Genomic DNA, 57121 nt, shown 5'->3' on the forward strand with positions numbered 1-57121 from the left:
GCACAGCGCATCTCGACGATCACCGCCGCCGACCAGATCGTGGTCCTCGACCGCGGAACGATCGTCGGTCTGGGCACCCACACCGAGTTGCTGCAGTCGTGTCCCACCTACGCTGAGATCGCGGAGTCTCAGCTGTCGATCGGAGCAGGCGCATGACCCGCGGCGGACCTCCCGGAGCCGCTCCCACGCTGGAGAAGGCCAAGTCGTTCAAACCGTCGCTGAAGCGCCTCGTTCGTCGTCTCGGTGATCATCGAGGAAAGATGCTCGTGGTCCTGGGCTCCATCGTGGGATCCGTCGCATTGACCGCGTACGCCCCGCGGGTGCTCGGCGACGCCACCGACGAACTCTTCGCCGGTGTGGTGGGGGCGCGGCTGCCGTCGGGCATCTCGAAGGAGCAGGCTGTCGAAGGCCTGCGCGCCAAGGGCCAGAACACCTTCGCCGACATGGTCTCGTCGATGGACGTGATCCCCGGCCACGGAGTCGATTTCACCGCCGTCGGCCGGATTCTGGCGACCGTGCTGGCCCTGTACGCGGCCTCGGCGGTGCTCGGCTGGCTCGGTGCCTATCTGCTGAACAAGGTCGTCGTCGGAACCGTGACGAAGCTGCGAGCCGAGGTGGAGAGCAAGATCCACCGACTTCCGCTGTCGTTCTACGATGCCTCGGCGCGCGGCGATCTGCTCAGCCGCGTCACCAACGACCTCGACAACCTGTCGCAGTCGTTGCAGCAGACCATCAGCCAGCTGCTCAACTCCCTGCTGATGGTGGTCGCGATTCTGATCATGATGCTGACGATCTCGCCGCTGCTGTCGCTGATCGCGATCGCGACCGTTCCGGTCGCGGCGATCGCCACCGCACTGATCGCCAAGCGGTCCAAGCCGCACTTCGTGGGTCAGTGGACCAGTACCGGCGCCCTCAACGCGCAGATCGAAGAGGCCTTCACCGGCCACGAACTGGTCACCGCCTTCGGCAGGCGAGCCGAGGTCGAACGCGTCTTCGACGACCGGAACGAGAAGCTCTTCGCCTCGTCGTGGCGCGCTCAGTTCATCTCCGGCATCGTCATGCCGACGATCATGTTCCTCGGGAACCTGAACTACGTGGCGGTGGCGGTGGTCGGCGGTCTGCGCGTCGCTTCCGGACAGCTCAGCCTGGGCGAGGTGCAGGCGTTCATCCAGTACTCGCGCCAGTTCACCCAGCCGCTCACCCAGATCGGCTCGATGTTCAACCTCATGCAGAGCGGCGTCGCCTCCGCCGAACGCATCTTCGACGTTCTCGACGAGGACGAGGAGCAGCCGGATCCGACAGCGCCCAAGACTCCCGCGGTGGACGAGGGACACATCGTCTTCGACGACGTCTCGTTCCGCTACCGCGCGGACCAGCCGCTGATCGAGAACCTCTCACTCGAGGCCAAGCCGGGCGACATGATCGCGATCGTCGGACCGACCGGTGCCGGCAAGACGACCCTGGTGAACCTCATCATGCGGTTCTACGAGATAGACGGCGGAACCATCTTCGTCGACGGTGTGGACTCGTCCGAGATGACCCGCGATGACCTGCGGGAGCGCACCGGCATGGTGCTACAGGACTCGTGGCTGTTCGGCGGCACGATCTACGACAACATCGCCTACGGCGATCCCGCCGCCAGCCGTGAGGACGTCATGGAGGCGGCCTGGATCAGCCACGTCGATCACTTCGTCCGCACCCTGCCGGACGGGTACGACACCGTGATCGACGACGAGGGCGGCGGAGTGAGCGCGGGTGAGCGTCAGCTGATCACCATCGCGCGCGCCTTCCTCGCCAAGCCGACGATCCTCATCCTCGACGAGGCCACCAGTTCGGTCGACACCCGCACCGAACTGCTCATCGGCAAGGCGATGGCGAATCTCCGCAAGGACCGCACGAGCTTCGTGATCGCGCATCGGCTCTCGACGATCCGCAACGCGGACCTGATCGTGGTGATGGAGAACGGGCAGATCGTCGAACAGGGCGACCACGAGTCGCTGCTGGAGCGTCGTGGCGCGTACTTCCGGCTGTACAACGCCCAGTTCTCGGCGCCGATCGAGGATGTGGACGCTCCCGTGTGAGCGCTCTCGTCGTTCTTCGTTCCCTCGTGTGGTGCGGTGAGGTGCGGGGTCCTGTCCTAGCCGTCCCGCAGCCTTCGGGCCGCACTCGTGGCCAGGGTGTCGGCGATCTCGTTGTACTTGTCGCCGGCGTGGCCCTTCACCCAGCGCCACTCGACGGTGTGCACGTCCTCGGCGGCGATGAGCTCCTGCCACAGGTCGGCGTTCTTGACCGGTTGTTTGCTCGCCGTCTTCCAGCCATTGCGCTGCCAGCCCGCGACCCACTTCGTGATCCCGTTCCGGACGTAGCTGGAGTCGGTGTAAAGGATCACGGTCGACGGTCGCTTCAGCGCACGGAGCGCCTCGATCGCCGCGGTCAGCTCCATCCGGTTGTTGGTGGTGTCGGCCTCGCCGCCGGAGATCTCCTTCTCGATGTCGCCGTAGCGCAGGATCGCTCCCCAGCCCCCGGGGCCCGGGTTTCCGAGGCACGCACCATCAGTCGAGATCTCCACTATCTTCGAAGTGGTTCCGGCGTCGCTCATGACGTCCAACGCTACCGGATGAGGAGATCCGAATGGCCGCTGGCCGCATCGTTCTGATCCGCGCTGTGAACGTCGGCGGCGCCAAGCTGCCGATGGCGCGCCTGCGCGAGATCGCCACCGCACTCGGTGCCGACGACGTCAGCACGTACATCGCCTCCGGCAATCTCCTGTGCACACCGCCGGGAGATCCCGAGGGGTTCGACCGCGCCCTGGAGCAGGCGATCTCCGACGAATTCGGGTACTTCCGGGAAGCCATCGGCCGCACCCCCGACGAGATGTCCCGAGCACTGGCCGACTATCCGTTCGGCGACCCGCCGCACGGACTCATCTACTTCCTCACCGGAGTACCCGATCCGGACGCCGCCGCCGAGTTCTGCGCCCGCGACTTCGGGAACGGCGAACGCATGCGAGTGATCGGCAGGGATCTTCACATCGACTATCCCGCGCCCGCCGGCGTGGGCAATTCCAAGCTGACGCCCGCGCGCATCGCCAAAGGGCTCGGTGTCACCGGCACCGGACGTAATCTTCGGACGACGGCGAAGCTGATCGAACTCGCACAGCAGACGTCAAGACAGTGACATCACGACCACGACGTCACGGAATGATGAACCGGCACCGCTATGACTGAGCAGGATCGAACCCCCTCGCCGCCGCCCCCGGGCGCCACCGACGCACGCTTCACCCTCGCCGCGGAACGGACCATGCTCGCATGGCTCCGTACCGCGCTCGGACTCATCGCGGCCGGCGTCGCGGTCCTGCACATCGTGGACGACTTCGGGGTCACCGGTTCCAAGACCGCCCTGGGCGTCTCGCTCGTCGTCCTCGGCGCACTGGCAGCCCTGACCGGTGCGTGGCGGTGGCAGCGGGTCAACCACGTCCTCGACAACGGCGGACAGATGCCCGGTCCCGCCGCGGTGTGGGCGCTCACCGTGGCGATGGTCGTGATCGCTGCGGGCTTCGTGGTCTTCGTCTGAACCTGCGCGGTTCGGGGCTGGCTCGGACCGATTTCCCCGCTCAGCGCTACCACCTCCCCCACAGGGCGTGGTGCCGCTGAGCGGGGAACCTGATCCGTCCGGCACGATGCTGTGGGGAATCCCCGATCGGTCCACAATCTGCATTTGAACCGCCGAAAGCCATGTGCTGCATCCGTATTCGGACGATCGTGGCGGCATGGAACGCATTCCGGACGGGGTGTATCCGCACCGCGAACTCCTCGCGACGCTCGGCCGCGGCGACCTCGACATCCTCATCCGCGAGAAGACCGCGCGGCGACTCCGGCACGGCTGGTACGCGGTGGGTGAGCCCTCTGCCGCCGACGTCGCCGCCGTCCGACGAGGCGGCGTCATCAGCTGCGTCACCGCACTGAATCGGCACGGCGTCTGGACGCCCGAGGACCATCGGTTCCATGTCCGGGGGAACAGCTCGGCGATTCGGAGCCGGAAGGGACCGTTCTGCCGGCAGTTCGGTCGGCCCGAACCGGAGTACGGGCTGGTCGACGACGTTCCCACTGCCCTCCGGCATGCCGCGCGATGCCTCGACGACGAGGGCTTCGTCGTGGTCTGCGATTCGATTCTCAACAAACGCCTCATGACCGCCGAACAGATCGAGTACCAGTTCCGCTCGGCGCCCCGGCACATCACGAAGCTCCTCGACCGTTGCGACGGCCGGGCCGAGTCGGGGCCCGAGACGATGACCAGGTTTCGGCTGCGCAGCCAGAACGTCAAGGTCCGGATACAGGTGGTGATCGACGGTCTGGGGCGCGTGGACCTGGTGGTAGGCCGCTGGCTGAGCATCGAGATCGACGGATGGGAATTCCACGGCGACCGCACACATTTCCAGAACGATCGAACCCGCGATGCCATCGCTCTCGAACTGGGCTATTACCCGCTGCGGTTCACCTACGACGACGTGGTCTTCCGCTGGCCGGACACCAATGCCCGGATCATGACGGCGATCCGCCGCGGCGCACACCTTCGCAGCCACTTCACGGATCAGATTCCCCGATGAGGACCGGCGACCTCGACACGAGCTACGCCGCGTCTCACCGGGGAATCTGGCCCGGCTCACACTTCGATGGGCGGATACAACTGCGTCATGGTGTACTGCCGGTTGCGTCTGGCCGCCCAGGAACTGATCGCGAGCGACACCACCGTCACCCCGGCCAGGACCGCCACGGACACCCACAGCCGGTGATCCATGCCGCCGCTGACGACCTGGCGGAGACCGGTGACGGCGTAGCCCATGGGGTCGTAGGGGTGGAACCATTGAGCCGGTGTCGCTGTGGTCTCAACCGGATAGATGCCGCCCGACGCGACGATCTGCACCATCAGGAACGCCAGCGACACCACCCGGCCGACGGCCGCTCCCAGGACCGCGTTGAACATCTGGATCATCGCCAGGAAGGTGACCGACACCAAAAGCATGAAACCGACCATGCCCAGCGGATGGAAGGCGTCGAGTCCGACCGCGAAGTGCGCGACCACGAACATGACCACGACCTGCGCGACGGCGATCAGCACTGCCGGCCAGTACGACGCGAGGACCGATCGCAGACCGCCGAGGCCGCCGATCACCGGCCGCGACTGCAGCGGCTTCAGCATCATCCAGATGATGATGGCGCCGATGAACATCGCCAACGACAGGAAGAAGGGCGCGAAGCCGGTGCCGAAGGTGGGCGCGCGATTCTCGGTGAACGTGCTCAGCGCGACCGGCTGCGACAGATTCGACGCGGTCTTGAGCCGCTGCTCGGTGCCGCCGAAGTTCGGGATCTGCTTCACCCCGTCGGCGAGCCCGCTCGACAGTTCGTCGGCACCCGAGGACAGTTCGGTGGTGCCGTCGGCCAGTCGACCGGCCCCGGTCGCCAGGCGTTCACTGCCGTCGGTGAGCTGGATGAGTCCGCTGTGCAGTTGCGCCGCACCGGTTTTCAGCTGTCCGGCACCGTCACGCAGTTCGCCCACCTTGCTCGCCAGACCGCCGTTCTCGAGCATCGCCAAGGTGCTGCGCAACGGTGAGTTCGCGTCCCCGAGCTGGGCCGACAGGGCGTCGGACTGTTTCGCCAACCGATTCACGGTCGCGGTGGTCGACGGCGTCACACCCTGGGTTCGGAGGAAGTCCTGAACCGGCGCGAGCCCGTTCGCGAGGGCGCGCATGTTGGGGTCGGAACTGTTGCGGAGAGCGGTGGCGACCTGTGAGACGGCTTTCTCCGCCTGCGATTGTCCGGCACCGGCAGCGCTGATCAGGTCGAGCACGCCGGAGAGGTCCGACGACAGTTTCGCGGCGTCGTTCGCGTACGCAGAGGGCTTCACCCCCGACGACTGCACGCTGTTGAGCAATCCGAGCAGTGGTGTGGTGGCCGCGTCGATCCCGTTCGCGAGTTGTGCCGTCCCCGCGGCGAGTTCGGCGGAGCCGTCCCGGGCGGTGACCATGTTGGTCGCGAGTTCGCGTGATCCCGAGGCCAGTTCGTGTGCGCCGGAGTTCGCCGTGTGCAGTCCGTCGGCGAGTTGCGCCGATCCGTCCGCCGCCTTCTCGATGCCCTTGCCCGCCGTGGTGAGTCCGACCAGCACCTGGTCCACCGCCTGCTGGCCGACCTTGTCGTTGATCGCCTGGGTCACCTGCGCCGCGGCGTTCTGCCCGATGATGCCCGCTAGGTAGTTGTTGGCGTCGTTGAAGGTGAACTCGATCTTCGCCTTGTGCGGATTCGGTGTGGTCGCCGACGTGATCGCCGACGTGAAATCGTGCGGGATGGTGATGGTGAAGTAGTAGTCTCCGTGGGCCAGGCCCGTGGCCGCCTCATCGGCGTTCACTTCGTGCAGGTCGAGCTGTCCGGAGGTCAGCAGCTGGTCTGCGACCTGATCGCCCGCGTTGATCTCGAACGCGCCCGATTTCACGCCCTGGTCCTCGTTCACCAGTGCCACCGGGACCTTCGAGACCTCGTCGAACGGATTCCAGAACACCCACAGGTACATCGCACCGTAGAGCAGCGGCATGAGGATGATCGTGACGATGGCGATGCGCGGCATCGCCCCCTTCGAGTAGCGCTTCAGCTCGGTGCCCAGCGACATTCCCGCCAGCATCAGATCTCCCCCTCGGAGTCGGCGCCTGCGGGCGCGTGGAAAGTCTCTCTCGGCAGCATCGACGGAACGTCGATCAACGCCCGGTACCCGAGTGCGGGATCGATGCGGTTCACCGTGGTCGTGACGACCGTCTGTCCGGTTCCCAGCTCGGCCAGACGGGAGATCAGGATGCGCTGATCGTCGTCGCTGGACACCTGGTCGATGTTGCCGACCACCAGCAACGGGAGCCGCCGGGTGTTGGCCAGGGCGACGCGCAGCAGCAGGCCGTCGAGTTCGGAGAGCTCCTCGACGTATGCGGTGAGATCCGGCAACGGCAGGTCGCCGAACACCGGACGGCAGATCCGCTCCAGATCCTGTTCGGTCGATCTCCGGATCAGCCGGTACCACGGCGCGTCCCACCGCATCTTCTCGGTCAGCAGGTCGACCACTCGGACCGAGGTGTACACGTCGTCGAGGGCGGCGACCCCCGCGAGCGAGGCGACCTTGAAGATCGCTCGCGCGGACGTGCGGCCGAGCACGTCGAGCCGCCCGGTCTTGGCTTTCATCCGGCCGGCGATCGTCATCTGCAGCGCCGTGCGTCCGGGACCCGGCTCGGCGCGCAATACGGTGAGCCCGCCCATCGGGATGTCGAGGTCGAGGGGACCGTACACCTGTCCCCACGGGCCCTTCTGGGCGATTCCGCGCGCGACGACGGCCATGGCGGCCGTCTCGGGGTAGTCAGTCATGAACCAGGAGCGTAGTCGGATGGCAGCACTTCGCAGGTCTCCACACTCACGCGAGTGTGCAAACACACGTTATCAGATGGTGCTGTGGCGAGGGCCACGCGATGCAGTGGTCCGTGCATACGCAGGTCAGGCCGTTTTGTCGTAGGGCCGGGATAGTGTTCACCCATACCGACGATCACACAGTCGTCGAGCACCACGGGGAGGCGGTGAGCAGGATGGATGCACAGTCGTCGCTGGTGTTGCCGGAGGACCCGGCCGCGCTAGCCGCGGTCATCGAAGCCGCTACGACCCGGCTCGCCGCCGCTCGCTTCGCCGCCGTGACCGAACGCGAGTTGCTGGAGACCGCCGAAGCCCTCGAGCACGTGCATCGCCGGCTGGACGGGGTAGACGCGGCCCTGCTGGTGGAAGTCTCCGACCGCGGCGCCTACCGCAAAGACGGCTTCCTGTCACTGCATCAATACCTGTCGTCGGGGCTTCACCTCGGCGACGGTGAAGCCCGTCGTCGGCGGACCTCTGTCGCGGCGATCGGCCGATTCACCGGCATGCAAGGCCAAACTCTCACGCCGGCGTGTCCGGCCACGGCCGAGGCGGTCAATGCCGGAGCCATCGGTACCGCGCATGTGCTGGAGATCGACGCGATCATGGACAAGATCCCCGCCGCCGTCGACACTCAGACCCGCAAACTCGCCGAAGTCCAGTTGGCTTCGGTGGCCCGGGAGCTGACCCCGGAAGGAGTCCGCACCGCCGGACACCGACTCCTGGCCCATCTCGACCCGGACGGGTCACTCACTGACGAGCGGGACCGCAAACGCCGGCGGAAGTTCGCGCTCATGCCGCAGGACCGGCAGCTGATGAGCAAAGTCACCGCCTCCCTGACCCCGGCTCTGCGGGCCAAGTTGGAGGTAACGCTCGAGTCTTGGGCCGCGCCCGGCATGAACAACCCCGCCGACCCCGACTCCCCATGCGGCGCACGCGAGGCAGCCGACCCAGCAGCGCTCGCCGCGGCCGCCGAGCGCGATGATCGCACCGCCGGGCAACGCGGCCACGACGCGCTCGTCGCCCTGCTGGATGCTGAGCGGGCGTTCACCGCCGCAGGCACCACCGGCGGTGGGCGGCTGTCGTCGCAGCTGGTCATCACCGTCACCGACAAAGAACTCCGCGAACACGCCGGAATCGCACTCACCGCGACCGGAACAAGGTTGCCGGTGGCCGAGCTGGTCGAGGCGGCATCCGGCGCGACGCCGCATCTGGCGGTGTTCTCCCACGCCAGGGTCAGCCGCTCTACCTGGGTCGGGGACGGCGCCTCGCCTCGAAGGCTCAACGTCTGATGCTGTTCGCCCGCGACCGCGGCTGCACCGCACCCGGCTGCACGGCGCCGTTCGCGCGAACAGAAGCCCATCATTTCCCGGATTCCGCCGACGGCGGCCCGACGAACATCGATCACCTCGGCGCCGCGTGCGGACGGCATAATCGGTCGGTCGGCAAGATGCTCGGCGACTGGGAGACCATGATCCTGAACGACGGCCCGCACGCCGGACGCGTCGCCTGGCGTCCGATCACGACTGGCCACGGGCGGAAAGCGTGGCGGGTCAACCACATTCACCACGCGGAGCTGCTCCCCGATCAGGGTCCACACGCCCCGCCCGGACCGGAGGACTCCCGCATCGATGGCTACCTGGCCCGCCTCACCGCCGCCTGACGCTACTGCCCCGCCGACGTCGTGACGGGGACAGCTCACTCGAACAGATCGAGCAGCGAGGTCTCGCTCTCGGACCCCACCACACCGAGCGGCTTCGCCGAGCTGTCGTCGAGGATCTCCTCGAGATGATCCTTCACGTCCTCCGGAGTGATCTCCGTGTTCGTGTAGCCGTCGTTCATCGCGAGCGAGAAGCGCTGGATCAGTCCGCCCTGCGCAAGGATCGTCTCTCCGCTGATGCTGCACTCCTCGTGCGCGAGGTAGGCGACTACCGGCGACACCATCGCTGTCGTGTAGTTGGCTTTGAGGTTCTCTTTCAGCGCATCCGGCAGATCCGCCTCGGACGCCATCCGGGTGTACGCGGTCGGGGCGATCGCGTTGACGCGGACTCCGGACTTGAGCGCCGCGATCGACACCGTCCGGGTGAAGACGTACACGGCCCCCTTCGACGCCACGTAGGCGCTCTCGCCCTCCCAGCCCGACAGCGTCGGCGAGCAGGTGTTGACCACCCGACCGCTGTTCGCCACCAGGTGCGGCCATGCCGCCGCGGTGACGGCGACGGTTCCGAGGAAGTTGATCTCCATGTGCCGCCTGATCGAGTCGACCGCCGTGGGGCCGAACGGGGACGGGCTGTCCACGCCCGCGTTGTTCACCACGATGTCGAGCCGCCCGAAGGCGTCGACCGCCGCGTTCACGACCGCCTCCGCGTCCTTGGTGATGTCGCCCGTCGCCACTGCCGCGCGTCCGCCCGCCGCGGTGATCGCGGAGACGGCCTCCTGCGCCGCAGCCGAATCGAGGTCGTTGATCACCACAGCGGCTCCCCGCTCGGCGAGCAGTTCTGCGTGCGACCGTCCGAGGCCGCGACCGGCACCCGTGATCAGTGCGACTTTGCCGTCGAATCTCAGCATTGGTAATCCTCCCAATCGGATGAGATCTTCGCCGGAACGCCGCTGGTCGTGCGTCCGCGCATACGGCACCATTCTTCAAGAGACCGACCGCACCGGATTGTCCAAGAAATTGGACACTTCTCGGACACTCGAAGCCCGGCCGGTCGGCTCACCTCGAGTTCGACAGACCTCGGAAGACCTTCATCGTGTCGCCGGCCGGCGCCTGCGCGGTCACCGCGTAGAACACCAGGACGATCTGTCTCTACGCGCCAGCTGATTCCTGACCCGACGTTCGCTGCGACGGCACCGCCCCAGCCAATCGGCCGTCAGTAGAGTCGAAGCGAGACGACGTCAAGCTGCTGAGTCGTCCGAGCACCGCCGCAGCCCCCGGCGGAGGTGGAGAATAGAGGAGAGGATGTCGAGATGTCGTCAGCCGATGCCCCCGTCGTAGTCGCCGTCGACGGTTCCGTCGAGGCCCTGAACGCCGCACGTTGGGCCGCACTGGCCGCCGCTCGCCTGCACCGCGACCTGCACATCGTCAGTGCCGTCCACCCGTTCAGCCCACAGTTCAGCTTCGCCGGCCTCTCCGCGGAAGACGCCGCCATCCGTGCCGCCCGGGCATTCGCCGAGACCGCGACGCAGACCGCGACCGACCTCGCGGCGGAGGTCGCGCCTGACGTCACCGCTCATCGGCACATCGTCGAGGGCAGGGCCGCGCTGGTCCTGCGCGATGCTTCGACGCGGGCGCACCTGCTGGTCGTCGGACGCCGCGGCCTCGGCGGAGTCCAAGGGCTGCTGATGGGCTCGGTGAGCACCGACATCACCGCGCACGCGAACTGCCCGGTGGTCGTCGTGCCCGGCAGGGACGACGCGGTGGACGACCGCCCCGGCACCGGGCCCGTCGTGGTCGGCGTCGACGACTCCCCACTGTCGGAGTCGGTCATCGCGCACGGTTTCGATCAAGCCGCGTCGCTGGGCACCTCGCTGACCGCAGTGCATGCCTACGGCGGACTGACCGGCGAGGAGTTCTACGACGACCCCAGCGTCTTGGAGCGCGCCCGTACGGAAGCCGACGAGACGCTGGCAGAGCATCTGGCCGCCTACGCCGACGATTTCCCCGGCGTCGAGACCACCACCGTGATCACCGCCGGCACCCCCGCCGATGAGATCAACCGGATTGCAGCGGATGCTCAGCTGGTGGTGATCGGCAGCCGCGGTCACGGAGGCTTCCGCGGTCTCCTCCTCGGCTCGACGAGTCAGGCGGTCCTGCAGGTGGCGGGATGCCCGGTGATGGTCGTTCACGAAGACCGCTGATCGCACACTGATCTCGGGCCAGGGCTACGCGATGACGCCGTCCTCCCTCAGACGGGCGAGTGCGGGCGCGTCGAGACCGAGGACCTCGGAGAGGACCGCGTCGGTGTCGTGTCCGAGGTCGGTCGCCGGCGCGGTGCCCGAGTACTCGGAGTCCCAGCGGGCCGGGGCGTTCGCCGAGATGACCTCACCGATCCCCGGCTGGTCGATCGCCGTGAGGACCGGCTCGGCCGAGGGGTCCTCGGCGAATTCGGCGGCGACGTCGGCGGTGGTCTTGTACGGGCCCCACAGGACGCCGGCGGCCGAGAGGCCGGCGTGCACCTGCTCGGTGGTGTGCGCCGCGAACCACGGCCGCAGGACGGCTTCGATCAGCTCACGATGGGCGTAGCGGCCCTCGTCGGTGTTGAAGTCGGCGCCGAGCGACTTCTCCAGGGCGGCCAGCACTTCGGTGGTGCCGGTCGCCGCCCCGATGGCGCTCCACTGGCGCGGGGTGAGCGCGACGATCATCACCCGGTCGCCTTCGGACGAGGCGAAGTCGGTGCCGAAACTGCCGTACAGGTGATTGCCGTGGCGGGCGCGCGGGCCGCGCTCGGCCGCTTCGGAGAACCAGCCGAGGTTGGCGACCGCCGCCATCGCGACATCCGAGAGTGCGATCTGCACGTGCGCGCCCTGACCGGTGCGGTCACGACGGCGCAGCGAGGCGAGTACCGCGGTCACCACTTCCTGCCCGCACAGCAGATCCCACGCGGGAAGGATGTGGTTGACCGGCCGATCGGTGTCGGCCGGACCGGTCAGTGAGGCCACGCCCGAACCGCCGTTGACCGTGTAATCGACCGCGGCCGAGCCGTCGGCCCGGCCCTCCACCCGCACCGCGATCACGTCGGCGCGACGCGCGGCGAGCGCCTCGTACGAGAACCAGCTGCGTCCGACGGCGTTGTCGACGACGATGCCCGCGTCCGGACCGGGGGCCGTGGCGAGCGCCAGGAGCAGGTCCCGGCCCGCATCGGCGCGCAGGTTCAGTGAGACCGATTTCTTGCCGCGGTTGAGCGAGTTCCAGTACAGGCTCTCGTCCGACCGCACCGACAGCGGCCAGCGCTTGAAGTCCGCGTTTCCGCCGATCGGATCGACGCGGATCACCTCGGCGCCGAGCTGCGCCAGTGCCATGCCGGCGCTGGGGCCGGCGACGAAGCTCGCGAATTCGACGACTCGAATACCGTCGAGCGGACGTGCGAGAGCGGTGCTCATGCTTCCTCCCCAGAAGTGGTCGCGGACGCGGCGGCCTGGCTGAACTCGCCGCGGACGGCGTCGGTGTGCTCGCCGAGCGCGGGCACCGACCCGGACAGTCGCGGCCAGGAGCGGGCGGCGGCCGGCGGCAGCAGCGCCGGAACCTCGCCGCCCGGCGTCCCGATGGTGCGCCAGCGTCCGCGTTCGGACAATTGGGGATGCTTCGCCAGATCGCCGACGGTGTTGAACCGCGCGTTGCCGATGCCTGCGGCATCGCCCGCGGCGGCGATCTCGTCCAGCGTGTGCTCCCGCGTCCACGCGGCCACGGCCTCGTCGAGCTCGGCCCGGTGCACCACGCGGTCGTCGTTGTGCGCGTAGGTCTCGTTCGCCGCCAGATCCGGCCGATCGATCATCTCGCACAGCCGCTGCCATTCGCGATCACTCGTGGTGCCGAGCACCGCGGTCTGACCGTCGGAGGTGGGGTACGCGCCGTAGGGCGCGATCATCGGCGATCCCATGCCGACCGGGATCGGTTCGACGCCGGTGTGGATCACCTGATTGAGCGCGAATCCCATGAACTCCGAGACCACGTCCAGCATCGAGACCTCGATGACCGCCCCGGCGCCGGTGCGGTCGCGATCGTAGAGCGCCGCCAGGACCGTCGAGTAGACGTACACCGCGGTGCCGATGTCGGCGATCGGGATGCCGGGCTTGGCCGGGGCGCCTTCGGTGCCGGTGATGGCGCACGATCCGGTCTCCGCCTGGATCAGCAGATCGTAGGCGCGTTTGTGATCGGCGGGACCGCCCTTGCCGTAACCGGAGACGTCGGCGATGATGAGCCGCGGAAACCGCTCCGCGAGACTGTCGATGCCCAGGCCGAGCCGGTCGAGGGCCCCCGGCGCCATGTTGCTGACGAGCACGTCCGCCCGGCCCAGCATGGCGACGAGGATCTCCACGTCGGCGGGATCCTTGAGGTTGAGCGCCGCCGACTCCTTGCCGTAGTTCAGCCAGGTGAAGTGCGCCGAGGTGCCCTTGACGACGCTGTCGTAGTGCCGGGTGCTGTCGCCGTAGCCGGGGTTCTCGACCTTGATGACGCGCGCGCCCAGGTCGGCCAGGTGACGGGTGGCGAGCGGCGCGGAGATGGCCTGCTCCATCGTCACCACGGTGATCCCGGCGAGCGGCGCCTCCGAGCGAGTCGCGGTCATCGACGCTCCACCTTGCCGGTGAACAGCGGACCGGGGACGTTGAAGTCGGGATCGCGCTTGGCGCGGTGCGATGCCACGCCCTCCTGCACGTCGGGTCCGCCGAATCCGTAGAACTCGTAGCCGAGCGAAGCGTCGAAGATCGCCCAGTTCTGTCGATACCAGTTGTTCAGCGCGTGCTTGCTGAACTGGATCGACGATGCCGAGCCGCCGGCCAGCCGCTCGGCGATCTCCATCGCCTTGTCCTGCACCTGGTCGTCGTCGACGCACAGCGAGACCATGCCGAGTCGCTCGGCCTCCTCGCCCGTCATCACCTCGTTGAGGAGCAGGTGGTACTTGGCCTTCGGCATGCCCGCGAATAGCGGCCAGGTGATCGCCGCGTGGTCGCCCGCAGCGACCCCGAGGCGGACGTGACCGTCGATGATCTTGGCTCGACGGCCCGCCACCGAGATGTCCGACAGCATGGCGGTCACGAGGCCGGCGCCGACCGCGGGACCGTTGATCGCCGAGACCAACGGTTGCGGCAGGTCGATGAGATTGCGGACGAGGTCGCGGGCTTCGCGGAGCACGCGGGTGCGGTCGTGCCAGTCGCCGACCATGTCCTCGACGAGGTCGAAGCTGCCGCCGGCGGAGAAGACCCGGTCGCCCTCGCCGCGGATCAGCACGGCCTTGACCGACTCGTCGCGGGCGATACGCGTCCAGATGTCGGCGAGGTCGCTGTGCCGCTGCGGGCCGACCGCGTGCATGTCCGGCCCGTCGAGCACGATGCGGAGCACGCCCTCCGACGGGCGGTCGATGGTCAGGGATTCGAAATCGTCATACGTCTGCATGGGCCGACGACCTTCCAGCTATAGGTGAGGGGGCCGGGAACTGCGCTCGGAGCCATGATTATGGATTATGCATTATGCGTTGACGCGGGACCATCGAGCGGCGACTGCGCCGCGTCGGCCCTACCACTCAGATCATCAATAATATATTATGCGTAGGTGGCAGTCGCCACGAACGAGCGCGAGGAGATTTCATGTCACAGGTCAGTCCCGAGGACTTCGCCCAGATCAAGGACGCTGTTCACGAGTTCATCCGGACCAGGGTGGTACCGCGGGAACGGGAGATCGCCGACAACGACGCGATTCCCGCTGATCTGGTCGCGACCGCCAAGGAGATCGGACTGTTCGGCTACGCGATTCCTCAGGAGTGGGGCGGCCTCGGCCTCGACCTGACGCAGGACGTCGAACTGGCGCAGGAGTTCGGGTACACCGCACTCTCGCTCCGGTCGATGTTCGGCACCAACAACGGCATCGCCGGACAGGTACTGGTGAACTTCGGCACCGACGAGCAGAAGGCCGCGTGGCTCGAGCGCATCGCCTCGGGCGAGGTGGTCGCCTCGTTCGCACTCACCGAGCCCGGCGCCGGGTCGAACCCCGCGGGTCTGCGCGCCAAGGCCGTCGAGCAGGAGAACGGCGACTGGGTCATCGACGGCGCCAAGTGCTTCATCACCAACGCACCGCTGGCGAATCTGTTCGTCACCTTCGCGCGGGTCCGTCCCGCCGACGAGAACGGTCCCGGCATCGCCGTGTTCCTGGTGCCCGCCGAGACGGCAGGCGTCTCGGTCGCCGAGCACGACCGCAAGATGGGCCAGGAGGGCGCCTGGACCGCCGACGTCCACTTCGACGGTGTCCGCGTCCCTGCGTCGGCACTCGTCGGCGGCAACGTCGACGTCGGCTACAAGGCCGCGATGACCTCCCTCGCCCGCGGGCGCGTGCACATCGCCGCCCTCGCCGTCGGCTCGGCGCAGCGCGCGCTGGACGAGTCCCTGCGCCATGTCGCCGTGACCACCCAGGGCGGCACCCCGATCGGCGACTTCCAGCTGGTGCAGGCCCACATCGCCGATATGCAGGTCGGCATCTCCGCCGGTCGTGCGCTGGTGCGCGACGCCGCCGCGAAGTACGTCAGCGGCGAGGACCGCCGCATCTCGCCGTCGGTCGCCAAGGTGTTCTGCACCGAGATGGTCGGCCAGGTGGCCGACAAGGCCGTCCAGGTCCACGGCGGCAGCGGCTATATGCGGGAGATGCCGGTGGAGCGGATCTACCGTGACGTCCGACTGCTGCGCCTGTACGAGGGCACCAGCGAGATCCAGCGCCTCATCATCGGCGGCGGGCTGGTCCGCCAGGCCAAGAAGGATGCGACGAAGCAGTGACGACAGCTGCGCACCACGCCGCCGGCGACCTCGCCCGCGGCGCTCACACCCTCCTGTTCGTCCCCGGCGACCGCCCGGAGCGGTTCGAGAAGGCCGCCGCCGCGGGTGCCGATCTCGTGGTCGTCGACCTCGAAGACGCCGTGCCCGCGGCCAATAAGGCGAAGGCTCGTGCCGAGGCCGCGGCGTGGATCGCCGCCGGTCACACGTGCGCGGTGCGGATCAATGCCGCCGACACCGAGCACTTCGACGCGGACGTGTCCGCCCTCGCGGGCAGCGGTGCCGCGATCATGCTGCCCAAGGCCGAGGATCCCGCGGCGGCCGCGCGGCTCACCGAGACCACCGGCAGCGCGGTGATCGCCCTGATCGAGACAGCGCGCGGCGTCTTGGCGGCCGCGTCGATCGCATCGGCTCCCGGCGTGGTCCGTCTCGCGATCGGTACCTTCGACCTCGCCGCGCAACTCGGCGTCGACCCGACCGACACCGAAGCCCTCGCGGCCTCCCGTGGCGCGCTGGTCCTGGCCTCGGCGGCCGCCGGTCTCACCGGTCCCGTCGACGGCGTCACCGGATCGGTGGACGATCCCGACCGGGTCCGCGCCGACGTCGCGTACGCGCGACGTCTCGGCTTCGCGGGCAAGCTCGTCATTCATCCGAAGCAGCTCGACCCCACTTCGTCGGCGTTCGCCCCCAGCGCAGACGACATCGCGTGGGCGCGGCGGATCATCGAAGCGCTGGGAACCGACGGCGTAGCCGTGGTCGACGGCCAGATGGTCGACAAACCCGTCGTCGATCGCGCGCGCAGCATCCTCGACCGCGCGTAGCGCCCGACCTCGAACTCGAAACTCGACAAACCTCAACCCACAGGAGCACCGCAAAATGTCCGGACCACTTCTCGAAGGCAAGACCGCCGTCATCACCGGTGCCGCGCAGGGCATCGGCTACTCGATCGCTCAGCGCTTCATCGCCGAAGGCGCCCGCGTGGTGCTCGGTGACATCAACCCCGAGCAGGTCGCCAAGGCCGCCGAGGCGCTCGGCGGTCCCGAGGTCGCCGTGGGCGTCGCGGGCGACGTCACCTCCTCCGACGACGTCCAGACGCTCGTGCGCACGGCCGTCGACACCTTCGGCTCCCTCGACGTCATGGTCAACAACGCGGGCATCACCCGCGATGCGACCATGCGCAAGATGACCGAGGAGATGTTCGACCAGGTCATCAACGTGCATCTCAAGGGCACCTGGAACGGCACCCGCCTGGCCGCCACCATCATGCGCGAGCAGGGCAGCGGAGCGATCGTGAACATGTCCTCGCTGTCGGGCAAGATCGGTCTGGCCGGCCAGACCAACTACTCGGCCGCCAAGGCCGGCATCGTCGGTCTGTCGAAGGCCGCCGCCAAGGAACTCGCCCACGTGGGGATCCGCGTCAACGCGATTCAGCCGGGCCTCATCCGCACGGCGATGACCGAGGCCATGCCGCAGAAGGTCTGGGATCAGAAGATGGTCGAGATCCCTATGGGCCGCGCCGGCGAGGTCGACGAGATCGCCAAGGTGGCGCTGTTCCTCGCCTCCGACCTGTCCTCGTACATGACCGGAACGGTCATGGAGGTCACCGGCGGGCGGTTCATGTGACCATGACCGGCACCGCCGACACTCCCGTCTTCGAGGGCTGGACCGCTCACACCGTCACCACCGAGGAAGTGGTCGACGCCGGCCGGGTCCGCGCCCTGGCGCATCTGTTCGACGACGGTCTGCCCGTACCGCAGATCGGCGATCCGCTGCCCCCGCTGTGGCATTGGGTCGCGCTCCCGGAGTGGTCCGTCTCGAGCAGCCTCGGTCTCGACGGACACCCGCGGCTCGGTTCGTTCCTGCCGCCGGTCGGTCTGCCCCGGCGCATGTTCGCCGGCGGCACGGTCTCGTTCCCCGGAACCATCCGGGTCGGCGACACCATCACCCGCGAGTCGACCGTCGAGTCGGTGACCGACAAGACCGGTCGCAGCGGCCGGCTGGTGATCGTGGTGGTCGCCACCACGCTGTACGCGCCGGACGGCACCGCCGCGGTGCGCGAGAAGCAGAACCTCATCTACCGGGAAGCGGCACCCGTCTCCGCGCAGCCGGCGGCCGACCCCGCTCCGGCCTCGGCCTTCGTCCCGGTCGGCAGCCCGATCGTGCCGTCGGAGACCCGCCGGTGGGATTTCCTGACCGACCCGACGCTCCTGATGCGGTTCTCCGCCGCCACCGCGAACGCCCATCGCATCCACTACGACTGGCCGTACGCCACCCGTGTGGAGGGCTATCCGGGACTGGTGGTGCACGGACCGTTGATGACGCTGTCGCTGGCGGAGACTCATCGCCTGCTGGCCGACGGCACCGTGGTCGACACCGTCTCGCATCGCAACTCCAAGCCGCTGTTCTGCGGAGACGACGCCGCGCTGGTGTACTCGGGCACGGGCATCGACGCCCGCGTGGAACTCGTCGGCGCCGGTGGCGACGTCCACACCGCGATCGACCTCGCCTTCGCCACCGGAACCACCACCGACCAGGGAGCCTGGTCATGACCCGCGTGTTCTCGTCGCTCGATCAGCTCCGCGACGCCCTCGGCGAGGAGATCGGCCCGAGCGCGCCGCTCGTCGTGGAACAGGAGCGCATCGACGCCTTCGCCGATGCGACCGGCGATCACCAGTGGATCCACGTCGACACCGAGCGCGCCGCCGACGGCCCGTACGGCACGACCATCGCTCACGGATTCCTGACGCTCTCGCTGATCCCGCTCTTCGGGCGGGATCTGTATTCGATCGAGTTCGGCTCGGCCCGACTCAACTACGGCCTGAACAAGGTCCGGTTTCCGGCGCCGGTCCCGGTCGGCAGCTCGCTGACCGCCACGGTGACGTTCACCGACATCGCCGAGGGACCGGCCGGTGCGACGGTGACCGCGAAGTACGTGATCACCGCGGAGGGCGCCGCCAAACCCTCGTGCATCGCCGAGTTCCTGGTGGTCGTCACCGGCTGATCGGCGAATCCGCTCAGCGGCAGCCGACGTGCCGCCTCCGATCCCGCCGCCGCCGTGAAGCCGACCATCTTGAGTCCGTGGGCGGCTCGGACGTCGAAGAGGCTGGAGTCTTGTATCCGCCGATCTCCAGGATCCGGATGCCTTCGAGGGGCGGGTGTTGCATGGCGATCCCCAATGACAGCTTGCTAATACTATATACAATAAGGAACGGAACCCGGGACCGAAATCCCGGGAACCGCTCTGTCAGACCGCTTCGAACGTGGCCGCCATGCCCTGGCCGCCGCCGATGCACATGGTCGCGAGGCCCTTGCCTCCGCCGCGGCGATGCAACTCGTGCAGCATCGTCGTGACCATCCGGACGCCCGTCGCACCGATCGGGTGCCCCAGCGAGATGCCCGAGCCGTTGACGTTGACGCGCTCCTCGTCCCGCCAGTCCCAGCCCTCCAGGACCGCCAGGACCTGGACCGCGAACGCCTCGTTGAGCTCCACCACATCGAGCGCGTCGAGCAGTTCGTGCACGGACACGCCCGTCCGGGCGGCGAGCCGCTGGACCGCGGGTACCGGACCGATGCCCATGCGCGCCGGATCGCAGCCCGCGGCGGCCCAGCCGGTGAGGAAGCCGAGCGGTTCCAGACCCAGCTCGTCGAGCTTGTCCTCGGCCACGATGATGCAGGCCGCCGCCGCGTCGTTCTGCTGGCTGGCGTTGCCCGCGGTGACGGTGCCGCCCGGGCTCACGGTGCGCAGCTTGCTCAGCGTCTCGACGGTGGAACCGGGACGGATGCCCTCGTCGCGGGCGAAGACGATCGGATCGCCCTTGCGCTGCGGGACGGTCACCGGGACCACCTCGTCGTCGAACTTCCCGGCCTCCCACGCCGCGTGCGCACGCTGATGACTGCGGGCCGCGTAGGCGTCGGCGGCCTCGCGGGAGACGCCGTAGTCCTTCGCGAGGTTCTCGGCCGTCTCGATCATTCCGGAGATCTTGCCGAAGCGATGCTCGGGCTGGCTGCGCTCGCGGCCGCGGTCGAGGCGGTCGTAGAGCACCGAGTTGCCCGCGCGCGAACCCCAGCGATTGCTGGTGGAGTAGTACTCGATCCGGCTCATCGACTCGATGCCGCCGGTGAGCACGGCATCGGCGGCACCGGTCTGCACCATCATCGCCGCGGTGACGATGGCCTGCAGTCCGCCGCCGCATCGACGGTCCAGCTGCATTCCGGGCAGGGCGATCGGCAGGCCGGCGTTCAGCGCCAGCCATCGGCCGACGCACGGCACCTCGGAGTTGGCGTACGACTGCGCGAACACCACGTCGTCGAGGCGCTCCGGGTCGATGCCCGAACGCTCGACGACCGCGTTGATGATGCCGGCGCCGAGATCCTCGACCGGCACATCCTTGAGGGAACCGCCGAACGTGCCGACGGGGGGTGCGCAGCGGACTCACGATGGCCGCGCGGCGAAGGGTCTGCTGAGTCATGGTGAAGTCCAGTTCCTTCTCGATCAGATCTTGTTGCGCGCGATGTGCTGCGCGGCGATGACGTTGCGCTGGATCTCGTTGGTGCCCTCACCGACGATCATCAGCGGTGCGTCGCGGAAGTAGCGCTCCACGTCGTACTCCTTGGAGTAGCCGTAGCCGCCGTGGACGCGGATCGAGTCGAGAGCCAGCTGCATCGCCGTCTCCGACGCGAACAGCTTGGCCATTCCGGCCTCGAGGTCCGCGCGCTCGCCGCGGTCGAGCTTCTCAGCGGCGTCGACGGTGAGCAGGCGGGCGGCCTGCTGCTTGGTCGCCATGTCGGCGATCATGTTGCCGACGCTCTGGTGCTTCCAGATCGGCTTGCCGAACGACTCGCGCTCCTGCGCATACTTGGTGGCCGCCTCGAGCGACGCCTGACCGACGCCGAGCGCACGGGAGGCCACCTGGATGCGCCCGACCTCGAGGCCGCGCATCATGTGGCCCCAGCCCTTGTTCGGCTCTCCGCCGAGGACGGCGTCGGCGGGCACCTTCATGCCGTCGAAGACCAGCTCGCAGGCCTCGACGCCGCGGTAGCCGAGCTTCGGGAGCTTCTTGGAGACGGTGAAGCCGTCGCCCGGCTCCACGAGGATGACGCTCATGCCCTTGTGGGCCGGGCTGGCGTCACGGTCGGTGATGCACAGCAGGCCGAACAGTCCGGAGTGCGCCGCATTGGAGATCCAGGTCTTGGATCCATTGATGGTGAAGCCGTCCTCGCCGGGCGCCGCGTAGGTGCGCATGGCCTGCAGATCGCTGCCGCCGCCGGGCTCGGTGAGAGCCATCGTCGCGCGGATCTTGCCCTCGGCCATCTCCGCCAGGTACTTGTCCTTCTGCTCCTGGGTGCCGAAGGTCTTGATCAGATACGTGATCACCGAGTGTCCGCCGATCGCGCCGGCGAGGCTCATCCACCCGCGCGCCAGTTCCTCGCAGACCCGGGCGAAACACGCCATGCTGACGTCGACGCCGCCGTACTCGGCGGGCGCGAGCAGACCGAAGAAGCCGAGTTCCTTCATCTCTTCGATGAATTCCTCGGGATAGATGTCGTCGGCTTCGAACTCCCGAACACGCGAGGCCACCCGCTGGTCGATGAAGTCGCGGACCAACGACACCATCTCTTGTTCGTCCTTGGTCAGTGCCATGAGCTGAAAGCCTTTCTAGCCGGGATCGTCGTCTGGATCACGTCCATCATCGGTAGCATAATATATTATGCTCAGATAACCCAGTGGCCCGGGACACAGCAGCAGCCCCGGTGCGCCGGCCGGATCGCATCGACCCGGATCGCGTTGAAGAGGAGCCGAGACAGCATGAGCACCCGACCGTTCTCCGCCGACTACTGGAGCGCCGTCGAGGTGATCGGCCCCGACCAGGCGCGGGCGATGCAGGAGTCGCGGCTGGCCGAGCAGCTCGCGTACCTCGCCGCCAACAGCGAGTTCTACCGGGCGAAATTCGCCGAGCACTCGGTGAACATCGACCGAGTGACGACGCTCGACCACCTGGCCGATCTCCCCTTCACCGAGAAGCAGGAGCTCCGGGACAGTCTGGCGGAGCATCCTCCGCTCGGCTCGCACGTGGCGGCGCCGATGTCGGAGATCGTCCAGATCCAGGCGTCGTCGGGCACCACCGGCAGCCCGTCGTACGTCGGCCTCACCGAATCGGACATCACGATCTGGAGCGAACTCGGCGCCCGGGCCCTGTACGCCAACGGCTTCCGGCCGGGCGACCGCATGTTGCACGGATTCGGCATGAGCAAAGGCTTCGTGGGCGGGCTCCCGGTGGTCCAGATCGCCAGGCACATGGGCATCGTCGACATCCCTATCGGCGCGGAGGCCGGTGCCGAGCGTCTGCTGCGCGTACAGGCCGACCAGCGTCCGGAGGCGCTCATCGGCACGCCCAACTTCCTCGCCTACCTCGCCGAACAGGCGCCGGACATCGTCGGTGTGCCCGCCGCCGAATTGGGCGTCCGCAGCATCAGCGTCGGCGGCGAGCCGGGCGGCGGACTGCCCGCGATCCGCGACAAGCTGCAGTCGCTGTGGGGCGCCACCTCGCGCGAGATGCTCGGCGGCACCGACCTCGGCTGCATCTACTGGGGCGAATGCGAAGCCGGGGAGGGCATGCACTTCCACTCGCCGGATCTGATCATCGCCGAGATCATCGATCCCGCCGACGGGCAGGTGCTCGCCCCCGCGGCCGGCGTCGAGGGGGAAGTGGTGTACACCGCCCTCGGGCGTCGGGCGTCGCCGCTGCTGCGCTTCCGCACCCGCGATCACGTCGTCGTCACCGCCACCGACTGCGCCTGCGGTCGGACCGGATACAAGGTTCGGTGTGTCGGGCGCACCGACGACATGCTCATCGTCCGCGGCATCAACGTGTTCCCGTCAGCGGTGAAGCAACTCGTGGAGGAGATGGCGCCGCTCACCACCGGGCACATCCGTATCCGCCCCGACTTCGAGGGTCATTCCACCCAGCGTCCACTGCCTGTGGTGGCCGAAGTCGCCGACGCCGTCGACCCCGCACGCCACCCCGAGGTGAAGGCCGCCATCGAGGACCGGATCCGCTCGGCCCTCAACATCAAGGCCGATGTGGAGCTGATCGGCGAGGGCACGCTGAAGCGGCCGGATCACGTCAAGGTCGCACCGGTCGAGCGCGACGCAGGCGCGGCCGCGCAGTGAGCGGGCCGCGTCCGGGCCTCTCTCAGGCGTCGACCCAGCGCACCACGTCCGACAGCTCCGCACGCGAGGTGCGGTAGGTGTTGGTCGGGGTCGGCGTAGCCGAACGAGATGCCGAGCAGGACCTTGCGATCGTCGGCGATCGCGAAATGCGACCGGATCAGCGGAGACGCCATCGCGAGGGCCGCCTGCGGAATGGCGCCGAGACCGAGTGCCCGCGCCGCCAGCAGGAAGTTGCTCACGTAGAGCCCGGAATCGACGGCACCGTACACATCGTGCACCGCGTCGGTCGTCACGATCGCGACGTGCGGCGCACCGAAGAGCCGGAAGTTCTCCATCGCCTGCTTCGCCGATCCCACTCGGTCAGAGCCGCGCGGGATCGCTCCGTTCCCTCGCCCTCGGGTGACGATGACCTGCCACGGCTGCGTGTTGCACCACGACGGCGACCGCTGAGCGATCGACAGCAGCCGCTCGATGTCCGCACGCGGAACCTGCCGGCCCTCCTGATAGCCGCGGCAGCTCCAGCGGCTGTCGAGCAGCGCCTCGAGGACGCGACCGTCCTCGTCCGGCGACTCGAGCGTCGCGGTGCCGGGTTTCGTAATGATCGATCTGTGCAGGCAGAAGCACACCTGCATCAGCGTAGAAACGCAACGCACTCGCCGTCAGACCGCTCCGCCGCGCGAACGATCCGATCGACATCAACCTGGAATCTGCCACCCGGACATCATCCGGCTTCGACCTACTTGAATGTCAACCGGCGCGGACGCCTCGACGGACGTCGTGACCGGCACGCCTACTCCGCGTCCTTCCACAGTCCGCGCTCCTCGAGCATCTGGACCACGTAGTCGGCGCTGTTGACGATGTGCTTCTCGGTGATCTCGCGTGCGCGCTGGGCGTCGTGCGCGGTCAGCGCGTCGAGCATCTGATGGTGTTCGGGCGTCACCGTGCGCACATGCGACTCGATCGACGCGTAGAACGAGTTGGGCAGGTGCTTGACGATGGACGCCAGCAGTCGAGCGAGCCGGTCGGAGTCGGCCGCGAGATTGATCAGCCGGTGGAACTGGTGTCCGAGGTCCCCGATGGCCTCGGTATTGCCCGAACTCACCGCGGCATCGCACTGCGCCATCACTTCTTCGAGCTGCTGGAGCTGGACATCGGTGATCCGCTCGGCCGCACGCGCGGCGAGTTCTCCCGACAACTGTGCCTGCGCCCAGAACAGATCGCGCACGTCCTGTCGCGTGAACTCCGCGACCACGAAACCACGGCGGGGCACGGCCGTGACGAATCCTTCGTTCGACAGGCGCAGCAGGCCCTCGCGCACCGGAGTGATCGAGACGCCGACCGTCTCCGCGATCGGCTCCATCCGCAAGAATTCGCCCGGCTTGAGGTTGCCCGACATGATCTGTTCACGGACGTAGCTCGTGACCGCGTCCGGCAACTGCTTATGCCGTCCACGGCCTGTCGACACGGGTGCACTCACGATGATCTGCCGCCTCACTGGTGTCGGTTCTGTCACCTGGATAATATCTTTCACACAATGCGCACGACGCGCCGGGCACTCGAGTGTCCGGCGCGTCGTGCGTTGCAATTTGATTGACCCGTGCGCGGTTCAGCTGATGGCACCCGATGCGTGCAGTGCGGCGAGGCGCTCGGCGTCGAAGCCCCAGTCGGTCAGTACCTCGTCGGTGTGCTCACCCGGTTCGGCCGGAGGCCGCGAGATGGAGCCCGGCGTCCGACTGAACCGCGGCGCGGGCGCCGGCTGCGGTACGCCCTCCACTTCTACGAAGGTCTCACGTGCCACGAGATGCGGGTGCACCGGCGCTTCTGCCAGTGACATCACGGCAGGTCGAAGAGCTTCCTGGGCGGCGTACGTCACCAGATCCGCCTCACCCCGGAGGCAGAACCGCATATTATGCACGATGGTTGGGGCAGCGAACAGAGACGAGGACCCATGGGCAAGTTGTGTGCGACCGAGAACCTCAGCACCGAACAGCGAGACATCCTCGCGACGGTCCGGGATTTCGTCGACCAGCAGATTCTGCCCATGGCCACCCATCTGGAACACGCGGACGAGTACCCGACGGAGATCGTCGCGCAGATGAAGCAGATGGGGCTCTTCGGCCTCACCATCGACGAGGAGTACGGCGGACTCGGCGAGTCGCTGCTCACCTATGCGCTGGTCGTGGAAGAGATCGCCCGTGGCTGGATGAGCGTCTCCGGCATCATCAACACGCATTTCATCGTCGCCTACCTGCTGCAGCAGCACGGCACACCGGAACAGAGGGCGAAGTACCTTCCCCGCCTCGCAGCCGGCGACCTCACCTGCGCCTTCTCCATGTCCGAGCCCGGTCTGGGGTCCGACGTCGCCGCCGTCACGACGTCCGCCACCCCCGACGGCCGAGGACGGTACACCGTCAACGGCCAGAAGATGTGGGTCACCAACGGCGCGAGCTCGTCACTCGTGGCCGTCCTGGTCCGCACTCCCGAGGGGCGCGACCGTCCGCATCAGAATCTGACGACCTTCCTCATCGAGAAGACGCCCGGATTCGGCGAGGCGGCCCCTGGCCTCACGATCCCCGGAAAGATCGAGAAGATGGGGTACAAGGGCGTCGACACCACCGAACTGCTCTTCGACGACTATTCGATCGACGCCGCCGAGATCCTCGGCGGCGAGCCGGGTCGGGGCTTCTATCAGATGATGGACGGCGTCGAAGTCGGCCGCGTCAACGTCGCCGCACGCGCCGTCGGCGTCGCCCACCGCGCCTTCGAGCTCGGCACCTCGTACGCCCAGCAGCGCGAGACCTTCGGCAAGCCGATCGCCGAGCACCAGGCCGTCCTCTTCCGCATCGCGGAGATGGGGACGAAGGTCGAAGCCGCGCATCAGATGGTGGTCCGCGCCGCCCGCGTCAAGGACGCGGGCGAACGGAACGACCTCGAAGCCGGAATGGCGAAGTACCTGGCCTCCGAGTACTGCCGCGACGTGGTCGAGGACGCCTTCCGGATCCACGGCGGATACGGTTTCGCCAAGGAGTACGAGATCGAACGCCTCTACCGCGAGGCCCCCATGCTCCTGATCGGCGAGGGAACCGCCGACATCCAGCGGATGATCATCGGCCGGCGGCTGCTGGAGAACTACGCCGAACGGTGACGGGCTCCGGAACACGCGGGAGGCGGACCCGGCACACCGCCGTGATCCGCCCCGCCGTCGTGTCTGTCCGTCAGGCCAGCCCGAGCTGTCCCAGGAGTGCGAGGTTGTCGTAGTAGACGCGGTGCGCGCTCACCTTTCCGTCGGTGACGAGGAAGGTGTCGATGAGTCCGAACTCCACCTTCTTTCCGGTCGGCGGCACCTCCCCGTTCGGCGTGGCCAGCGGGCCGGTGTGCGTCCCCGTGAAGACCTGCTCCACCACGACGCCGTTGTCGTCGGCCCAGATCTGGCGCGGCGTGAGCCGGATGTCGGGAAAGGCGGTGTAGAACGCGACGGCTGTCTGCACGATCCCGTCGCGGCCCTCGAAACTCGTCCCGCCCGGCAGTTCCACGGCGACGTCATCGGCGAAGATGCTGCCGAACAATTCCATATCCTTCTCTGCAAGTCCTCGGTTGTGGGCATCGACGATATGGTCGGATAACGCGGTCATAGGAGTCCTCCTCGATTGGCTGATTGAGAGTGAACCCACTATGCGCGCGTAGTCCGCACGCGGAATGTCCAAGATTCTGGACGTCGACGAAACGAGCGTCAGCCGAGTTCCACCAGCAGCACGCCGGCGATGATGAGGGCCGTGCCCAGCAGCATCCGGCCGGTCAACGGATCCTTCCAGATCACGCGGGCGAGCGTCGCTATCGCCACGATGCCGACGGCGGTCCAGATTCCGTACGCGACACTGACCGGCACGCCGGCGTCGAGGGCGAAGCCGAGGAAGACGAAGGCACAGGTGTATCCGACCCCCACCAGGATCAGCCAGCGACGGCGACCGGCACCGGCCGCACGCAAGCCCAAGGTGCCGGTGACCTCCGAGGCGATCGACAGCAGCAGCCACACCCAGCTCACAGCACCTGCTCCTCGCTCGCGGTGCCGACGGTCTTCGCCCCCGTCTCCACCACGACCACACCGAGGATGATCAGCGCGATTCCGATGATCGCCCGGACCCCGAGCGTCTCACCGAAGATCACCACGCCGAGCACTGCGACGAGGGCGACGCCGGAGGCACCCCAGATCCCGTAGGCGACGCCGATGTGCATACCGGCGCGCAGGGTCTGCGCGAGCAGAGCGAAAGCCGCGCAGTAGGCGACGATCACCACGGGTATCCAGCCGGGATGGTCGACGGTGGCGCGCAGGGTGAGCGTCCCGGTCACCTCGGCGGCGATGGCGCCGCCCAGCAGCAGCCACTTCACCGCTCCGCCCCCTCGGCGGCGTCGATCAGCGCGAGCGCGTGTCGTCGGACGGCGGGAAGATCGTCGGCGGGGAACACGCCGGTGGCCTCCGACATCCACGCCCCGTCGGCGCAGAAACGCGCGGCCGTCAGCCGTGCCCGCGCCGGTGCGGGCACGTCCTCGAGTGCGAACCACGGTCCGAGGACACGAGCCCAGGGTTCGGTCAGTGCGGGGTGGTAGAGCGCATCGGCGAAGATCCAGTAGTCGACCCGGGACACGTCGGCGGTGGTGGCGACGGTGACGTACGCGCGGTAGCGGTCGAAGACGGCCAGGTCGGCGGGACCGGCTCCGGCGTGCGCGCGCAACAGCGAGTCCCAGTGTCGCGCAGCGTATTCCACCAGACCGAGCATGAGTTCCCGTTTGGTCGGAAAGTGGTACATCAGGCCGGGTTTGGTGATCCCGGCACGAGCGGCGACCGACTCCAGGGAGATCGTCACCCCCTGCACCGATTCGCTCTCTTGGGCCAGTTCCTTGGCCGCCTGCAGGATGCGCACCCGCGTCTCGGACTCCATCCGGACACTTTACCTTCCAGAAGGTAAAGTGCGGACACAAAGAAGCGCCGGCCCGCCGGGGAGTTCCCGACGGGCCGGCGTGCGATCACTTGTCGCCGGTGAGCTTGTCCTTCACCTTGGCGGCCGCGTCCTTGACCTCTTCGACGCCCTTCTTCACCGCGGCCGCGGCCTGATCGGCCTTGCCCTCGTTCTTGAGGTCGTCATCGCCGGTCAGCGAGCCGCCGGCCTCCTTGGCCTTGCCCTTGAGCTCGTCGGCCTTGTTGCTCATCTTGTCTTCCATCGCCATTGCGGCAACTCCTCTTCTCGGATTTCACTTCGGTTACTGCAGCGCGTCCAGGTGAACGAAGACCTGGACGTGCACATCCGAATCCCCCAGCGCGATTCGGAGGTCTTCGATCGTCGGCGTCACAATGCCGACGATCTCGTCGTACGATCGCTCGGGTGCGACGTCGACCGTGATGCGGATGATCGCCTCGCCGCGGTCGTCGATCGCCTGCACGCGCACCTGGCGCAGGACGGTCTGTGTGGCGAGTTGTTCTTCGACGGCCGAGGCCACCTGCTTGAGCGAGACCGTCATCGTCCCCTCGGGCCCGCTGCCGTTCAGCACCAGGAGTTCGGGTCGGCGCGGCGCGATCGTGGTCCGGATCAGCCTCCAGCCCCAATACAACGCGAGCAGTGCGACGGCGACCAGGACGGCGGCGAACCAACCGGCGGCGGTCGCGTCACGGATGCCTCCGGTGTCGATTCGGTCCACCCACCCCTCGACCGGGTGCACCGACAGCTGGTGCAGGATCACCCCTGCGGCCAGTAGCAGACACAGAAGCCCGATCACACCGATCGACAGTCGGTGCAGGGCTGCGGCTCCGCGGTTCATTCGACGAACTCTTTCCTCGGCCCCCGGACCTTCACCACCACGTGCTTGCCGGAACTCACCGCCCCGACCGCGTCGTCGGCCACTTGCGCGATGCGATCGCGGTCGACGGGCCCGGACGTGCGGACGGTCACCCTGATGCGGCGGCGTCCCACCGTCGTCAGCGCATGCCGGACGTTGGGCACCTCGGAGACCGCCGCGCTCGCGCGGCGCGCGACGTCGACCGGGCGGGTCCACACCACGCGGACGCCGTCGACGTTGAGGTGCGTTCGCCGGCGGGGCTTCACCGCGAGCCAGAGCAGGACGAGGCCGACCACGGCGCAGACGGCGGGGATCGCCCACATCCAACCGCTCCAGGTGGACGACCCGAGATTGTCGGCGGCACGGTGAGTCCAGGTCTCCCCGGAGACGGCGCCGGTGGTCACCAGTAGGTCCCGGATCATCGCCCCGCACAGCACGAGCAGCGCCACCCCGAGCAGCCCGCCGGCGATGGCGGCTCCGGGGAACCCCGCCGGATCGCGAATCGGTTCATCGCTGATGTCCCGCAACTCGTCGTCACGGTCTTCGGCGGCCGACGGTGTCATGGTCTTCCCCCTTCGTCAACGGCTTCGCCTGCAGCGGGCCCGTCGTCGGGATCGGGCAGTTGCACGAAGCCGTTCTTCCTGAATCTCGCGGCGGCTCCGGGCACCACCGCCTCCACCGCGACGTTCACGCGCACCGGGCGGTTCCCGGTGAGCCGGTCGAGTTCGTCGCCGACCTTCTGCCGCACCCGTGAGCAGGTGGCGGAGATCGGTGAGGGCCACGCGAGCGCCAACGTGAGGTCCACGACGTGGGCGGCGCCGCCCGCGCTCTCCACCCGCACCCGGGGATAGTCGGAGCCCGCGGTCGCCTCACCGCCCACGAACGCGCCCAGCCGACCCGCCATCGATCCGTCGTGACGGACCACGCCGTCGACGCTCAACGCGGCGGCCAACGCGATCTTCTCGAAGACGCTGTCCGCCATCGTCAGCCGACCGGGCGCGGTGGTGTCCGGCACGTTGGCCGACGGGGCCGAGACGTCAGCCACGGCTGCGTCCGCGCGCGATCGCGCGCACATCGATGGTGCCGTCGACCTGCAGGCCCACGATCAGCCCGACGGCTCCGAGGATCAGCGCCAGGATCAGACCGCCGAATCCGCCGGTGGTGGCCGCCAACGCCAGCAGCAGGCCCGCGAACAGGCCGATCGTCGCAGCTTTAGTCATCGAGTTCTCCTTCAGATTCGGTCGTCGCGGTCCCGGCGGCGGCGGGTTCTCCGGTGGTGACGTCCTCGATGGTCACCGAGAACCGGCGGCCGCTGATCTCACTGGCCGTGTCCGCCACCTGCGCCGCCACCTCGCGCAGGTCGTGGCGCAGATCGACCACGATGTGCACCGAGCCCTCCTCGTCGGAGAGCCGGATGCCGCTGACCCGTTCGCCCGGGAGATACGTGGCAACCTCGCCGAACATTCCGCCGTCGAGTTCCACCACTCCGGGTACCGCGAGCACGGCGGCGGCGATGTCCTTCACCAGCGCGTCGTCGGCCGGAGGCGGGGCCATCACTGGACCCGCGGTTCGCCGAAGTCCTGGTCCTCGTCGTCGAAGTGGATGTCGTGCACGGTCACGTTCACTTCGGTCACTTCCAGGCCCGTCATCTGCTCGATCGCGTTGATCACGTTGCGTCGGATGGCCCCGGCGAGTTGGTGGATGGCCACGCCGAATTCGGCGACGATCGAGATGTCGATGGCGGCCTGCCGCTCCCCGACCTCGACGTCGATTCCCTGAGTCACGCTGGTGCTGGTACCCGGCAGCACGTCGCGGACCTTGCCGACAGCGCGTTCCGTGGTACCGCCGAGGTCGTACACACCGTCGATCTCGCGGGTGGCGATACCCGCGATCTTGGCGACGACGACGTCCGCGATCGACGTGGTGCCGAGGCTGCCGTTGAGCGCGGTCGTCGAGTTCCGGGCCAGTTGGACGTCGCGCCCGGTGGTGCGCGGACCGTCGGTGTCGGTGCCTGCGTCGGTCGACTTCGCGGTGGTCTGTTCGCTCATGCTGGTCCTTTCCAAGGGACCCCGTCGGTTCCGGGGTTGTATATAGTCAGTCGCAGCCGAACAGAAAGTTGCACGCGAATCGGTGAATGATCTGAATCACACCAACGGTCACCGGGCGAGCCCAGGTCTGGACGACTTCTCCGACGAGGAGTTGGCCGCCGCCGCAGGTGCCGGTGATCCGGAGGCCTTCGACGTCCTGATCGGCCGAACGGCGCCGATCCTGCTGCGATTCGTCCGGCGCATGATCGACGATCCGCAGGTCGCCGAGGACGTCGCGCAGGAGACGATGATCGCGGTGTGGCGCGCACTGCCGGACTTCGAGTTCCGCAGCGCGGTCCGCACCTGGGTGCTCGGCATCGCTCATCGCAAGGTGATCGACCACTATCGCCGCCGCCGGGAACTGCCCACTGAGAACGAGCAATTCGCCGACCTCGAGTCGGCCCAGCCGCTGCCGAGCGAGGCCGCCGAGCGGGCCGAGTTGGTCGAAGCACTCCGCGCCGAACTGACGCACCTGCCGCCTGTACCGCGGGCGGTGTGGTGGCTTCGGGAGGTCGAGGGCCTCTCTCTCGGCGAGATCGAGTCGGTACTGAAGATCAGCAACGGTTCGGTGCGTGGGCACCTCCAGCGCAGCCGGACCTTCCTCACCACTCGCCTCGCGCCGTGGAAGCCTGGGAGTAGCGGGATGCCGAGCCCGGAGGAACGCATCGGCGAACCCGAAGCACAGCGACAGAGTCGAGAGAGGAGGACGCGGACATGAATTCAGAAGCTGTAGGCGGAGATCCGACCGACGCCTGGCTGGTGGACGCGAGCCGCCGCCTCGATGAGCCGACCGGCGACGTCGCGCGCCTGGTCTCGGCGATCGCGTCCGGACTGCCCCGGCTCCGTCGGCCCGGCCGCGACCTCGCCACCGACGACCCGAGGGTCCGCGTCAACGACCGCGTCCTCAAGCAACTCTTGGCCACGCGGGTGCGGAACGCCGTCGGCCGCCTGGTGGTCCACGTCCGGCTGGACGGCGACGACGATGAACTCACCGGCCTCACGATCGGGCTCGTGGCCCGGTATCGCGACGACCTCCACGCCGAGGCCGACCGAGTCCGCGACGCCGTCGAACAGGTTCTGGGCGAGACCCTCGGCGCGGACAGCGCACGGCGGGCCGGCGCCCAGGTGCATGTGCGATGGCAGGACGTGTACAGCCGGGAGTGGCTGAACTGAGAAGGGGGATGGGGGGCGAGAGGTGTAGATTTCCTGCGGTTTGTCAGTAGCCAGGCCGTCCATCTGCGGTTCTCCAAGCCATGTCAGCCCGAGATTCCAGCAGAGCCTGTCAGAACTTTCACCTGCCAGAGCATTCCAAGCGCTCACTGTAACGAGGCGCGGACGTCGTTCCCGTTTCCTGTTAGACCTACCCAATACGCCACTGTGACAAATCCTCTTTCCGGGTACATCTACTGGCGCGCGAAACCAATTGATGACCTGATCCGGGACTGCTGCATGATCAGGTGACAGATTCGTTCACGCACCATCCACCTGCGCCTGAACGTCATCCCCTCCGGCTACAGTTGGTCGAGATTTCCCTGCTGAGGACTGAGGAGACGACCGTGGATGCCTTCGAGATTCACCGACGGCTGATCGGCGACTACCGCCAGTTCACCGAGGGTTTCGTCGACATTCGTGACGAGCGTGTCGCAGCGGTGGTGTCGGAGCAGAGTGCGAAGGGTTCGCAGTGGCCCGCGCCGTGGGTGGCGTTGAATCCGTCCTTCGCGCCCGGCGGTCGCGTCGACGAGTTGGTGTCGTCGGGGCTCCTTCATCCCGAGTGCGAGCGGATCTTCCGGATCAAGTCCGATGCCGCCGACGCCGGTGGGGAGTCGATCACCCTGCACCGGCATCAGCGGGATGCGGTGGAGATCGCAGGGTCGGGTGCCTCGTATGTCCTGACGACCGGCACCGGGTCTGGCAAGTCCTTGGCGTACATCGTCCCCATCGTCGACCGGGTTCTGCGGACCGGCACGGGTCGTGGGGTTCAGGCGATCGTGGTGTATCCGATGAACGCACTGGCCAACAGTCAGGTCGAGGAGCTGAAGAAGTTCCTCGAGCTTGGGTACGGCGGCAAGCCGCCGGTGACGTTCAAACGGTACACCGGCCAGGAGTCGCGTGAAGAACGAGATGCGATCCTCGCCGATCCCCCGGACATTCTGCTCACCAACTATGTGATGCTCGAGCTGGTGCTCACCCGTCCGGACGAACGATCGTCGCTGGTTCGAGCTGCGCGCGGGCTCCAGTTCCTCGTCCTTGACGAGTTGCACACCTATCGCGGTCGGCAGGGCGCGGATGTGGCGATGTTGGTGCGACGGGTCCGTGACGCGGCCGCGGCCGATACGACACTGCAGTGCGTCGGGACATCGGCAACGATGTCGAGTGGCGGGACGGTCGCCGAGCAGCAGAGGGACGTCGCCGCCGTCGCCTCGACGATCTTCGGTACCACGATTCGCCCCGAACACGTCGTCACCGAAACCCTGGTGCGTGCCACGACCGAGACTGCACCCTCGCCGGCAGCGCTCGCGTCCGCGGTCGATCGTCGCGGCGACGTCGAGTACGACGATCCCGCGCTGCGTTCGGGTTATGGTGCGCTGCAATCCGATCCGTTGGCAGGCTGGATCGAGGACGAGTTCGGGTTGACGACCGAGCCGGGTTCGGGCCGTCTCGTGCGGCGGGCCCCCTCGACCATCGCGGCGGCGGCGGAGAATCTCGCCGAGGTGACGGGGCGTGACGAGCGCAGTGCGGACACAGCGATCCGTGCGACGCTGCTGGCGGGTTCCCGCACGCGGCATCCCGAGACGGATCGACCACTGTTCGCGTTCCGGTTGCACCAGTTCCTGTCCAAGGGCGGCTCGGTGTTCGCCACCGTCGAACCCGAGGCGACCCGCGCAGTGGAGACCGAGTTCCAGGTGGTGCTGGACCCGAGCCCCGAGCACCCGGATCGGGAGCGGCGCCTGTATCCGCTGGCGTTCTGCCGGGAGTGCGGGCAGGACTATCTCATGGCCCGCTGCGAGGTCGGCGACCGCACGGTCGCGTTCACCGCCCGGCACCAGTTGCGGCCGACGGACCGCGACGACGGCTACCTGTACGTCTCTGCTGACCACCCGTGGCCCACCGAGCCGGTCGCGGAGGGGCGCCTTCCGGCGTCGTGGCTGGAAGTGACGCCGCAGGGCAGCGCGGTAACGAAGACGCGATCCAAGGACGTCCCGCAGCGGATGCTGGTGGCAGCGGACGGTTCCGCCGTGGCGTCACGCGGGCCGGACCACGAACTCCCGGGCCATACTCTCGCCGCGTGGATTCCGTCGTCGCTGCGGTTCTGCCTGCGCTGCGGTGTCTCCTACGAGGCGCTGCGCAGCAGCGAGTTCACGAAGTTGGTCACTCTGGACCGCGAAGGCCGCAGCAGCGCTATGACGGTGATCGCGTCGAGCCTGGTGCGGGCGCTGCGGGCGGCACCGGCAGCCGAGTTGCCGACGAGTGCGCGCAAGCTGCTCACGTTCGTCGACAACCGGCAGGACGCCGCGCTGCAGGCTGGACATCTCAACGATTACGTGCTCGTGGTGCAAGTGCGTACCGCGCTGTATCAGGCACTGGTTGCGGCCGGTGACGATGGTCTCGATCCATCCGACCTCGGCAAGGCCGTCACCGATCAGCTGGCGCTCGAGTTCCACGAGTACGCGCAGGTTCCCGACGCGCTGGATCAGCGACCGGTCCGGCGAGCACTGCAGTCGATGGTGGAGTACCGGACGCTACGCGATCTTCAGCGCGGGTGGCGGGTGACGCTGCCGAACCTCGAGCAGAGCGGCCTGATGGTGGTCGAGTATCCGCTGGCGCGAGTGTTGGCGGAGCGGACGGAGTTGTGGGACGACGCTCATCCGATGTTCCGGCTGATCGATCCGGGTCAACGTCAGGAGATCATCGAGGTGCTCCTCGACGAGTTCCGACGAGTGTTGGCGATCGACGCGGAGGCGTTGACCATCGATTTCGTCAACGGCCTGCGTCGGCGCAGCCGGGAACATCTCGACGGTTTGTGGGCGCTGTCGTCGACCGAACCGGACCCGATCATCGGGCTCGTGGTCCCGGAGTCCGGCGCGAAGGGTTCGCCTCGGTCGGTGCTGAACCTGACCGGGCGCGGCAATTTCGGCAAGTGGCTGCGGCAGCTCTACAAGGACAGCATCGCACTGAGTACCACGGACGCATCAGACATGATCGCTTCCCTGATCGAATTGCTCTCCGCCAAGGGGTTGATCACGAAGACCACCGACGGACGAGCGAGCGGCTACCGGCTCAAGGCCTCCACGATGCTGCTGCGAGCCGGCAGTGGCGAGTTCGGTGCCCGCGATCCGCTGCGCCGCCGGTACGAGGCTGACACCCGTCCGCGAGTCGTGCCGTTGTTCCGCGACCTGTACCGCGAGGTCGGCCAGGAGCTGGCGGGCTTGCAGGCCCTCGAACACACCGCACAGGTGCGGTCCGACGAGCGCGAGGAGCGCGAGAAGCGGTTCCGGTCCGGCGACCTACCGCTTCTGTTCTGTTCTCCCACCATGGAATTGGGTGTCGACATCTCCTCGCTCAACGCTGTCGCCATGCGGAACGTGCCACCGACACCGGCGAACTATGCGCAGCGTAGCGGCCGAGCGGGCAGATCCGGGCAGCCGGCCATGGTGGTCACCTACTGCGCCTCCGGTAACAGCCACGACAGCTATTACTTCGAGCGGTCCCACCTGATGGTGTCCGGTCGGGTGATTCCGCCGCGTCTGGACATCGCGAACGAGGATCTGGTCCGCTCGCACGTGCACGCGGTATGGCTGGCGGAGGCGTTGGCCGCCACCGATCAGGGTCTGGGCTCGTCGATTTCGGGGGTACTCGACCTGACCGAGGACGGGTACCCGGTGCAGCCGCAGTTGATGGACGTGCTGCGCGATCCGCTGGCGAGTGCCCGGGCCACGACCCGCGCTGCAGCACTGCTCGGCCCGCTCGAACCGGAGCTGTCGGAGGCAGCGTGGTGGGACGCGTCGTGGGCGGGCACGGTGATCGACGAGGCTCCAGTGGAGTTCAACAGGGCGTTCAACCGATGGCGGACCCTGTACGAGACCGCCACGAAGGAACGAGACGCGGCGTATGCGCAGTCCAGCGACTCGACCCGCACCCGCAAGGAGAGGGAGGAATCCGATCGCCGTTCCGGTGAGGCGAGGCAGCGAATCGAGTTGCTGCTCAACCAGTCCGATGGGCACGGGCAGACGGATTTCTACACGTACCGCTACCTGGCGTCGGAGGGTTTCCTTCCAGGATATTCGTTTCCACGGCTCCCCTTGGCAGCGTTCATTCCCGGCCAGCGCGGTGGGGACGGCAGCTGGCTGCAGCGTGCCCGGTTCCTCGCGATCTCGGAGTTCGGGCCGGGCGCTTTGATTTACCACGACGGCGCCCGCTACCAGGTCACCCGCGTCAGCCTGCCGCGCGGCAACGGTGACGGCGGGACCGAGGTACTGCGCTCGTCGGCGCGGGTGTGCGATGCCTGCGGCTACCACCATCCGGTGCAGGCGGGCATCGATGTGTGTGAGTTGTGTGCCGAGCCGTTGACCGGTGAATGGAAGGAACTGCTGCAGCTGCAATCGGTGATCACGCGGCGACGAGAGCGGATCAGCGCTGACGAGGAAGAACGCAACCGGGTGGGTTTCGAACTCCGCACCACCTACCGTTTCCTGCCGCGGGGCTCGAGCAGCGGCCGGTTCGATGCGACGGTCGCGTCTGCGTCCGGGCGTACTCTGCTCGATGTCCAGTACGGGGATGCCGCCGAGGTGCGGGTGACCAACCTGGGTCGACGCAACCGCAAGCACAAGGATGTCCACGGCTTCTACCTCGACCTGGTGAAGGGCCGGTGGCTGTCGGAGAAGGACTACCGGTCCGACGACGCCGCCGACCCAGACGACGAGATGGAAGCCGGCTTCGACGACGTCACCCGCAAGGCACAGGTCACCCCGTACGTGGAGGACCGCCGAAACATAGCGGTGCTGCGCTGGACCCGCTCCGTGTCGGAGTCGGAGGCCGTGACGCTGCAGTACGCGCTCGAACGTGGCATCGAAACCACCTTCGAACTCGAGGACTCGGAGCTGGCCAGCGAACTGCTACCCGACCCGGACGAACGCGGCCGACTGCTGCTGATCGAGGCCGCCGAGGGCGGTGCCGGGGTGCTGCGCCGGCTGCAGTCTGAGCCGGATGCCGTCGCCCGCGCCTCCCGCCGCGCCCTCGAAATCATGCACGTCGACCCCGATACCGGGTCGGATGTCGAAGGTGCGTGTGTGCGCGGTTGCTACCGCTGCTTGCTGTCGTACGGTAACCAGCTCGACCACGAGTCGATCGACCGACGTGCAATCGTCCCGCTGTTGCTCGATCTGGCTACCGCGACAACGCTCTCGGATGCCACCAGAGACACGACAGCGCCGACCACAGCTGCGACGGCAGTGCCATCCGGCCCGCGTGCCGCGGCGTTGTGGACCTTGCTGCAGGACAACGATTTCCACACGCCCGATCGGGTGGATGTCGAGCACGACGGGATTCGGATCGACATGGTGTTCCCGACACCGGGCATCCCGACCGCCGTGTTGGTGTACGAACGGGGCGGGGATGCCCGCGATGCCGTCACCTTGCAGTTCGGCGGGTGGAACGTCGTCGAGATCCCCGCCGATGCGGACTTGCTGACTGCCGTCCGCGCTCATCCCACCGTTTTCGGAGAGGCCACCTCATGACGTCGACTGCCACGGCCGCGCAGTTCGCGGTCGGTTCCCTGGTTCATACCCGCGGACGGGACTGGGTGGTGCTGCCTGCCAGCGACGCCGAGATGCTCGTGTTGCGCCCGCTCGGGGGCGGCGCGGACGACGTCGCGGGAGTGCTGCCTGCGCTCGAGCCGGTGCAGGCGGCCACGTTCCCGCCACCGGACGCCGGCGACCTCGGCAACGACCGCAGTGCCCGACTGCTGCGCGATGCACTGCGAATCGGATTCCGTTCCAGCGGTGGACCGTTCCGGTCCCTCGCCGGGCTGTCGGTGTCGCCACGGCCCTACCAGCTGGTGCCGCTGCTGCTGGCGCTGCGGCAGGAGACAGTGCGGCTGCTGATCGCCGACGATGTCGGTATCGGCAAGACGGTGGAGGCAGCACTGGTGGCGGCGGAGATGCTGGCACAGGGGTCGGCGCAGCGGCTGGCGGTGCTGTGTCCGCCGAGTCTGGCCGAGCAGTGGCGTCGTGAACTCTTCGAGAAGTTCGGACTGGATGGGGAGTTGGTGTTGCCGGGTACGGTGGCCCGCCTCGAGCGGGGGCTCGAGTACGGGCAGTCGCTGTTCGAGCGGTACCCGGTAACGATCGTGTCCACCGATTTCATCAAGGCAGAGCGTCGTCGCAACGATTTTCTGCGGGGCGCACCGGATCTGGTGATCGTCGACGAGGCGCACGGGGTGGCCGCCGACGACACCGGACGCGGGAGTGCGGGACGCACCCAGCGGTACCGGCTGGTGCGTGATCTGGCCGACAGCCCGGACCGTCACCTGATTCTGGTGACCGCGACCCCGCACAGCGGTAACGAGGGCGCCTTCCGTAACCTGATCGGCCTGCTCGATCCGGCACTGCACGACGCGGACCTGTCTTCGGAGGCCGGGCGGAGACTGCTGGCCGAGCACATGGTGCAGCGGCGTCGCGCCGACATTCGCGGCTATCTGGGGCAGGACACCAAGTTCCCGAAGGATCGCCGGACGCAGGAGATCGCATATCGGCTCACCCCGCAGCATCGGGCCCTGTTCGACGATGTCCTCGCCTATGTCCGGGGCCGGGTGCAGGACCGTACCGGCACCGCACTGCAGCAGCGGGTGCGATGGTGGTCGGCGCTGTCGCTGTTGCGGGCGATGGCCTCCTCGCCGGCCGCGGCCGCGGCGACCCTGAACACCCGGGCGTCCGCGGCCGAGGCAGAGAACGAGTCCGCGGCGGACCGGCTCGGCGCCTCCGAGGTTCTCGACCAGGTCGAGGATGACGCCGCTGACGGCGGAGACGTGGTGCCGGGTGCACTGGTGCACGAGAGCCAGGAGCGTCCCAGCGAACGCAGTCAGCTGCGCGCGTTCCGGGACCGCGCCCTCGAACTGGAAGCCGACCACGCTCAGGACGCGAAGCTGGCGCTGGTGACCACGCAGGTCAAGAAGCTTCTGAAGGACGGGTTCGACCCAATCGTGTTCTGCCGCTTCATCCCGACCGCGCACTACGTGGCCGCGCATCTGCGGGCGGCGCTCAAGAAGGTGGAGGTGGAGATCGTCACCGGCGAGCTTCCGTCGGAGGAACGTGCACAGCGGGTCGCTGCCCTGTCCGAACGCGCGGCCGGATCCCGAAAGGTGTTGGTGGCCACCGACTGCCTGTCGGAGGGCGTGAACCTACAGGAGGACTTCCAGGCGGTCGTCCACTACGACCTGGCATGGAATCCGACGCGACACGAGCAGCGAGAGGGCCGGGTCGACCGATTCGGCCAGCCCGCCGAGGTGGTGCGAGCACTGCTGCTCTACGGCGAGGACAACGGCATCGACGGCATCATCCTCGATGTGCTGCTCCGCAAGCACGAAGCGATCCGCCGCGACCTCGGGATCAGTGTGCCGGTGCCGCCGCAGAGCGATCAGGTGCTCGCAGCACTGCTCGAAGGTGTGCTGATGCGCGGGCAGCAAGGTGAGCAGCTGGAGCTCGGATTCGGCCTCGAGGGCAAGGCCAACGAACTGAGCGAGGAGTGGCGCAGCAGCGCCGAGAACGAGAGCCGTAGTCGAAGTAGGTTCGCGCAGAACATGATCCGACCGGACGAGGTACAGGAGGCGGTGGACGCGGCACGCGCCAGCCTCGGCTCACCCGACGACGTCGCGGGGTTCGTGCAGACGGCGCTGTCCGATGTCGGTGCGACGCTGTCCACGGACGGCACTGGCTTCGCGGCTGATCTGGCGCTGGCCCCGGTCGGACTGCGCGACGTGGTGCGCGCACCAGGGGACGTCGTGCGGTTCGCCGCGGATCACCCGGCCCCGGCGGGTGCGGCGGTGCTGCAGCGCACCGACCACGTGGTGGCCGCCATCGCCGACTATGTGCTCAACGCAGCGCTCGATCCGCAGCTTCCGGCGTCGGCCCGGCCGGCGCGCCGCTGCGGCATCATCGTCAGCGACGATGTCACGACGCCCGCGGTTGCGCTGCTGGTGCGTTTCCGTACGCATCTGTCGATGCCGTCGCGACACGGTGATGTGACGTCGGTGGCGGAGGAAGCGCGGGTTCTCGCGTTCACGGGCAGCCCGTCCAATCCCACCTGGCTGTCCCCGGACGAGGTGGATGCCCTGCTGGCGGCACGTCCGTCGGCGAACGTACCTTTCGAGACGGCCACCGGCGTGGTGGGATCGGTGTTGGCGGCCTTACCTCTCCTCGATCCCGCACTCGACGAGCAGGCGACCGTGGTTGCGGAGACGCTGCGGCAGGCGCACGTGGCGGTACGTCGCGCCGCGCGGGGTGACCGCGCCGGGGGTCTGGGTGTACGGGGGCTGACGGTGACTCCGCAGCTTCCGGTCGATGTTCTCGGGGTCTACGTCTTCCGTGCGGCAGGAGGTCTGCGGTGAGCGCCACGTTCCAGGGGGTACGCATCGTTGGTGGCGTGGTGCCTCCGGCGCTGCTCGGCCGCATCCAGTCCGGTGAGGTGTCCGATCCGGCGAGCCTGTCGGCCGCCTCCTATCACCTGGTGGGCACCGAGACCCCGCGTGATGCGGCGTCACGTGCGTGGGCGTATCTGCGGGGTGCGTGGTCCGCGTGGCGAGCGGAGGACGAAGCCCGCACGCCGGGTACGGCCGGGACGGGTGCGGCCCGGGAGAAGTGGTTGCTGCCGCTGCTCCGCACCCTCGACTACGGGCAGGTGCCGGCGATGCCGGCCGGGGAGACCGGCGAGGGTGATCATCCGGTCTCGCACCTGTGGGGGCACGTGCCGGTGCACCTGTTGGGCCCCGGTGTGGATCTGGACCGTCGCAATCCGGGGGTGAGGGGTGCGGCGCGGGCACCGCAGGCGATGGTGCAGGAGTTCCTCAACATTCGCGACGACTACCTGTGGGCAATCGTCAGCAACGGCCTGCGGTTGCGGCTGCTGCGGGATTCGACGGCGCTCGCCGGATCCGCGTATCTGGAGTTTGACCTCGAGGCGATATTCGACGGTGAACTGTATGCGGAGTTCCTGCTGCTATGGCAGCTGGTACACGTGTCACGACTCGAGAAGCGCGGCGGTCACGAAGCGCCGCCGTCGGATTGCTGGCTCGAGTCGTGGCGCGGTGAGGCCGTCGATGCCGGCACCCGCGCATTGAACCAGTTGCGGGACGGTGTCGAGAGCGCGTTGCAGTCGCTGGGTTCGGGAATTCTGCGGCATCCGTCGAACCGGTGGCTGCTCGACGCGCTGTATTCGGGCGCGATCACGGACCGGCAGTTTCACACGGCATTGCTGCGCACCGCCTACCGCTTGTTGTTCTGTTTTGTTGCGGAGGAACGGGATTCGCTGCTCGATCCGGCGGCTGAGCCGAGTGCGGTGGACCGCTATCGACGCTACTTCTCCACGGCACGGCTGCGGCGGCTGAGCCGCGCGCGGGCCGGGGGCCCGCATCCAGACCTGTGGCAGTCGATGCGGCTGGTGTTGCGTGGCCTCGGCGGCGACGGCATCGCGCAGCTGGCGGTGCCCGCGCTGGGCGGACTGTTCGACCCCTCCCCGCGGGAGCCGAAGCTGCCGGGCCAGCCGTACCCGGACCTGGTGCTGGGTGCCGAGATCGCCAACGCCGATTTCCTGTCGGCGATCCGCGCGTTGGGCTGGGTGTCGGTGCGCGGGCAGCGGATTCAGCCGGTGGACTACCGGCACCTGGGTGCCGAAGAGCTGGGCAGCGTCTACGAGTCGCTGCTCGAACTGGTTCCGCGGGTCGATCTGGCAGAGCACACGTTCACGCTCGAGCAGGTGGCCGGCAACGAACGCAAGACCACCGGCTCGTACTACACGCCACCGGCGTTGGTGTCGGCGCTGCTGGACACCGCACTCGACCCGCTGCTCGACGATGCCGTGAAGAACGCCGACGATGCCGCGGACGCCCAGCAGCGGCTGCTGGCGATCACCGTGTGCGACCCGGCGAGCGGGTCCGGCGGGTTCCTGGTGGCCGCCGCCCGACGCATCGCTGCCCGGTTGGCGGCGGTGCGCTCCGGTGAGGATCAGCCGACCCCGGCGGACGTACAGCATGCGCTGCGGGATGTGGTGGGCCGGTGCATCTACGGCGTCGACATCAACGAGCTGGCAGCGGATCTGGCGAAGGTGTCGCTATGGCTCGAGGCGCTCGAACCCGGTAAGCCGCTGGGTTTCCTGGATGCGCGGATCAAGGTCGGCAACGCCCTGCTCGGCACCACCCCGGCGCTGTTGGCGGCGGGTGTCCCGGACGATGCGTTCAAGCCGCTCGAGGGGGACGACAAGGAGTACGCGAAGGCGATCAAGAAGCGCAACAAGTCGGAGGGCGGCGCGTTCGCCGGCCAGGATGCTCTGTTCCTCGGTGCCGCCGAGGATCCGGTGGAGAAACTGGCCCGTCGGCGCCGCGCGCTGGTCGGGGCCCTCGACGACGTCGCCGGCGAACGCGCCCGCGCCCAGGCGCTGCGCGATCTGGAATCGTCCGACGAGGTGGTGGCCCGGCGGCGGCGCGCCGACGCATGGGTGGCGGCGTTCGTGTGGCCGCTGCACGAAGATGCGCCGGAGCCACCGACGAACATGGTGCTCCGCATGATGGAGGACGGCAACGCACCGTCGGCGACAGCCGCCGAGATCGACCGGCTCGCCCGCGAATACCGCTTCTTCCATTGGGATCTGGAGTTCCCGGAGATCTTCCACAACGACACCGTCACCGATACCGGACCGGAGGGTTGGACCGGTGGGTTCTCGTGCATGTTGGGGAATCCGCCGTGGGAGCACATCGAACTGAAAGAACAGGAGTACTTCGCCGGACGCGATCCAGAGATCGCGGCGGCCACTGGAGCGAAACGCAAGAAGCTCGTTGCGAAGCTGGAGTCGGTCGACCCACTCCTCTTCAGACGGTACCGAGCCGACAAGCGCAACATCGACTGCCTCCGCCATTTCGCATCGGTGTCCGCGCGCTACCCGTTCACCGGGCGTGGGCGGGTCAAAACGGACCCGGTGTTCGCGGAGCTGTTCCGTAGCCTGACTGCGCCGAAGGGCCGCACCGGCATCATCGTTCCGACCGGAATCGCCACCGACGCCACCACTCAGTACTTCTTCAAGGACATGATCGAGAAGAAGTCCCTGGCCGCACTGTACGACTTCGAGAACGCGGCACCGATTTTCGAGAGCGTGCACCGCAGCTTCAAGTTCTGCCTGCTCACCATCGCCGGCCGCGCCGAACGCGAGGATGCGGCGACGTTCGCGTTCTTCCTGCACGACCCACAGGCCATCGCCACCTCCGAGTTCGCGTTGACACCGGAGGAGATCACACTGTTGAACCCGAATACTGGCACCGTGCCGATCTTCCGTAGCCGCCGCGATGCCGACATCACCCTCGGCATCTACCGCCGAGTTCCGGTGCTGGTCAACGAGAACGATCCGGTGAACGGCAACCCGTGGGGTGTGTCGTTCATGCAGGGCCTGTTCAACATGACCAGTGACTCGCACCTGTTCCACACCCGCGAGGAACTCGAAGCCGACGGTTGGGTGCTGGACGGCAATGTCTTCATACGCGAGACCCCCCCCCGAGGATTCAGGGAGGTAATGGTTCCGGTGTATGAGGCAAAGATGTTGCACCACTTCGATCATCGCTGGGCGACCTACGACGGCGACACGATCCGCGACGTGACGAACGCGGAGAAGTCAGACCCGAGCTTCGCTCCACTGCCGCGGTACTGGGTTGCGCAGTCGGAGGTCGACGAGCGACTCCCTGACCCCCAAGCGCGGTGGCTCGTATCGTTCCGGGACATTGCTCGGTCAACGGATGAACGCACCCTCATCTCGACTGTTCTTCCTCGAACTGCAGTGGGACACACGGCTCCCATCGCCTTCGCCCATGATCTCGAACAACTGAGCACAACCTGGTCGTCTCTTGCCTACGACTACGTGACACGACAGAAGATCGGCGGAACGCATGTCACCTATTCCTATCTGAAGCAGCTGGCTACAGTTCCGCCGGACGCGTTCACGATTCCGGCCCCCTGGGACCGGGATACAGTCGTCGCGGACTGGATCACTGAGCGATCGGTTGAGTTGCGCTATACCGCGAACGACCTGAGCAGCTTTGCCACGGACTTCAATGATGTCGGAGTGCCCTTCGAGTGGGATCCAGCACGGCGATCCCTCCTCCGCGCTGAACTTGATGCCGCGTTCTTCCACCTGTACGGCATCACCCGTGACGACGTCGCCTACATCCTCGACACGTTCGCTGTGCTGCGCGGCAAGGAAGAGTCGCGCTACCACGAGTTCCGTACCAAGCGTGTGATGTTGGAAGTCTTCGACGCGATGCAGCTGGCCATCGACACCGGCGAGCCGTACCGAACGATCCTCGACCCGGCGCCCGGCCACGGCCCCCGCCACGAAATGCAGGAGGTAGCACCATGACCGAGACCGTCGAGCGGATGCTGCCGCTCTACGAGGCGAAGATGATCCACCAGTTTGATCATCGCTGGGCGACTTACACCAGCGGCGCAGTTCGCGACAAGTCCGATGTCGAGAAGGCGAACCCGAAGGATCTTGCACTTCCCCGGTACTGGGTTGACGCGGGCAAGGTGTCCGAATCCCTCGCTGATCGTTGGGAGCGAGACTGGCTGCTCGGCTGGCGCGACATTGCACGCGCCACCGACGCCCGGACAACGATCGCGGCAGTCACGGGTTCAGGGGACGCCCCTGAAGGTGGAACCCTCCTGATGCTCCCCGAACAGGATTCGGCTTCGGCAGCGCTCCTCGTTGCTTCGTTGAACAGCCTGGCGTTCGACTTCTGCGCGCGCCAGAAGGTCGGTGGGACGCACCTGAAATTCTTCACCATGAAGCAGTTGCCAGTGCCCCGGCCCGCAGCGTTCGGCGTCCCGACACCGTGGGATCCAGCATCCGAGCTCTCCGATTGGGTCCGGCTGCGAGTCCTCGAACTCACCTACACCGCCTGGGACATGCAGCCGTTCGCGGAAGACCTCGGCGATACGGGCGCCCCATTCGTGTGGGACCCCGACCGCCGCTTTCCCCTGCGCGCGGAGCTCGATGCCGCATTCTTCCACCTGTACGGCGTGTCCCGCGATGACGCCGACTACATCCTCGACACCTTCCCCATCGTCCGCCGCAAGGACGAGGAGGCTCACGGCGAGTACCGCACCAAGGGGGTGGTCCTGGAGATCTTCGACGCCATGCAGCGCGCCGCTGACACGGGCACCACCTACGATTCGATCCTGACCCCCGCGCCCGGCCTCGGGCCCCGACATCCCGCAAGGAGCCGCTGAGCGTGCGACGTCCGATCCCGACGCCGGTTGGTCACTTCACTCACATCGACCACTTACCGACGATCGCCGTTCATGGATTGATGTCCGACACACGAGCGCAAGCCGACGGACTCCTCACTACCGAAGCAGGAAACACGAGCATCAAAGCTCGTCGTCGTGAACGTCCGGTCTCGGCTGGTGCCGGCGGTGTCGTTTCCGACTACGTGCCGTTCTACTTCACGTCCCGCAGCCCGATGCTGTACTCGATCCATCGCGGCAACGTGCCGACTTTCACTGGCGACGAGTACGACTTGGTCTACCTTCTGACCACGGTGGAGACACTCATCGAGCGCGGTCTTCGGCCAGTGTTCACCGACCGAAATGCTGCGCTGACGTTCTGCAAGCATTCGGACCTCCTTCCCGACCTCGACACTCTCGTCGACTGGGATGTCATGGAGGCGACGATGTGGCGGAACACTCCCGACGATCCCGACCGGATGGAACGGCGCATGGCCGAGTGCCTCGTCCACGACCAGGTGCCGTGGGATGCTTTCACCAAGATCGCGGTCTACGACGAGGCCCGAGCCGAGCGGGTTCGATTGGCCTTGTCTACGCTGGATGTGGCGATACCGCCCATCCATGTCAGTCCTGGATCCTATTTTTGAGCGATGGAGACCACACCGATGCTGACCACGGTCACCGGCAATCTGCTGCAGGCAGATGTCGATGCGCTGGTTAACACCGTCAACACGGTGGGTGTGATGGGCAAGGGCATCGCTCTTCAATTTCGCAAGGCATACCCGGACATGTTCGCCGCCTACGTGAAGGCATGCAAGGCCGGTGAGGTGCAGCTCGGCCGCATGCACGTGTGGGAGACGGGCGCACTCGACGGCCCCCGCTTCATCATCAACTTCCCCACCAAGAGCCATTGGCGCGCCGGATCCAAGCTCCGCGACATCGAGGCCGGCCTCGCCGACCTCGTCCGCGTCGTCGCCGAGCTCGGCATCACGTCGATTGCACTGCCGCCACTCGGCTGCGGCAACGGTGGCCTGGACTGGGCGGACGTGGAGCCGCTGATCTGTACCGCGTTCACCGAGATTCCGGATGTGAACGCGCGGCTTTACGCTCCGGGTGCAACACCTGCCGCGGCGGCGATGCCCAATGCAACGGACAGGCCGCCTATGTCGGGGGGACGCGCCGCACTAGTGGCCCTCCTCGACCGCTACTCGCGGCTCGCACTGGGTGCCACGCCACTCGAGGTACAGAAGCTGATGTACTTCCTGCAGATACTCGGTGAACCCCTCCGCCTGAACTACGCGAAGAACCGGTACGGCCCGTACGCCGACAACTTGCGGCACGTGCTCCACGCGGTAGAGGGCCATTACCTGACAGGGTTCGGCGACGGTAGTGCACGTGCCCTCGAGGCCGACCCGATTCGTACTCTGCCCGGTGCGATCGACGCCGCCGAGGCTGTCTTGGCCGACCACCCGGAGACCGTCGCTCGCATCGAGCAGGTGATGGACGTCGTCGACGGATTCGAGTCCATGTACGGTATGGAGCTGCTCGCGACCGTCCACTGGGTATCCGCCGAGAACCCCGACGCCGGCGCGGACTGGCAGGAGGCCGTCAATCTCGTCCACCAGTGGACACCGCGAAAGAAGCGGATGTTCACCGAGGACCACATCCGGGTGGCCTGGTCAGCACTGCACGAGCGAGGTCTCCTTGCCGAAGTCTGAACCGGCCCTCCGCCACATCCCGGCACCACACACATGACCGTCGAACTCCGACGAGAACTCGACCGGGCCGAGCTTCACCAGCAGTTCGCGAACGCTGACGAACACCGGGCCGGCGCGATCGAAGAACTGATGAACGACCTTCCGTAGACCGAGGTGACTACCAACCCATTCCGGGACCGATCAGGCCCCGACCGAAACGCTGCGCGGTTTCTCGGACAGTTCAATCGTGATGACTCGACGCGTCCTTGCGACCCTCGTTCTGCTGATCGCGCCCCTCGCCGCGTGCGCGAGTCCCGACAACGCCGAACCCACACCGACAACAACAACGATGAATTCGACGGCAGCGGCCCCGACAACGACAGCGCCGAGTACCAGCGAGCTGACCCCGACCGTCGACGCCACGACGACCGTTGCACCCGCCATCGAGCCGGAGCCGATTGTCGAGACCACCCCGGAGCCGTACATCGTGCCCTGCCAGGCCCAGCACGACGAGATTTCTCGCGCAGAGGTCGAGGCGAACACACCCACGTGCGACGGCACCGTGTACCGCTACCCGTCCGGCACAACCGTCCCGGACGACCGGTGCGTCACGACGGTCCGGGCGCCGTCTCCGTGGGTGCAGGGGCAGATCGACTGGAAGAACTGAATCGATGCCGGCAACAGCCAGGAGTACTGCCGCGCCACCGTGAACTGAGCCGACCGCGCGGGGCTTCCGGGATTCCGGCGCATCCAACGACTACCGTCGGGAGAGCGCTGACAGACTGCCCACGAGAGCGAGACCCATGACCGACGTCCACCCGCGCGGAACCGGCGGATACCCCGAGATCGAGACCGCCGCATGGGCGATCCTGGGCGCCGGACTCCGTGGGGAACCATCCGCGCTCGACCCGTCCGTCAGCACCTGGACAAGTGCGGCGGCGGAGGAGATCCTGCGGCGCGTCCAGGGCAATCCCGACGTCAGCGACAACACCTTCCTTGCCAAGCTCGAACGCCAACTCGACGGCGCACCGCGAGCAGCGATCCTTCTCGCCGCAGAGTTGCTGTACCTGCAGTGCGGCCCACTGTGGAACCTCAGGGCCGACACCAAACGGAACCTCGTCAACACCGTCTTGTCATGGACCAATCCACCGACTGCGCTCCCCGACGACCTGGATTCCGCGCTCGACGAGAGCTTTGTCTTCAACGGGTCCCAAGGCTTCACGTCCGGACGCCGACACCAGTTCAACTGGTTGTGCCGCCTCGTCCAGACTTGGGTGTCTCTGCCCGAGGCGACCCGCGCGGCGGCGTTGAGTGACCCTTGGGAGTTCGGACGGGCACTGCGACGCACACCCAAGGACAGCACCGGCATCCGCTACTCGTTGGGGTACCTGGCCTGGCCTGGCTACTACGAGCACATCGTCTCCAAGACGCACAAACGCGCGATCCGTGACACCTTCGCCCACGTCATCGGCGGACCGGCTGGCAACGACGAGGAGTCGATCGACCGGGATCTGCACGCGATCCGCGCCGAACTCGACACTGACCCGGACTCGCCCCTCGACTGGTATGCAAGCCCCTACATCGAGCAGTGGCAGCCGACATCCGATGACGCCCAACGCGCCTGGTTGGTCCGGCCCGGCACCGACGGCGGCGCCGGGCTGGTCACGCGGTGGAACACCGAGGGATTCGTTTCCCTCGCCGCGACGTATCTCGGCCCCGTCGCGGCCGGGTCGACTCATGCTCAGGTCCGCGCCGCCGTCGACGCCGGTTACCAGAACGCCGACTATCAGCGACGCGGCGAACTCGCCTCCGACTACCACGCATTCCTGAACCGGATGAAGCCCGGCGACCTCGTCGTCACCCGCATCGACGACACCCTCCACGTCGGCACCATCCTGGGAGAACCCGAAACCGTGGGTGATCCCGGCGCCCGGCTTCGGCGCACCGCACAGTGGTCCGCCGACGCCGTCCCCGCCTCCGATCTCGTCGCACCACTGCCGACCCTGCTGGAACAGCAAGGCAGCGTCGTCGAACTCACCGATGCCATCGACACGATCACCGGGTACCTCGGCGATCCGGACACCGTCGAGGACGATGAGCAGACGCTGCCGCCTCCCCCGCCGATACCTCCGGCCCCGATCCGGTTTCCGCCCGTCGGGGATGATCTCGTGCGACGTACCCACATGGATCGCGCATACCTGCAGGAGTTCCTCGATCTGCTCGAATCCCGTCGGCAGATCGTCCTGTACGGACCGCCCGGAACCGGGAAGACCTTCCTCGCTCGCGCGCTCGCCGACCACATCGTGGGCACCGACGGCGCCAGCCGTCGCCAGCTGGTGCAGTTCCATCCGTCGTACGCCTACGAAGACTTCTTCGAGGGTTTCCGCCCCGACCCCGACAACGCCGGTTTCATCCTGCAAGCGGGACCGCTCCGGCGGATCGCCAGTCAGGCCACGGCGCCGGAGAATGCCGGCGACGCGTACGTGCTCATCATCGACGAGATGAACCGGGCAAACCTGGCGAAGGTGTTCGGCGAGTTGTACTTTCTGCTCGAATACCGCGGCGAGTACGTCCAACCGCAGTACTCGCCGGACACACCGTTCCGGCTGCCGCCGAACCTGTACATCATCGGGACGATGAACACCTCCGACCGCTCGATCGCGTTGATCGACGCGGCGATACGTCGACGATTCGCGTTCGTCGAACTGCACCCCGACGAACCCCCGGTACGGGACGTGCTCGACAACTACCTGGCGGCGAACGGCAAGGACCGCCACCTCGCCCGTTTGCTCACGGAACTGAACTCCCGAATCGACGAGACCGACCGCGACCTGCGGATCGGCCCGTCATACCTGATGCGGCCGGACGCGGAGACTGACGCCGGGCTCGAACGCATCTGGCGGTACGACCTGCTGCCGCTACTCGAAGAGCACCACTATGGTCGGGCGAGCCGCGCCGAGATCGGGCGCCGATTCGGGTTGAACGCCGTGCGTCGTGCCGTCGAGCCGGACCCGGCACCGGACACCGTACCCGACGATCAGGAGTGAGCATCCACGTCGTCCTCGACGAACTCGACACCACGGGCCGTACCATCGCCCTCGATGCGGTGACCGCGACCGCCCTAGCAGGCACCCAGCTGGTCGAGGTGAGACCTGCCGGGGCCGGGGCCTGGACGCTGCTGCCCCGCAAGCGGGTCGGCGCCGTACGGGTCAACGACCTTCAGGTGCAGGTGACCCCGAAGGATCAGGTGGGCCTGACGCGGCTGCTGTTCCTGCTCGGCTACGCCGCCGATCCCGGCTTCCTCGACCCGTGCTACGACGATGTCGAGGCCGAGGAGCATCCCGACTTGTGGGCGGTACTGGCGGAATCACTCGCCCGCATCACCGACCGAGCGCTGCTGCACGGCGTCCTGCAGGGCTACCGCACCGTCGACGACGCCGCTCGCACCGTCCGCGGCCGCATCCGCATCGGCGACCAACTCGCCCGTCGACCCGGCCTGCTATTGCCACTCGAGATCACCTACGACGACTACACTATCGACACCGCCGAGAACCGGATCCTGCGGACCGCGCTGCGTCGGATGCTCGCGGTTCCAGGGCTGAGCAGCCCAGCTCGCGCGCGCCTCGCACATCTCGACGGCAGACTCGACGGCGTCGAAGTGATCCGTCACGGCGCGCCCATCCCACTCTGGCAGCCGTCCCGGCTGAACGCGCGATATCAGCCAGCGCTGCGTCTCGCGGAGGTGATCCTGCGGCACTGTTCAGCCGAGGCCGGGCCAGGGGACACCCACGTGGCCGCCTTCGTCGTTGAGATGTGGAAGGTGTTCGAGGATTTCGTGACGGTCGCACTGCGCGAATCACTTGCACGAAACTATCCGGGCCACACCGAATCCCAGTACGTCAGCTACCTCGACGTGCCCGTTGCCGGAAGGTCGGCCGTCCGCCTTGAAACCGATGTGGTGCATCTCGTGAACCACACGCCGCGACTGATCTTCGATGCCAAGTACAAGGTGGCATCTCGCGGAGGACGCTACCCCAACGCGGACCACTACCAGATGCTCGCTTACTGCACCGCACTCAATCTGCCCACAGCGTGGCTCGTATATGCAGGTGGCGCTGACCGTCCGACACCGCGTCGAATCGTCAACACCTCGGTCACGGTCGTCGAGTATCCTCTCGATCTCAGGTTGAAGCCCACCGATCTACTCGCTCAGATCGAGCTTCTCGCCGAGACGGCATGGCTGTCCAGCACCGAACTCCAAACACCTGCCGTTCGAGAACAGCTACCCGTGGTCATGGTCGAACCACGCGAAAGCAGTCATCCCGTTGTCTGAGTACCCTCTCTTCAGGGAACCGCGCGACGCTACGGGGTAAGTCGGACTTCTGTTCGTGTCAGCGGTCCGTGCTCGGGTTTGCTCCCGAGCCGATGAAGTCCAGGCTCGCGGTCAACGCGCTGAACAACGCCATCATCAGGCGTGGTGATATCGCCGGCTACATCGTCACACCGACTGAGGATCGCAATTTCGCAGCAAGAAATTCGTCCACGCTCTCAACCGGCACGCCACGGTCGGATCGATGGGCCAGGTCGGCGCAACCGGTGACAACGCGGCCATGGAAGGTCATTCTTCGCGTTGCGGCAGAAAACGTCCTCGACCGCCGCAACTGGACCATCCGCGAAGAAGCTACGCACCGCGATCGTGACCCGGATCGAACGGATCCATCACCCCCTACGCAGGCAGGCCCGTCTCGGCCGATTGACGCCCATGGAGTACGAGACCATCATGACCACGACAGCCACTCAGGCTGCTTGAGTGAACTGTCACCTATCTGTGCAGCAGTCCCGAATATCCGAATCGCGAACTGACAAGGAAACCGGAATCGCGAGGTGCGACTGGAATCGCAGCGGGTCTACGAACAACCAGCCCGGAAAACACCCCGTTTACTGCCAAACCCACTGACAGCCAGCCCGGAAACTGACAAACCTCAGCGGAATCTACACCCGACAACCCGCGTCGCTGTCGAGATGCAGCGGAGATTAGCAGCGCTACCCCCGGAAGTCTGACAGAACATGCGTGCCTCGATGAGTCGTGTCAATTTTGATTCTCCATGTGGTCGGCCATCCAAGTCACTTTCGGCGAACATTTGGCGTAGATCGATCTCTTGCGGCGCCCATGCAGCGGCAACCCCTCTGCTCTGACGACCGAGCATCGCCTCACACAAGTCAGCATGTCGCACATATGCCAAGTGCCATAACGCCAATCGGAGAAAGACTCATAGACAACTGCACAAGCCGGTGCTTTGTCCACGCTATCTTGCTCATCTCCACGAGCTGTTTCGACAGTACCGGAAGAAGAGTCGGGCCCTCGAGCCGATCCTGAACGGCTTCGGGCGTCAGGTGCCGCAGGTGTCCGAAATAGACAAAGTTGTCCGGCGCCTCAACCTCGAGGTTGGAGGCCCGTAGCCGGGGACGCACAACCCAGGCCGCACATAGGACGCTAGCTACTAAGAGGAGGATGCCAACGACGTACCAGACTACGGCCCAGCCCCCAAGGTCATGGAGCACCCGCCCCTCGCCCGACAGCGTGATAACTCCCACGAGGAGCGCGGTCTCAATTGTCAGTGCAAATGGCGCCTTCGTATCGGAGATATTGTCAAGACCTGTGGATGAGGTTGTTTCAGGCGGCCTCCTCTTGCGATGTTGATGGGGTGTCGGATTCGACGAGTTTGCCTTTCTCGAAGGTCTTGCCGGCTCGGACGAGGGCGACGACGTGGGGTGCGTTGAAGCGCCCTGGGTTCCGTTCCGAGTCTCAGCAAGGAGAATCGGAGTATGCCCAAGAAGTTCAGTCCAGAGCTGCGTGAGCGTGCCGTGCGCATGGTCTACGACCGCCAAGCCCGCGAGGGCGGCCCTCGCGCAGCATCGATCCGTGCCGTCGCGCCGCAGCTCGGTGTCGGCACAGAGACGCTGCGGATCTGGTGCAATCGCTACGGCGCCACCGAGCCGGTCGGACCGGGAGAGCCGCTCGAGGAGGAGAATCGCCGTCTCCGGCGGGAGCTCGCCGAGGCGCGACGTGCGAACGAGATCCTGAAGGCCGCCTCAGCGTTTTTCGCAGCGGAACTCGACCGCCCCACGACGAAATGATCGCGTTCGTCGACATGCATCGCGAGAAGTTCGGGGTCGAGGCCATCTGCCGCATCCTCAGTGCGACAGAATGTGGGTTCATCACCTCCCGCGGATACCGCGCTGCCAAGAACAGGCCGGCCTCCGCTCGCAGCGTTCGGGACGAGATGCTGGCGGAGGAGGTGCAGCGGATTCATCAGGCGAACTACAGCGTCTATGGGGTCCGGAAGATGTGGCACGCAATGCGCCACGCAGGATGGAACGTCGGTCGCGACCAGGTCGCGAGGCTGATGAAGATCGCCGGCCTGCAGGGCGTTCGCCGAGGTCGAAAGCCCGTCACCACCTGCTCCGCAGACGGAGATGACCAGCGCCCGGACCTCGTTGAACGGCGGTTCGTCGCGGATCGACCGCAGCAGCTTTGGGTCGCCGACATCACCTACGTCCGGATGCTCTCCGGGTTCTGCTACGTCGCATTCGTTACCGATGTCTTCAGTCGCAGAATTGTCGGCTGGGCGGTCGCGCCCACGCTCCACACGGAGTCTCTGCCATTGCTCGCACTGGAGCATGCACTGCAGTCCACCGGGGTGAGCAGGAACGAAAGCGGATTGATCCACCATTCCGACAGGGGTAGTCAATACGTTTCGCTCGCCTATTCGGACGCTCTGCTCGCCGCGGGAGTTACGGCTTCAGTAGGTACCGTCGGCGATAGCTACGATAACGCGCTGGCCGAGACAGTGAACGGCCTATACAAGGCGGAGTTGATCTACTCCAAGCGGATCTGGGAGTCAGTCAGCGAGGTTGAGCTCGCCACGATGGGCTGGGTCCACTGGTGGAACACCTCCCGGCTCCACGAAGCTCTCGGCTACCGCACCCCGGCGAACGTCGGAGCGACCTACACTCACACCACGACGACCGCGCCCGCGACCGTGTAACCACGGAACGAAACCCAGGGCGCTTCAGGTCGTGGTGGGGGTGGGCCGGGGTGTGCGTCCGGGGGCGAGGATGGCCAGCGCGAGTGCTCCGGCCGCGGTGATGGCCGCCAGCGCGAGCGCGGCCTGGGTGCTGCCGTGTACGAACGCGGTCTTGGCGAATTCGGCCAGTGGCTGGGCGGCGGGTCCGGCGCGGTCGGCGACCTGCAGGGCGGCGGCGAGGGAGTCGGCGACCGGGCCGCGAGCGGGTTCGGGCAGCTGGGGCAGGGCGGGTTGGATGTGGTGGGTGTATCCGGCGGCGAGCACGCTGCCGGATACGGCGATTCCGATGGCCGCGCCGATCTCGCGGGCGGCGTCGTTGACGGCGGCGGCGACACCGTGTTTGGCCACGGGGGTGTCGGCGACGATGGCGTAGGTGGCCGGGGCGGTGCACAATCCCAGCCCGGCGCTCAGGATCAGCAACGGCCACAACAGGTCTGGGTAGTCGGCGGCCAGGGTCAACCGGCTCACCAGGAAGAGTCCGGTCGCGATGGCGAGCAGCCCGGTGACGGTCATCGCCCGCAGCCCGACCCGGCTCGACAGCCACGGCGCGATCACCGAGATCGCCACCAGCGGCACCGCCATCGGCACCAGGCCCAGCGCCGAACCGAGCGGCCCGTACCCGAGGATCAATTGCAGGTATTGCACCAGCAGCAGGAACACCCCGAAGGTGACCAGGAACTGGATGGTCACCGACAGTGACCCGGCCCCGAACCCCCGCCGGGCGAACAACCGCACATCCAGCAGCGGCGCGGCGACCCGCAACTCCATGATCACGAACACCACCGCCGCGGCGACACCGAGCGCGAGGGTGGGGGTCACGAGCGGGTCGAGCCAGCCGCGCGCGGGGATCTCGACGCAGGCGAACACGATCGCCGCGATCGCGATCGCCACCGCCACCGCGCCCACCCAGTCCACCGGCGGGTGTTCCCGCTCGCGGGATTCGGCGATGGTGCACGCCAGCGCGGCCAGCACCACCCCGGCCACGGTCAGTCCCACGAACACCGATTCCCACGACCACCGCGCCAGCAGCAGTCCCGAGCCGAGGATCCCGAGCACCGCACCGGACCCGGCGACCCCAGCCCACACCCCGACCGCGCGCCCGCGATGCGCTTCGGGCAGCCCCGCGGTCAGGATCGACAGGGTCGAGGGCATCACCAGTGCCGCGCCCGCGCCCGCCGCCGCGCGGGCCGCGATCAGCCACACCGGCCCCGACATGAGCAGCGGCAGCGCCGAGGCCACGGAGAACACCGCCAGGCCCGCGATCAGCACGACGCGGCGCCCGTAGCGGTCACCCACCGCGCCGGCGGGCAGGACCAGGCACGCCAGGATCAGGGTGTAGCCGTCGACGATCCAGGTCAGCTGCGATTGGGTCGCCCCGGTCGCGACCGCGATCAGCGGCAACGCCGAATACAGTGCAGCCATCGCCGCGACGACCAGCGCCACCGCCAGGCACGACACCGTCAGCATCCACCATTCGGCCCGCGCCAGCACACTGTGACCGTCAGTCGTTTCCGGTGCGTTCACCGGCACCTCCCACCCGACGAAACCATCGGTATCGCTTCGCTACCATGAGTATCACAGGCGAGAGTGGTTGCGATAGAGTCGAAATCGGACACATTCACCGCCGCCCGTTTCCTTGGAGGTCTTCCCGACCATGACCACCCGCGACCAGGCCGACACCCGCACCGGACCCGCCGCGCCCCACTCCGCCACCGGCGAGCAGGACGCGGATCTCGATCAGGCCGATCCGCGGTTGGCGCGCTCGCGGGCACGGTTGCTCGACGCGGCCACCCATCTGCTGGCCACCGGCGGTATCGACGCGGTCACCATCGACGCGGTCACCCGCACCTCGAAAGTCGCGCGCACCACCCTCTACCGGCACTTCGGCAGCAGCACCCACCTGCTCGCGGCCACCTTCGAACGCCTACTCCCACGCGTGGACACCCCACCCGACGACGGGCCCGTGCGCGAGCAGTTGATCGCGTTGCTCACCGCCCAAGCCGACCTGATCGAGAACGCTCCCCTCCAGCTGACCACCCTGTCCTGGCTGGCCATGGGATCCATTACCCCCGACCCCGGCGCACCCCCTGACTCGGGCGCGGTCACCTCCCTGCGCGCCCAGGTCATCCGCCGCTACCGCGAACCGTTCGACCACATCCTCACCAGCCCTGAGGCCCGCGCCCACCTCGGCGACCTCGACACCACCTTCGTCATCATCCAGCTGCTGGGCCCGATCGTCTTCGCTCGCCTCACCGGGCTGCACAGCATCGACCACCACGACTGCGCACGCCTGGTCGACGATTTCCTCACCGCCCACCACAACCACAACACCCGCAAGTAAAACCGACAAAAGCCCGCACGTACGGAGGTCGGGTCAACGGCTCTGGCTCAATTCGGGTGTGAGGGATACCAGAGCCGTTGATCGAACACTCCTGGACGAGGCCGCTGCTGCGTCGTCGTGTCCCGTGTCAAGTAGTTGGCAGGTTTTCGGTCTCGGGGAAAGTTGGGGATCCGAGGGCCGACCAGGCCAGGGTGGATCTGGATCGGCCGGTTCCAAGCGATGGCTTCGTGCGGCCGGACGGTGTTGTGCTCGACCCGGTAGGCGTCAGCGTGCTTCACCACGGCCAAGACGTCATCGATCTCCTCGAGGAACAGTCGCTCGTACTTCAGCGACCCGAAACCGCGTTCGCGCGAGCCGTTCTGGCCCGGCGACCTGACTCGGGTACCGACGTGGCGCAGTTCGGGGTGTGCGGTGACGAACGCCTCGAAGCGGAACGACCGGAACGGGCCGCCGTTGTAGGTCACGATCGTCGCCGCGGGCTCGAGACCACGGCCGGGCTCGCGTGGGCACGTTTCGGCCAGCG

General features: G+C 67.3%; 50 protein-coding genes, 4 pseudogenes and 1 other annotated feature (2 of these 55 running past the window's edge). Of the genes and pseudogenes, 27 read left to right on the forward strand and 27 right to left on the reverse strand.

Annotated features, from left to right (window positions below):
- Nucleotides 1-156, forward strand: partial view of an ABC transporter ATP-binding protein gene (locus ACZ5QD_RS14120; protein WP_062367226.1) — the end only. Its footprint begins 1578 nt before the window's first position; the window shows 156 of its 1734 coding nt (coding positions 1579-1734); the start codon falls outside the window, past its left edge; the stop codon is at nt 154-156.
- Nucleotides 153-2081: an ABC transporter ATP-binding protein gene (locus tag ACZ5QD_RS14125; RefSeq protein WP_062367225.1), complete on the forward strand. Its 1929-nt coding sequence runs from the start codon at nt 153-155 to the stop codon at nt 2079-2081. The genes ACZ5QD_RS14120 and ACZ5QD_RS14125 overlap by 4 nt, the downstream gene beginning before the upstream one ends.
- 56 nt (nt 2082-2137) lie before the next feature.
- Here ACZ5QD_RS14125 and rnhA read toward each other — a convergent pair whose 3' ends face one another.
- Nucleotides 2138-2599: a ribonuclease HI gene (gene rnhA / locus ACZ5QD_RS14130; protein WP_062367223.1), complete on the reverse strand. Its 462-nt coding sequence runs from the start codon at nt 2597-2599 to the stop codon at nt 2138-2140.
- A gap of 32 nt (nt 2600-2631) precedes the next feature.
- Between rnhA and ACZ5QD_RS14135 the strand changes: the two genes are divergently transcribed.
- The 3 genes from ACZ5QD_RS14135 (at nt 2632) to ACZ5QD_RS14145 (ending at nt 4606) form a co-directional block, all read left to right on the forward strand.
- Nucleotides 2632-3177 carry a DUF1697 domain-containing protein gene (locus ACZ5QD_RS14135; RefSeq protein WP_062367221.1) on the forward strand — a complete coding sequence of 182 codons (546 nt, stop codon included), beginning with the start codon at nt 2632-2634 and terminating at the stop codon, nt 3175-3177.
- 42 nt (nt 3178-3219) lie between these two features.
- Nucleotides 3220-3573, forward strand: coding sequence for a YidH family protein (locus ACZ5QD_RS14140; RefSeq protein ID WP_464366885.1), 354 nt, complete (start codon nt 3220-3222; stop codon nt 3571-3573).
- Nucleotides 3574-3769: 196 nt separating this feature from the next.
- On the forward strand, nt 3770-4606 hold the full coding sequence (locus ACZ5QD_RS14145) for an endonuclease domain-containing protein (RefSeq protein ID WP_346074768.1): 837 nt from the start codon (nt 3770-3772) through the stop codon (nt 4604-4606).
- Nucleotides 4607-4662: 56 nt separating this feature from the next.
- Here the strand turns inward: ACZ5QD_RS14145 and ACZ5QD_RS14150 are convergent, their stop codons facing one another.
- Complete coding sequence (locus ACZ5QD_RS14150; RefSeq protein ID WP_006896903.1) at nt 4663-6672, reverse strand: YhgE/Pip domain-containing protein; 2010 nt, start codon at nt 6670-6672, stop codon at nt 4663-4665.
- Nucleotides 6672-7397 carry a hypothetical protein gene (locus ACZ5QD_RS14155; RefSeq protein ID WP_045538557.1) on the reverse strand — a complete coding sequence of 242 codons (726 nt, stop codon included), beginning with the start codon at nt 7395-7397 and terminating at the stop codon, nt 6672-6674. The genes ACZ5QD_RS14150 and ACZ5QD_RS14155 overlap by 1 nt, the downstream gene beginning before the upstream one ends.
- A gap of 215 nt (nt 7398-7612) precedes the next feature.
- Between ACZ5QD_RS14155 and ACZ5QD_RS14160 the strand changes: the two are divergent.
- Nucleotides 7613-9096: pseudogene (locus tag ACZ5QD_RS14160) on the forward strand (HNH endonuclease signature motif containing protein).
- Nucleotides 9097-9131: 35 nt separating this feature from the next.
- On the opposite strand, the gene ACZ5QD_RS14165 reads toward ACZ5QD_RS14160, so the two are convergent.
- On the reverse strand, nt 9132-10001 hold the full coding sequence (locus tag ACZ5QD_RS14165) for an SDR family NAD(P)-dependent oxidoreductase (RefSeq protein ID WP_045538555.1): 870 nt from the start codon (nt 9999-10001) through the stop codon (nt 9132-9134).
- Nucleotides 10002-10403: 402 nt separating this feature from the next.
- On the opposite strand from ACZ5QD_RS14165, the gene ACZ5QD_RS14170 reads away from it, so the two are divergent.
- Nucleotides 10404-11294 carry a universal stress protein gene (locus ACZ5QD_RS14170; protein ID WP_062367211.1) on the forward strand — a complete coding sequence of 297 codons (891 nt, stop codon included), beginning with the start codon at nt 10404-10406 and terminating at the stop codon, nt 11292-11294.
- A gap of 24 nt (nt 11295-11318) precedes the next feature.
- Here ACZ5QD_RS14170 and ACZ5QD_RS14175 read toward each other — a convergent pair whose 3' ends face one another.
- Genes ACZ5QD_RS14175 through ACZ5QD_RS14185 form a run of 3 tightly spaced genes read right to left on the reverse strand, consistent with a single transcriptional unit; the run spans nt 11319 to nt 14547 of the window.
- A complete protein-coding gene (locus ACZ5QD_RS14175; RefSeq protein ID WP_006896909.1) occupies nt 11319-12536 on the reverse strand; it encodes a CoA transferase in 1218 nt (405 codons plus the stop codon).
- A complete protein-coding gene (locus tag ACZ5QD_RS14180) occupies nt 12533-13720 on the reverse strand; it encodes a CaiB/BaiF CoA transferase family protein (RefSeq protein WP_062367207.1) in 1188 nt (395 codons plus the stop codon). Before ACZ5QD_RS14180 ends, ACZ5QD_RS14175 begins: the two co-directional genes overlap by 4 nt.
- The gene (locus tag ACZ5QD_RS14185; protein WP_062367205.1) at nt 13717-14547 is read right to left on the reverse strand and encodes an enoyl-CoA hydratase/isomerase family protein; all 831 of its coding nucleotides are present in this window, start codon (nt 14545-14547) and stop codon (nt 13717-13719) included. The genes ACZ5QD_RS14180 and ACZ5QD_RS14185 overlap by 4 nt, the downstream gene beginning before the upstream one ends.
- A 191-nt stretch (nt 14548-14738) precedes the next feature.
- Between ACZ5QD_RS14185 and ACZ5QD_RS14190 the strand changes: the two genes are divergently transcribed.
- Genes ACZ5QD_RS14190 through ACZ5QD_RS14210 form a run of 5 tightly spaced genes read left to right on the forward strand, consistent with a single transcriptional unit; the run spans nt 14739 to nt 18912 of the window.
- Nucleotides 14739-15914, forward strand: coding sequence for an acyl-CoA dehydrogenase family protein (locus ACZ5QD_RS14190; RefSeq protein WP_006896912.1), 1176 nt, complete (start codon nt 14739-14741; stop codon nt 15912-15914).
- Complete coding sequence (locus ACZ5QD_RS14195; RefSeq protein ID WP_062367202.1) at nt 15911-16732, forward strand: HpcH/HpaI aldolase/citrate lyase family protein; 822 nt, start codon at nt 15911-15913, stop codon at nt 16730-16732. The genes ACZ5QD_RS14190 and ACZ5QD_RS14195 overlap by 4 nt, the downstream gene beginning before the upstream one ends.
- A gap of 55 nt (nt 16733-16787) precedes the next feature.
- Nucleotides 16788-17534, forward strand: a complete 747-nt coding sequence (fabG, locus tag ACZ5QD_RS14200) for a 3-oxoacyl-ACP reductase FabG (protein ID WP_006896914.1) — start codon at nt 16788-16790, stop codon at nt 17532-17534.
- A 2-nt stretch (nt 17535-17536) separates the two neighbouring features.
- On the forward strand, nt 17537-18460 hold the full coding sequence (locus ACZ5QD_RS14205; RefSeq protein ID WP_062367367.1) for an HTD2 family dehydratase: 924 nt from the start codon (nt 17537-17539) through the stop codon (nt 18458-18460).
- A complete protein-coding gene (locus ACZ5QD_RS14210) occupies nt 18457-18912 on the forward strand; it encodes a MaoC family dehydratase (protein WP_006896916.1) in 456 nt (151 codons plus the stop codon). The genes ACZ5QD_RS14205 and ACZ5QD_RS14210 overlap by 4 nt, the downstream gene beginning before the upstream one ends.
- A gap of 243 nt (nt 18913-19155) precedes the next feature.
- Here ACZ5QD_RS14210 and ACZ5QD_RS14215 read toward each other — a convergent pair.
- Together ACZ5QD_RS14215 and ACZ5QD_RS14220 are read right to left on the reverse strand one after the other, a co-directional pair.
- Nucleotides 19156-20380, reverse strand: a pseudogene (locus tag ACZ5QD_RS14215) (acetyl-CoA C-acetyltransferase).
- A gap of 23 nt (nt 20381-20403) precedes the next feature.
- The gene (locus ACZ5QD_RS14220) at nt 20404-21552 is read right to left on the reverse strand and encodes an acyl-CoA dehydrogenase family protein (RefSeq protein WP_006896918.1); all 1149 of its coding nucleotides are present in this window, start codon (nt 21550-21552) and stop codon (nt 20404-20406) included.
- Nucleotides 21553-21717: 165 nt separating this feature from the next.
- Here ACZ5QD_RS14220 and ACZ5QD_RS14225 point away from each other — a divergent pair, with 165 nt between their 5' ends.
- Complete coding sequence (locus ACZ5QD_RS14225; RefSeq protein ID WP_045538727.1) at nt 21718-23082, forward strand: phenylacetate--CoA ligase family protein; 1365 nt, start codon at nt 21718-21720, stop codon at nt 23080-23082.
- Between the two features lie 22 nt (nt 23083-23104).
- Here ACZ5QD_RS14225 and ACZ5QD_RS14230 read toward each other — a convergent pair.
- The 4 genes and pseudogenes from ACZ5QD_RS14230 to ACZ5QD_RS14245 form a co-directional block, all read right to left on the reverse strand.
- Nucleotides 23105-23714 (reverse strand): annotated as a pseudogene (locus ACZ5QD_RS14230) (nitroreductase).
- A 13-nt stretch (nt 23715-23727) separates the two neighbouring features.
- Nucleotides 23728-23778 (reverse strand): annotated as a pseudogene (locus ACZ5QD_RS14235) (hypothetical protein); the annotation flags it as partial.
- A gap of 94 nt (nt 23779-23872) precedes the next feature.
- The gene (locus ACZ5QD_RS14240) at nt 23873-24565 is read right to left on the reverse strand and encodes a GntR family transcriptional regulator (RefSeq protein ID WP_433820650.1); all 693 of its coding nucleotides are present in this window, start codon (nt 24563-24565) and stop codon (nt 23873-23875) included.
- Between the two features lie 123 nt (nt 24566-24688).
- On the reverse strand, nt 24689-24916 hold the full coding sequence (locus ACZ5QD_RS14245) for a hypothetical protein (RefSeq protein ID WP_039867638.1): 228 nt from the start codon (nt 24914-24916) through the stop codon (nt 24689-24691).
- Nucleotides 24917-25030: 114 nt separating this feature from the next.
- On the opposite strand from ACZ5QD_RS14245, the gene ACZ5QD_RS14250 reads away from it, so the two are divergent.
- Nucleotides 25031-26227, forward strand: coding sequence for an acyl-CoA dehydrogenase family protein (locus ACZ5QD_RS14250; RefSeq protein WP_062367198.1), 1197 nt, complete (start codon nt 25031-25033; stop codon nt 26225-26227).
- Between the two features lie 70 nt (nt 26228-26297).
- Here ACZ5QD_RS14250 and ACZ5QD_RS14255 read toward each other — a convergent pair whose 3' ends face one another.
- The 11 genes from ACZ5QD_RS14255 to ACZ5QD_RS14305 form a co-directional block, all read right to left on the reverse strand.
- A complete protein-coding gene (locus tag ACZ5QD_RS14255; protein ID WP_082781281.1) occupies nt 26298-26714 on the reverse strand; it encodes an ester cyclase in 417 nt (138 codons plus the stop codon).
- Between the two features lie 98 nt (nt 26715-26812).
- A complete protein-coding gene (locus ACZ5QD_RS14260) occupies nt 26813-27124 on the reverse strand; it encodes a DMT family transporter (RefSeq protein ID WP_062367194.1) in 312 nt (103 codons plus the stop codon).
- Nucleotides 27121-27468, reverse strand: coding sequence for a DMT family transporter (locus tag ACZ5QD_RS14265; protein ID WP_062367192.1), 348 nt, complete (start codon nt 27466-27468; stop codon nt 27121-27123). The genes ACZ5QD_RS14260 and ACZ5QD_RS14265 overlap by 4 nt, the downstream gene beginning before the upstream one ends.
- Nucleotides 27465-28019, reverse strand: a complete 555-nt coding sequence (locus ACZ5QD_RS14270) for a TetR/AcrR family transcriptional regulator (RefSeq protein WP_464366886.1) — start codon at nt 28017-28019, stop codon at nt 27465-27467. The genes ACZ5QD_RS14265 and ACZ5QD_RS14270 overlap by 4 nt, the downstream gene beginning before the upstream one ends.
- 85 nt (nt 28020-28104) lie before the next feature.
- Nucleotides 28105-28305: a CsbD family protein gene (locus ACZ5QD_RS14275; protein WP_006896929.1), complete on the reverse strand. Its 201-nt coding sequence runs from the start codon at nt 28303-28305 to the stop codon at nt 28105-28107.
- 33 nt (nt 28306-28338) lie between these two features.
- Nucleotides 28339-28893, reverse strand: a complete 555-nt coding sequence (locus ACZ5QD_RS14280; protein WP_464366887.1) for a hypothetical protein — start codon at nt 28891-28893, stop codon at nt 28339-28341.
- Nucleotides 28890-29474, reverse strand: a complete 585-nt coding sequence (locus tag ACZ5QD_RS14285; RefSeq protein ID WP_006896931.1) for a DUF6286 domain-containing protein — start codon at nt 29472-29474, stop codon at nt 28890-28892. Before ACZ5QD_RS14285 ends, ACZ5QD_RS14280 begins: the two co-directional genes overlap by 4 nt.
- Nucleotides 29471-29956, reverse strand: coding sequence for an Asp23/Gls24 family envelope stress response protein (locus ACZ5QD_RS14290; RefSeq protein ID WP_006896932.1), 486 nt, complete (start codon nt 29954-29956; stop codon nt 29471-29473). Before ACZ5QD_RS14290 ends, ACZ5QD_RS14285 begins: the two co-directional genes overlap by 4 nt.
- The gene (locus ACZ5QD_RS14295) at nt 29949-30131 is read right to left on the reverse strand and encodes a hypothetical protein (RefSeq protein WP_006896933.1); all 183 of its coding nucleotides are present in this window, start codon (nt 30129-30131) and stop codon (nt 29949-29951) included. The genes ACZ5QD_RS14290 and ACZ5QD_RS14295 overlap by 8 nt, the downstream gene beginning before the upstream one ends.
- Nucleotides 30124-30465, reverse strand: coding sequence for an Asp23/Gls24 family envelope stress response protein (locus tag ACZ5QD_RS14300; RefSeq protein WP_464366888.1), 342 nt, complete (start codon nt 30463-30465; stop codon nt 30124-30126). Before ACZ5QD_RS14300 ends, ACZ5QD_RS14295 begins: the two co-directional genes overlap by 8 nt.
- Nucleotides 30465-30959, reverse strand: coding sequence for an Asp23/Gls24 family envelope stress response protein (locus ACZ5QD_RS14305; RefSeq protein ID WP_006896935.1), 495 nt, complete (start codon nt 30957-30959; stop codon nt 30465-30467). The genes ACZ5QD_RS14300 and ACZ5QD_RS14305 overlap by 1 nt, the downstream gene beginning before the upstream one ends.
- Nucleotides 30960-31041: 82 nt before the next feature.
- Here ACZ5QD_RS14305 and ACZ5QD_RS14310 point away from each other — a divergent pair, with 82 nt between their 5' ends.
- The 11 genes from ACZ5QD_RS14310 (at nt 31042) to ACZ5QD_RS14360 (ending at nt 51502) form a co-directional block, all read left to right on the forward strand.
- Nucleotides 31042-31716 (forward strand): RNA polymerase sigma factor, encoded by a 675-nt coding sequence (locus ACZ5QD_RS14310; RefSeq protein ID WP_464366889.1) that lies wholly within the window; start codon nt 31042-31044, stop codon nt 31714-31716.
- The gene (locus ACZ5QD_RS14315) at nt 31713-32171 is read left to right on the forward strand and encodes a hypothetical protein (protein ID WP_464366890.1); all 459 of its coding nucleotides are present in this window, start codon (nt 31713-31715) and stop codon (nt 32169-32171) included. The genes ACZ5QD_RS14310 and ACZ5QD_RS14315 overlap by 4 nt, the downstream gene beginning before the upstream one ends.
- A gap of 383 nt (nt 32172-32554) precedes the next feature.
- Nucleotides 32555-37732, forward strand: coding sequence for a DEAD/DEAH box helicase (locus ACZ5QD_RS14320; RefSeq protein WP_464366891.1), 5178 nt, complete (start codon nt 32555-32557; stop codon nt 37730-37732).
- Entirely contained in the window at nt 37729-40599 is a 2871-nt protein-coding gene (locus ACZ5QD_RS14325) for a helicase-related protein (RefSeq protein ID WP_464366892.1), read from the forward strand. Before ACZ5QD_RS14320 ends, ACZ5QD_RS14325 begins: the two co-directional genes overlap by 4 nt.
- A gap of 254 nt (nt 40600-40853) precedes the next feature.
- A complete protein-coding gene (locus ACZ5QD_RS14330) occupies nt 40854-44606 on the forward strand; it encodes an Eco57I restriction-modification methylase domain-containing protein (RefSeq protein WP_464366893.1) in 3753 nt (1250 codons plus the stop codon).
- Nucleotides 44603-45475, forward strand: a complete 873-nt coding sequence (locus tag ACZ5QD_RS14335; protein WP_464366894.1) for a hypothetical protein — start codon at nt 44603-44605, stop codon at nt 45473-45475. The genes ACZ5QD_RS14330 and ACZ5QD_RS14335 overlap by 4 nt, the downstream gene beginning before the upstream one ends.
- A gap of 2 nt (nt 45476-45477) precedes the next feature.
- Nucleotides 45478-46119, forward strand: a complete 642-nt coding sequence (gene darT / locus ACZ5QD_RS14340) for a type II toxin-antitoxin system toxin DNA ADP-ribosyl transferase DarT (RefSeq protein ID WP_464366895.1) — start codon at nt 45478-45480, stop codon at nt 46117-46119.
- A gap of 3 nt (nt 46120-46122) precedes the next feature.
- Entirely contained in the window at nt 46123-47190 is a 1068-nt protein-coding gene (gene darG / locus ACZ5QD_RS14345) for a type II toxin-antitoxin system antitoxin DNA ADP-ribosyl glycohydrolase DarG (RefSeq protein ID WP_464366896.1), read from the forward strand.
- 226 nt (nt 47191-47416) lie between these two features.
- Nucleotides 47417-47836, forward strand: a complete 420-nt coding sequence (locus tag ACZ5QD_RS14350) for a hypothetical protein (protein WP_464366897.1) — start codon at nt 47417-47419, stop codon at nt 47834-47836.
- A 136-nt stretch (nt 47837-47972) separates the two neighbouring features.
- Nucleotides 47973-50216 (forward strand): McrB family protein, encoded by a 2244-nt coding sequence (locus ACZ5QD_RS14355; RefSeq protein ID WP_464366898.1) that lies wholly within the window; start codon nt 47973-47975, stop codon nt 50214-50216.
- On the forward strand, nt 50213-51502 hold the full coding sequence (locus ACZ5QD_RS14360) for an McrC family protein (RefSeq protein ID WP_464366899.1): 1290 nt from the start codon (nt 50213-50215) through the stop codon (nt 51500-51502). Before ACZ5QD_RS14355 ends, ACZ5QD_RS14360 begins: the two co-directional genes overlap by 4 nt.
- An 887-nt stretch (nt 51503-52389) precedes the next feature.
- On the opposite strand, the gene ACZ5QD_RS14365 is transcribed toward ACZ5QD_RS14360, so the two are convergent.
- Nucleotides 52390-52815 carry a Pycsar system effector family protein gene (locus ACZ5QD_RS14365; protein ID WP_464367272.1) on the reverse strand — a complete coding sequence of 142 codons (426 nt, stop codon included), beginning with the start codon at nt 52813-52815 and terminating at the stop codon, nt 52390-52392.
- A 180-nt stretch (nt 52816-52995) separates the two neighbouring features.
- Between ACZ5QD_RS14365 and ACZ5QD_RS14370 the strand changes: the two genes are divergently transcribed.
- A protein-coding gene (locus tag ACZ5QD_RS14370; protein ID WP_233500136.1) for an IS3 family transposase occupies nt 52996-54218 on the forward strand; the annotation gives its coding sequence in 2 pieces (ribosomal slippage) (nt 52996-53275 and nt 53275-54218; 1224 coding nt in all).
- Nucleotides 53265-53398, forward strand: a sequence feature (AL1L pseudoknot). (Overlaps the previous gene by 134 nt.)
- A gap of 24 nt (nt 54219-54242) precedes the next feature.
- Here the strand turns inward: ACZ5QD_RS14370 and ACZ5QD_RS14375 are convergent.
- Entirely contained in the window at nt 54243-55724 is a 1482-nt protein-coding gene (locus ACZ5QD_RS14375) for an MFS transporter (RefSeq protein WP_050792883.1), read from the reverse strand.
- A 187-nt stretch (nt 55725-55911) separates the two neighbouring features.
- Between ACZ5QD_RS14375 and ACZ5QD_RS14380 the strand changes: the two genes are divergently transcribed.
- On the forward strand, nt 55912-56598 hold the full coding sequence (locus ACZ5QD_RS14380; protein WP_008382024.1) for a TetR/AcrR family transcriptional regulator: 687 nt from the start codon (nt 55912-55914) through the stop codon (nt 56596-56598).
- 47 nt (nt 56599-56645) lie between these two features.
- Here ACZ5QD_RS14380 and ACZ5QD_RS14385 read toward each other — a convergent pair whose 3' ends face one another.
- Nucleotides 56646-57121, reverse strand: the 3' portion of a protein-coding gene (locus ACZ5QD_RS14385; protein ID WP_003937322.1) for an integrase core domain-containing protein. 85 nt of this gene lie beyond the right edge of the window; only the last 476 of its 561 coding nucleotides appear in the window; its start codon lies off the right edge, out of view — the gene reads right to left on this strand; its stop codon occupies nt 56646-56648.

This window comes from Gordonia sp. J1A, from assembly GCF_055393515.1.

What these genes read in the sequence shown, in the direction of transcription:
- ACZ5QD_RS14125 (WP_062367225.1), top strand. Translation starts at nt 153, where the DNA reads ATGACCCGCGGCGGACCTCCCGGAGCCGCTCCCACGCTGGAGAAGGCC.
- rnhA (WP_062367223.1), bottom strand. Translation starts at nt 2,599, where the DNA reads ATGAGCGACGCCGGAACCACTTCGAAGATAGTGGAGATCTCGACTGAT.
- ACZ5QD_RS14135 (WP_062367221.1), top strand. Translation starts at nt 2,632, where the DNA reads ATGGCCGCTGGCCGCATCGTTCTGATCCGCGCTGTGAACGTCGGCGGC.
- ACZ5QD_RS14140 (WP_464366885.1), top strand. Translation starts at nt 3,220, where the DNA reads ATGACTGAGCAGGATCGAACCCCCTCGCCGCCGCCCCCGGGCGCCACC.
- ACZ5QD_RS14145 (WP_346074768.1), top strand. Translation starts at nt 3,770, where the DNA reads ATGGAACGCATTCCGGACGGGGTGTATCCGCACCGCGAACTCCTCGCG.
- ACZ5QD_RS14150 (WP_006896903.1), bottom strand. Translation starts at nt 6,672, where the DNA reads ATGCTGGCGGGAATGTCGCTGGGCACCGAGCTGAAGCGCTACTCGAAG.
- ACZ5QD_RS14155 (WP_045538557.1), bottom strand. Translation starts at nt 7,397, where the DNA reads ATGACTGACTACCCCGAGACGGCCGCCATGGCCGTCGTCGCGCGCGGA.
- ACZ5QD_RS14165 (WP_045538555.1), bottom strand. Translation starts at nt 10,001, where the DNA reads ATGCTGAGATTCGACGGCAAAGTCGCACTGATCACGGGTGCCGGTCGC.
- ACZ5QD_RS14170 (WP_062367211.1), top strand. Translation starts at nt 10,404, where the DNA reads ATGTCGTCAGCCGATGCCCCCGTCGTAGTCGCCGTCGACGGTTCCGTC.
- ACZ5QD_RS14175 (WP_006896909.1), bottom strand. Translation starts at nt 12,536, where the DNA reads ATGAGCACCGCTCTCGCACGTCCGCTCGACGGTATTCGAGTCGTCGAA.
- ACZ5QD_RS14180 (WP_062367207.1), bottom strand. Translation starts at nt 13,720, where the DNA reads ATGACCGCGACTCGCTCGGAGGCGCCGCTCGCCGGGATCACCGTGGTG.
- ACZ5QD_RS14185 (WP_062367205.1), bottom strand. Translation starts at nt 14,547, where the DNA reads ATGCAGACGTATGACGATTTCGAATCCCTGACCATCGACCGCCCGTCG.
- ACZ5QD_RS14190 (WP_006896912.1), top strand. Translation starts at nt 14,739, where the DNA reads ATGTCACAGGTCAGTCCCGAGGACTTCGCCCAGATCAAGGACGCTGTT.
- fabG (WP_006896914.1), top strand. Translation starts at nt 16,788, where the DNA reads ATGTCCGGACCACTTCTCGAAGGCAAGACCGCCGTCATCACCGGTGCC.
- ACZ5QD_RS14205 (WP_062367367.1), top strand. Translation starts at nt 17,537, where the DNA reads ATGACCGGCACCGCCGACACTCCCGTCTTCGAGGGCTGGACCGCTCAC.
- ACZ5QD_RS14210 (WP_006896916.1), top strand. Translation starts at nt 18,457, where the DNA reads ATGACCCGCGTGTTCTCGTCGCTCGATCAGCTCCGCGACGCCCTCGGC.
- ACZ5QD_RS14220 (WP_006896918.1), bottom strand. Translation starts at nt 21,552, where the DNA reads ATGGCACTGACCAAGGACGAACAAGAGATGGTGTCGTTGGTCCGCGAC.
- ACZ5QD_RS14225 (WP_045538727.1), top strand. Translation starts at nt 21,718, where the DNA reads ATGAGCACCCGACCGTTCTCCGCCGACTACTGGAGCGCCGTCGAGGTG.
- ACZ5QD_RS14245 (WP_039867638.1), bottom strand. Translation starts at nt 24,916, where the DNA reads ATGTCACTGGCAGAAGCGCCGGTGCACCCGCATCTCGTGGCACGTGAG.
- ACZ5QD_RS14250 (WP_062367198.1), top strand. Translation starts at nt 25,031, where the DNA reads ATGGGCAAGTTGTGTGCGACCGAGAACCTCAGCACCGAACAGCGAGAC.
- ACZ5QD_RS14255 (WP_082781281.1), bottom strand. Translation starts at nt 26,714, where the DNA reads ATGACCGCGTTATCCGACCATATCGTCGATGCCCACAACCGAGGACTT.
- ACZ5QD_RS14270 (WP_464366886.1), bottom strand. Translation starts at nt 28,019, where the DNA reads ATGGAGTCCGAGACGCGGGTGCGCATCCTGCAGGCGGCCAAGGAACTG.
- ACZ5QD_RS14275 (WP_006896929.1), bottom strand. Translation starts at nt 28,305, where the DNA reads ATGGCGATGGAAGACAAGATGAGCAACAAGGCCGACGAGCTCAAGGGC.
- ACZ5QD_RS14280 (WP_464366887.1), bottom strand. Translation starts at nt 28,893, where the DNA reads ATGAACCGCGGAGCCGCAGCCCTGCACCGACTGTCGATCGGTGTGATC.
- ACZ5QD_RS14285 (WP_006896931.1), bottom strand. Translation starts at nt 29,474, where the DNA reads ATGACACCGTCGGCCGCCGAAGACCGTGACGACGAGTTGCGGGACATC.
- ACZ5QD_RS14295 (WP_006896933.1), bottom strand. Translation starts at nt 30,131, where the DNA reads ATGACTAAAGCTGCGACGATCGGCCTGTTCGCGGGCCTGCTGCTGGCG.
- ACZ5QD_RS14300 (WP_464366888.1), bottom strand. Translation starts at nt 30,465, where the DNA reads ATGGCCCCGCCTCCGGCCGACGACGCGCTGGTGAAGGACATCGCCGCC.
- ACZ5QD_RS14305 (WP_006896935.1), bottom strand. Translation starts at nt 30,959, where the DNA reads ATGAGCGAACAGACCACCGCGAAGTCGACCGACGCAGGCACCGACACC.
- ACZ5QD_RS14315 (WP_464366890.1), top strand. Translation starts at nt 31,713, where the DNA reads ATGAATTCAGAAGCTGTAGGCGGAGATCCGACCGACGCCTGGCTGGTG.
- ACZ5QD_RS14325 (WP_464366892.1), top strand. Translation starts at nt 37,729, where the DNA reads ATGACGTCGACTGCCACGGCCGCGCAGTTCGCGGTCGGTTCCCTGGTT.
- ACZ5QD_RS14335 (WP_464366894.1), top strand. Translation starts at nt 44,603, where the DNA reads ATGACCGAGACCGTCGAGCGGATGCTGCCGCTCTACGAGGCGAAGATG.
- darG (WP_464366896.1), top strand. Translation starts at nt 46,123, where the DNA reads ATGGAGACCACACCGATGCTGACCACGGTCACCGGCAATCTGCTGCAG.
- ACZ5QD_RS14355 (WP_464366898.1), top strand. Translation starts at nt 47,973, where the DNA reads ATGACCGACGTCCACCCGCGCGGAACCGGCGGATACCCCGAGATCGAG.
- ACZ5QD_RS14375 (WP_050792883.1), bottom strand. Translation starts at nt 55,724, where the DNA reads ATGCTGACGGTGTCGTGCCTGGCGGTGGCGCTGGTCGTCGCGGCGATG.
- ACZ5QD_RS14380 (WP_008382024.1), top strand. Translation starts at nt 55,912, where the DNA reads ATGACCACCCGCGACCAGGCCGACACCCGCACCGGACCCGCCGCGCCC.